The 54,911-nt window shown below is 64.0% G+C and carries 57 protein-coding genes, 2 tRNA genes and 2 pseudogenes (2 of these 61 running past the window's edge); 26 read left to right on the top strand and 35 right to left on the bottom strand.

The features are described from left to right. Both HSR6_RS03750 and HSR6_RS03745 read left to right on the top strand, forming a co-directional pair. A protein-coding gene (locus HSR6_RS03750; RefSeq protein ID WP_071932842.1) for a shikimate kinase crosses the window boundary here: on the top strand, nucleotides 1-664 show its 3' portion. Its footprint begins 185 nt before the window's first position; 664 of the gene's 849 nt are visible here — the last part of the coding sequence; its start codon lies beyond the left edge, outside the window; the stop codon is at nucleotides 662-664. Next, complete coding sequence (locus tag HSR6_RS03745; RefSeq protein ID WP_070364658.1) at nucleotides 661-969, top strand: chorismate mutase; 309 nt, start codon at nucleotides 661-663, stop codon at nucleotides 967-969. Before HSR6_RS03750 ends, HSR6_RS03745 begins: the two co-directional genes overlap by 4 nt. Nucleotides 970-1,067: 98 nt before the next feature. Here the strand turns inward: HSR6_RS03745 and HSR6_RS03740 are convergent, their stop codons facing one another. From HSR6_RS03740 to HSR6_RS03715, 6 genes are all read right to left on the bottom strand, one after another. After that, complete coding sequence (locus HSR6_RS03740) at nucleotides 1,068-1,421, bottom strand: type II toxin-antitoxin system PemK/MazF family toxin (protein WP_071932841.1); 354 nt, start codon at nucleotides 1,419-1,421, stop codon at nucleotides 1,068-1,070. Next, nucleotides 1,414-1,656 (bottom strand): hypothetical protein, encoded by a 243-nt coding sequence (locus HSR6_RS03735; RefSeq protein WP_070364656.1) that lies wholly within the window; start codon nucleotides 1,654-1,656, stop codon nucleotides 1,414-1,416. The genes HSR6_RS03740 and HSR6_RS03735 overlap by 8 nt, the downstream gene beginning before the upstream one ends. Nucleotides 1,657-1,799: 143 nt before the next feature. Continuing rightward, nucleotides 1,800-2,570, bottom strand: coding sequence for a 5'/3'-nucleotidase SurE (gene surE / locus HSR6_RS03730; RefSeq protein ID WP_070364655.1), 771 nt, complete (start codon nucleotides 2,568-2,570; stop codon nucleotides 1,800-1,802). A 39-nt stretch (nucleotides 2,571-2,609) separates the two neighbouring features. Continuing rightward, entirely contained in the window at nucleotides 2,610-4,016 is a 1,407-nt protein-coding gene (locus HSR6_RS03725) for a small ribosomal subunit Rsm22 family protein (RefSeq protein ID WP_071932840.1), read from the bottom strand. Then, nucleotides 4,006-4,731: a prephenate dehydrogenase/arogenate dehydrogenase family protein gene (locus tag HSR6_RS03720; protein ID WP_070364653.1), complete on the bottom strand. Its 726-nt coding sequence runs from the start codon at nucleotides 4,729-4,731 to the stop codon at nucleotides 4,006-4,008. Before HSR6_RS03720 ends, HSR6_RS03725 begins: the two co-directional genes overlap by 11 nt. A gap of 44 nt (nucleotides 4,732-4,775) precedes the next feature. Then, nucleotides 4,776-5,945, bottom strand: coding sequence for a M24 family metallopeptidase (locus HSR6_RS03715; RefSeq protein ID WP_071932839.1), 1,170 nt, complete (start codon nucleotides 5,943-5,945; stop codon nucleotides 4,776-4,778). Between the two features lie 71 nt (nucleotides 5,946-6,016). On the opposite strand from HSR6_RS03715, the gene aroA reads away from it, so the two are divergent. The 3 genes from aroA (at nucleotide 6,017) to HSR6_RS03700 (ending at nucleotide 9,317) form a co-directional block, all read left to right on the top strand. Next, nucleotides 6,017-7,300: a 3-phosphoshikimate 1-carboxyvinyltransferase gene (gene aroA, locus HSR6_RS03710; protein ID WP_071932838.1), complete on the top strand. Its 1,284-nt coding sequence runs from the start codon at nucleotides 6,017-6,019 to the stop codon at nucleotides 7,298-7,300. Between the two features lie 44 nt (nucleotides 7,301-7,344). Then, a complete protein-coding gene (gene aroC / locus HSR6_RS03705; RefSeq protein WP_071932837.1) occupies nucleotides 7,345-8,490 on the top strand; it encodes a chorismate synthase in 1,146 nt (381 codons plus the stop codon). Nucleotides 8,491-8,570: 80 nt separating this feature from the next. Continuing rightward, nucleotides 8,571-9,317 carry a hypothetical protein gene (locus tag HSR6_RS03700; RefSeq protein WP_070364649.1) on the top strand — a complete coding sequence of 249 codons (747 nt, stop codon included), beginning with the start codon at nucleotides 8,571-8,573 and terminating at the stop codon, nucleotides 9,315-9,317. A 10-nt stretch (nucleotides 9,318-9,327) separates the two neighbouring features. Here HSR6_RS03700 and HSR6_RS03695 read toward each other — a convergent pair whose 3' ends face one another. Beyond that, complete coding sequence (locus HSR6_RS03695) at nucleotides 9,328-9,549, bottom strand: hypothetical protein (RefSeq protein ID WP_070364648.1); 222 nt, start codon at nucleotides 9,547-9,549, stop codon at nucleotides 9,328-9,330. A gap of 102 nt (nucleotides 9,550-9,651) precedes the next feature. On the opposite strand from HSR6_RS03695, the gene HSR6_RS03690 reads away from it, so the two are divergent. Beyond that, a tRNA-Ser gene (locus HSR6_RS03690) sits at nucleotides 9,652-9,736 on the top strand. A gap of 686 nt (nucleotides 9,737-10,422) precedes the next feature. Here HSR6_RS03690 and HSR6_RS03685 read toward each other — a convergent pair. Together HSR6_RS03685 and HSR6_RS03680 are read right to left on the bottom strand one after the other, a co-directional pair. Further along, nucleotides 10,423-10,761, bottom strand: coding sequence for a hypothetical protein (locus tag HSR6_RS03685; RefSeq protein WP_070364647.1), 339 nt, complete (start codon nucleotides 10,759-10,761; stop codon nucleotides 10,423-10,425). A 4-nt stretch (nucleotides 10,762-10,765) separates the two neighbouring features. Continuing rightward, nucleotides 10,766-11,302, bottom strand: a complete 537-nt coding sequence (locus tag HSR6_RS03680; protein ID WP_071932836.1) for a DoxX family membrane protein — start codon at nucleotides 11,300-11,302, stop codon at nucleotides 10,766-10,768. Nucleotides 11,303-11,502: 200 nt separating this feature from the next. Here HSR6_RS03680 and HSR6_RS03675 point away from each other — a divergent pair, with 200 nt between their 5' ends. After that, nucleotides 11,503-11,811, top strand: coding sequence for a DUF5785 family protein (locus HSR6_RS03675; protein ID WP_070364645.1), 309 nt, complete (start codon nucleotides 11,503-11,505; stop codon nucleotides 11,809-11,811). Between the two features lie 3 nt (nucleotides 11,812-11,814). On the opposite strand, the pseudogene udk reads toward HSR6_RS03675, so the two are convergent. Beyond that, nucleotides 11,815-12,435, bottom strand: a pseudogene (gene udk, locus HSR6_RS03670) (uridine kinase); the annotation flags it as partial. Nucleotides 12,436-12,556: 121 nt separating this feature from the next. Here udk and HSR6_RS03665 point away from each other — a divergent pair. From HSR6_RS03665 to HSR6_RS03645, 6 genes are read left to right on the top strand one after another with little or no spacing between them, the layout of a single operon-like run. Continuing rightward, complete coding sequence (locus HSR6_RS03665) at nucleotides 12,557-13,099, top strand: CBS domain-containing protein (RefSeq protein ID WP_071932835.1); 543 nt, start codon at nucleotides 12,557-12,559, stop codon at nucleotides 13,097-13,099. A 49-nt stretch (nucleotides 13,100-13,148) separates the two neighbouring features. Continuing rightward, the gene (locus HSR6_RS03660; protein ID WP_071932834.1) at nucleotides 13,149-14,348 is read left to right on the top strand and encodes a phosphoglycerate kinase; all 1,200 of its coding nucleotides are present in this window, start codon (nucleotides 13,149-13,151) and stop codon (nucleotides 14,346-14,348) included. Then, nucleotides 14,348-14,827 carry a GNAT family N-acetyltransferase gene (locus tag HSR6_RS03655; protein WP_071932833.1) on the top strand — a complete coding sequence of 160 codons (480 nt, stop codon included), beginning with the start codon at nucleotides 14,348-14,350 and terminating at the stop codon, nucleotides 14,825-14,827. Before HSR6_RS03660 ends, HSR6_RS03655 begins: the two co-directional genes overlap by 1 nt. A gap of 37 nt (nucleotides 14,828-14,864) precedes the next feature. Beyond that, nucleotides 14,865-15,860 carry a DUF5784 family protein gene (locus HSR6_RS03650; RefSeq protein ID WP_071932832.1) on the top strand — a complete coding sequence of 332 codons (996 nt, stop codon included), beginning with the start codon at nucleotides 14,865-14,867 and terminating at the stop codon, nucleotides 15,858-15,860. A 50-nt stretch (nucleotides 15,861-15,910) separates the two neighbouring features. Further along, nucleotides 15,911-16,075 carry an HEWD family protein gene (locus tag HSR6_RS11080; protein ID WP_198400431.1) on the top strand — a complete coding sequence of 55 codons (165 nt, stop codon included), beginning with the start codon at nucleotides 15,911-15,913 and terminating at the stop codon, nucleotides 16,073-16,075. A gap of 40 nt (nucleotides 16,076-16,115) precedes the next feature. Further along, entirely contained in the window at nucleotides 16,116-16,607 is a 492-nt protein-coding gene (locus tag HSR6_RS03645; protein WP_070364639.1) for an acyltransferase, read from the top strand. Here the strand turns inward: HSR6_RS03645 and HSR6_RS03640 are convergent. Together HSR6_RS03640 and dacZ are read right to left on the bottom strand one after the other, a co-directional pair. Beyond that, a complete protein-coding gene (locus HSR6_RS03640) occupies nucleotides 16,604-17,380 on the bottom strand; it encodes a mechanosensitive ion channel domain-containing protein (RefSeq protein ID WP_070364638.1) in 777 nt (258 codons plus the stop codon). The genes HSR6_RS03645 and HSR6_RS03640 overlap by 4 nt on opposite strands. Beyond that, complete coding sequence (gene dacZ, locus HSR6_RS03635) at nucleotides 17,381-18,190, bottom strand: diadenylate cyclase DacZ (RefSeq protein WP_071932831.1); 810 nt, start codon at nucleotides 18,188-18,190, stop codon at nucleotides 17,381-17,383. A gap of 88 nt (nucleotides 18,191-18,278) precedes the next feature. Between dacZ and HSR6_RS03630 the strand changes: the two genes are divergently transcribed. After that, nucleotides 18,279-20,060 carry a bifunctional metallophosphatase/5'-nucleotidase gene (locus tag HSR6_RS03630; RefSeq protein WP_071932830.1) on the top strand — a complete coding sequence of 594 codons (1,782 nt, stop codon included), beginning with the start codon at nucleotides 18,279-18,281 and terminating at the stop codon, nucleotides 20,058-20,060. Nucleotides 20,061-20,105: 45 nt separating this feature from the next. On the opposite strand, the gene HSR6_RS03625 is transcribed toward HSR6_RS03630, so the two are convergent. Further along, a complete protein-coding gene (locus HSR6_RS03625) occupies nucleotides 20,106-20,507 on the bottom strand; it encodes a universal stress protein (RefSeq protein WP_070364635.1) in 402 nt (133 codons plus the stop codon). Between the two features lie 184 nt (nucleotides 20,508-20,691). Between HSR6_RS03625 and HSR6_RS03620 the strand changes: the two genes are divergently transcribed. The 4 genes and pseudogenes from HSR6_RS03620 to HSR6_RS03600 all read left to right on the top strand — a co-directional run bounded on the left by HSR6_RS03620 (nucleotide 20,692) and on the right by HSR6_RS03600 (nucleotide 24,439). Beyond that, nucleotides 20,692-21,132 carry an ester cyclase gene (locus tag HSR6_RS03620; RefSeq protein ID WP_070364634.1) on the top strand — a complete coding sequence of 147 codons (441 nt, stop codon included), beginning with the start codon at nucleotides 20,692-20,694 and terminating at the stop codon, nucleotides 21,130-21,132. Nucleotides 21,133-21,172: 40 nt separating this feature from the next. Further along, a complete protein-coding gene (locus HSR6_RS03615) occupies nucleotides 21,173-21,808 on the top strand; it encodes a cyclase family protein (protein ID WP_070364633.1) in 636 nt (211 codons plus the stop codon). A gap of 47 nt (nucleotides 21,809-21,855) precedes the next feature. Next, nucleotides 21,856-22,594 (top strand): annotated as a pseudogene (locus HSR6_RS03610) (FAD-dependent oxidoreductase). 492 nt (nucleotides 22,595-23,086) lie between these two features. Continuing rightward, on the top strand, nucleotides 23,087-24,439 hold the full coding sequence (locus HSR6_RS03600) for an IS200/IS605 family transposase (protein ID WP_070364630.1): 1,353 nt from the start codon (nucleotides 23,087-23,089) through the stop codon (nucleotides 24,437-24,439). Nucleotides 24,440-24,482: 43 nt separating this feature from the next. On the opposite strand, the gene HSR6_RS03595 is transcribed toward HSR6_RS03600, so the two are convergent. The 6 genes from HSR6_RS03595 to HSR6_RS03570 all read right to left on the bottom strand — a co-directional run bounded on the left by HSR6_RS03595 (nucleotide 24,483) and on the right by HSR6_RS03570 (nucleotide 28,274). Continuing rightward, nucleotides 24,483-24,761 carry an acylphosphatase gene (locus HSR6_RS03595; RefSeq protein WP_071932828.1) on the bottom strand — a complete coding sequence of 93 codons (279 nt, stop codon included), beginning with the start codon at nucleotides 24,759-24,761 and terminating at the stop codon, nucleotides 24,483-24,485. A gap of 275 nt (nucleotides 24,762-25,036) precedes the next feature. Continuing rightward, a tRNA-Leu gene (locus HSR6_RS03590) sits at nucleotides 25,037-25,121 on the bottom strand. Nucleotides 25,122-25,205: 84 nt separating this feature from the next. Then, nucleotides 25,206-26,654, bottom strand: a complete 1,449-nt coding sequence (purF, locus tag HSR6_RS03585) for an amidophosphoribosyltransferase (RefSeq protein WP_070364628.1) — start codon at nucleotides 26,652-26,654, stop codon at nucleotides 25,206-25,208. A gap of 152 nt (nucleotides 26,655-26,806) precedes the next feature. Next, nucleotides 26,807-26,983 carry a 50S ribosomal protein L37e gene (locus tag HSR6_RS03580; protein ID WP_071932827.1) on the bottom strand — a complete coding sequence of 59 codons (177 nt, stop codon included), beginning with the start codon at nucleotides 26,981-26,983 and terminating at the stop codon, nucleotides 26,807-26,809. After that, entirely contained in the window at nucleotides 26,980-27,165 is a 186-nt protein-coding gene (locus HSR6_RS03575; RefSeq protein ID WP_070364627.1) for an LSM domain-containing protein, read from the bottom strand. Before HSR6_RS03575 ends, HSR6_RS03580 begins: the two co-directional genes overlap by 4 nt. A gap of 44 nt (nucleotides 27,166-27,209) precedes the next feature. After that, complete coding sequence (locus HSR6_RS03570) at nucleotides 27,210-28,274, bottom strand: M20/M25/M40 family metallo-hydrolase (protein ID WP_070364626.1); 1,065 nt, start codon at nucleotides 28,272-28,274, stop codon at nucleotides 27,210-27,212. A 90-nt stretch (nucleotides 28,275-28,364) separates the two neighbouring features. Between HSR6_RS03570 and HSR6_RS03565 the strand changes: the two genes are divergently transcribed. Next, nucleotides 28,365-28,589 carry a hypothetical protein gene (locus tag HSR6_RS03565; RefSeq protein ID WP_070364625.1) on the top strand — a complete coding sequence of 75 codons (225 nt, stop codon included), beginning with the start codon at nucleotides 28,365-28,367 and terminating at the stop codon, nucleotides 28,587-28,589. Here HSR6_RS03565 and HSR6_RS03560 read toward each other — a convergent pair whose 3' ends face one another. The 4 genes from HSR6_RS03560 to HSR6_RS03545 form a co-directional block, all read right to left on the bottom strand. Beyond that, entirely contained in the window at nucleotides 28,590-29,690 is a 1,101-nt protein-coding gene (locus tag HSR6_RS03560; RefSeq protein WP_083258817.1) for an ABC transporter permease, read from the bottom strand. It lies immediately after the preceding gene. A gap of 41 nt (nucleotides 29,691-29,731) precedes the next feature. Next, a complete protein-coding gene (locus HSR6_RS03555) occupies nucleotides 29,732-30,394 on the bottom strand; it encodes an ABC transporter ATP-binding protein (protein WP_070364623.1) in 663 nt (220 codons plus the stop codon). Further along, nucleotides 30,391-31,845 (bottom strand): COG1361 family protein, encoded by a 1,455-nt coding sequence (locus HSR6_RS03550; RefSeq protein ID WP_071932826.1) that lies wholly within the window; start codon nucleotides 31,843-31,845, stop codon nucleotides 30,391-30,393. Before HSR6_RS03550 ends, HSR6_RS03555 begins: the two co-directional genes overlap by 4 nt. Nucleotides 31,846-31,968: 123 nt before the next feature. Continuing rightward, a complete protein-coding gene (locus tag HSR6_RS03545; protein ID WP_070364621.1) occupies nucleotides 31,969-32,568 on the bottom strand; it encodes a TetR/AcrR family transcriptional regulator in 600 nt (199 codons plus the stop codon). Nucleotides 32,569-32,653: 85 nt separating this feature from the next. Here HSR6_RS03545 and HSR6_RS03540 point away from each other — a divergent pair, with 85 nt between their 5' ends. The 3 genes from HSR6_RS03540 (at nucleotide 32,654) to HSR6_RS03530 (ending at nucleotide 38,164) form a co-directional block, all read left to right on the top strand. Then, nucleotides 32,654-33,616 (top strand): zinc-dependent metalloprotease, encoded by a 963-nt coding sequence (locus tag HSR6_RS03540; protein ID WP_071932825.1) that lies wholly within the window; start codon nucleotides 32,654-32,656, stop codon nucleotides 33,614-33,616. Between the two features lie 48 nt (nucleotides 33,617-33,664). After that, nucleotides 33,665-36,292 carry an AAA domain-containing protein gene (locus tag HSR6_RS03535; protein WP_071933625.1) on the top strand — a complete coding sequence of 876 codons (2,628 nt, stop codon included), beginning with the start codon at nucleotides 33,665-33,667 and terminating at the stop codon, nucleotides 36,290-36,292. A gap of 78 nt (nucleotides 36,293-36,370) precedes the next feature. Continuing rightward, nucleotides 36,371-38,164 carry a PAS domain-containing sensor histidine kinase gene (locus HSR6_RS03530; protein ID WP_071932824.1) on the top strand — a complete coding sequence of 598 codons (1,794 nt, stop codon included), beginning with the start codon at nucleotides 36,371-36,373 and terminating at the stop codon, nucleotides 38,162-38,164. Between the two features lie 10 nt (nucleotides 38,165-38,174). Here HSR6_RS03530 and HSR6_RS03525 read toward each other — a convergent pair whose 3' ends face one another. From HSR6_RS03525 to HSR6_RS03510, 4 genes are all read right to left on the bottom strand, one after another. Continuing rightward, the gene (locus tag HSR6_RS03525; RefSeq protein ID WP_070364618.1) at nucleotides 38,175-38,684 is read right to left on the bottom strand and encodes a TspO/MBR family protein; all 510 of its coding nucleotides are present in this window, start codon (nucleotides 38,682-38,684) and stop codon (nucleotides 38,175-38,177) included. A gap of 41 nt (nucleotides 38,685-38,725) precedes the next feature. Further along, nucleotides 38,726-39,085, bottom strand: a complete 360-nt coding sequence (locus tag HSR6_RS03520; RefSeq protein WP_070364617.1) for a hypothetical protein — start codon at nucleotides 39,083-39,085, stop codon at nucleotides 38,726-38,728. Between the two features lie 22 nt (nucleotides 39,086-39,107). After that, nucleotides 39,108-39,413 (bottom strand): hypothetical protein, encoded by a 306-nt coding sequence (locus HSR6_RS03515; RefSeq protein WP_070364616.1) that lies wholly within the window; start codon nucleotides 39,411-39,413, stop codon nucleotides 39,108-39,110. A gap of 82 nt (nucleotides 39,414-39,495) precedes the next feature. Beyond that, nucleotides 39,496-42,201: an ATP-dependent helicase gene (locus HSR6_RS03510; RefSeq protein ID WP_070364615.1), complete on the bottom strand. Its 2,706-nt coding sequence runs from the start codon at nucleotides 42,199-42,201 to the stop codon at nucleotides 39,496-39,498. 112 nt (nucleotides 42,202-42,313) lie between these two features. Between HSR6_RS03510 and HSR6_RS03505 the strand changes: the two genes are divergently transcribed. Then, complete coding sequence (locus HSR6_RS03505; RefSeq protein WP_070364614.1) at nucleotides 42,314-43,045, top strand: MBL fold metallo-hydrolase; 732 nt, start codon at nucleotides 42,314-42,316, stop codon at nucleotides 43,043-43,045. Here HSR6_RS03505 and HSR6_RS03500 read toward each other — a convergent pair whose 3' ends face one another. The 7 genes from HSR6_RS03500 to HSR6_RS03470 are packed head-to-tail and all read right to left on the bottom strand — an operon-like array spanning nucleotide 43,046 to nucleotide 52,301. Further along, a complete protein-coding gene (locus tag HSR6_RS03500; protein ID WP_070364613.1) occupies nucleotides 43,046-44,110 on the bottom strand; it encodes an mRNA surveillance protein pelota in 1,065 nt (354 codons plus the stop codon). Then, complete coding sequence (gene rqcH, locus HSR6_RS03495) at nucleotides 44,110-46,209, bottom strand: ribosome rescue protein RqcH (RefSeq protein WP_071932823.1); 2,100 nt, start codon at nucleotides 46,207-46,209, stop codon at nucleotides 44,110-44,112. Before rqcH ends, HSR6_RS03500 begins: the two co-directional genes overlap by 1 nt. A gap of 49 nt (nucleotides 46,210-46,258) precedes the next feature. Then, entirely contained in the window at nucleotides 46,259-47,899 is a 1,641-nt protein-coding gene (locus HSR6_RS03490) for a tRNA uridine(34) 5-carboxymethylaminomethyl modification radical SAM/GNAT enzyme Elp3 (RefSeq protein WP_071932822.1), read from the bottom strand. 37 nt (nucleotides 47,900-47,936) lie between these two features. Further along, nucleotides 47,937-50,090 (bottom strand): DHH family phosphoesterase, encoded by a 2,154-nt coding sequence (locus tag HSR6_RS03485; RefSeq protein WP_071932821.1) that lies wholly within the window; start codon nucleotides 50,088-50,090, stop codon nucleotides 47,937-47,939. A gap of 50 nt (nucleotides 50,091-50,140) precedes the next feature. Then, nucleotides 50,141-50,728, bottom strand: a complete 588-nt coding sequence (locus HSR6_RS03480) for a thymidine kinase (RefSeq protein ID WP_071932820.1) — start codon at nucleotides 50,726-50,728, stop codon at nucleotides 50,141-50,143. A 39-nt stretch (nucleotides 50,729-50,767) separates the two neighbouring features. Continuing rightward, complete coding sequence (locus HSR6_RS03475; RefSeq protein WP_071932819.1) at nucleotides 50,768-51,346, bottom strand: NADPH-dependent FMN reductase; 579 nt, start codon at nucleotides 51,344-51,346, stop codon at nucleotides 50,768-50,770. Between the two features lie 40 nt (nucleotides 51,347-51,386). Continuing rightward, nucleotides 51,387-52,301, bottom strand: a complete 915-nt coding sequence (locus tag HSR6_RS03470) for an HhH-GPD family protein (RefSeq protein ID WP_071932818.1) — start codon at nucleotides 52,299-52,301, stop codon at nucleotides 51,387-51,389. A gap of 97 nt (nucleotides 52,302-52,398) precedes the next feature. On the opposite strand from HSR6_RS03470, the gene HSR6_RS03465 reads away from it, so the two are divergent. Then, nucleotides 52,399-52,719 carry a hypothetical protein gene (locus tag HSR6_RS03465; RefSeq protein ID WP_071932817.1) on the top strand — a complete coding sequence of 107 codons (321 nt, stop codon included), beginning with the start codon at nucleotides 52,399-52,401 and terminating at the stop codon, nucleotides 52,717-52,719. A 40-nt stretch (nucleotides 52,720-52,759) separates the two neighbouring features. Then, entirely contained in the window at nucleotides 52,760-53,920 is a 1,161-nt protein-coding gene (locus HSR6_RS03460) for an AI-2E family transporter (protein ID WP_071932816.1), read from the top strand. 1 nt (nucleotide 53,921) lies between these two features. Here HSR6_RS03460 and HSR6_RS03455 read toward each other — a convergent pair whose 3' ends face one another. Beyond that, a complete protein-coding gene (locus tag HSR6_RS03455; protein WP_070364604.1) occupies nucleotides 53,922-54,200 on the bottom strand; it encodes a PadR family transcriptional regulator in 279 nt (92 codons plus the stop codon). Nucleotides 54,201-54,593: 393 nt separating this feature from the next. On the opposite strand from HSR6_RS03455, the gene HSR6_RS03450 reads away from it, so the two are divergent. Then, nucleotides 54,594-54,911, top strand: the beginning of a protein-coding gene (locus HSR6_RS03450; protein ID WP_071932815.1) for a DUF7117 family protein. 405 nt of this gene lie beyond the right edge of the window; the window shows 318 of its 723 coding nt (coding positions 1-318); the start codon lies at nucleotides 54,594-54,596; its stop codon lies beyond the right edge, outside the window.

Genomic DNA, 54,911 nt, shown 5'->3' with positions numbered 1-54,911 from the left:
GGCGGTTCAAGCGGAGCTAGGCGAGACTGGTGGACTGCGGATTCGAACCGAGAGCGACGTGCCGATGGCCGGCGGACTCAAGAGTTCGAGTGCGGCCGCGAACGCCACGGTGCTGGCCACGCTCTCGGCACTCGGCCAGGCCGACGCGATGGATCGCGAGGCGGCCGCCCGCCTGGGCGTCGAAGCAGCCCGTGAGGCCGGTGTGACGGTAACGGGCGCGTTCGACGACGCAAGCGCGAGCATGCTCGGCGGCCTGACGATCACGGACAACACCGCGGACCAACTGCTCGACCGGGATACAGTCGAGTGGGCGGTCGCCGTCTGGATCCCGCCGGAGCAGGCCTTTAGCGCCGACGCCGACGTCGATCGCTGTCAGCGGATCGCGCCGGTGGCCGAAGTGGTTCGAGACCTCGCGGAAGGCGGTCAGTACGCCACTGCGATGACCATCAACGGGCTTGCCTTCGCCCCGGCACTCCAGCAGTCGACCGAACCGATGATCGAGGCGCTGCCGGAGGCGGACGGTGTCTCGCTGTCCGGGACTGGACCGAGTTACGTCGCCGTCGGGGACGAGTCGGCCATCGAAACGGTCCTCGACCGGTGGGGGAAACGTGATGGGCGAACGATTCGAACACGGACCCAGAACACGGGGGCGATCATCGAATGAGCGAATCGAACACTCCAGGCGAGACGCCGACAGAGGACATGTCACTAGACGACCTCCGTGAGGAGATCCGGATGATCGACCACGACATCGTGGAGTTGATCGCCCGACGGACCTACGTTGCGGACACGATCGCCCAGGTCAAAGCCGAGCAGGGGCTTCCGACCACCGACGAGAGCCAGGAGCAGGCCGTAATGGATCGGGCCGGTGCGAACGCCGAGAAGTACGACGTGGAGTCGAATCTGGTCAAGGCGATTTTCAGGCTGTTGATCGAGTTGAACAAGGTCGAACAGCGGGAGAACCGGTAGGAAAAAAGATTGTTCCAGTGCCTCTTACGCGCACTCACAGTCTACAAGGTTTACGGATAGCGCGACTCACAGATGACCGCAACCCCGAAACCGGTGACTCAACCCAGACCGAGACTCAGTTTCAGTGCCTCATCCACCTTGGCCATTGTCGGGTCGCTCAAACTCCCGACAACCGACTGAATCCGCTTTTCGATGGAGACGACACGGATCTGGTCGAGACGAACCGAGGAGTCCTTCTCGAACGATGACCCATCCGCTTCGACCAGTACTTCGAATGGGTAGCCTCGGTGTGTTCCTGTCGTCGGAGCAACGATGGTCGTACTCGAATTGCGATTTCCAATATCGTTTTGTACGACCACCGCAGGTCGAGTCTTTTTCATCTCGTGACCTTCGGCAGGGTCAAGGCGAACGATAACGATGTCACCCCGACGAACCGCGGGACGCTCACTCATCCATCGAGTCCGTCCACGCCTCATCAGACGCCCCCTCCCACTCCGCAGCGAGGCGGCCGGCGCTCTGGGAAGCCTCGCGGTACGCAGCAGCTAATTGTTCCTCGTCGGGTCGTTCGGACTCGACTTCGACGACAGCGACAGTCACCCGCTTGTTAGCATACTCCGTCCCAAGGTAGATTCGGCCTCGGTCGTCGGTCTCGTTGGTTCGCATGTCCCGCGCATCCACTTTCGGCATGGTACACACTACGGTGCGGTTCTGGAAAACTCTTGCCCACTATTACCCACAGCGGTATTTCCGCGAACGCACAATCGATATTGTCTAATGGACCTGAACAAGCAGCGGGAAACCCGCGAGAGGATCCGAAACTGGACTCACGATCAGTACGACGCGACCAGGTCTTCGAGCTTTCCGTAGCCCTCGGGTGTGTGTGGTGCGGTCAGCGGCGAGACGCTTATCTGCCCCTCGACAACGGCCCGGCGGTCGGTGTCAGCGCCGTCGGCCAGACTCTGGGTCTCCATGCGCTGCCACATCCGGTCTTTGAGGGACACCCACTCGCCGTCCCGTTCGGCGGTCATGTCGTAGGCTCGGGAGGGGCGGGTCACGCGCATCCCCTGCGGTTCGACGTCCGGGTCCGGCGCGTTGAGATTGAGGTAATCCGCCTCCTCGAACACGCCGCTGCCCACGGCGTTCTCGACGAGGTGTCTCGTGGCCCGGGCCGCATGGTCGTAGGCCTCGATATCGAGCGTGCGCTTCCACTTCTCGTCGGGCAGGTACAGCGAGGTTGCGATCGAGGGCACGTCGAAAAACGCCGCTTCGACGGCGGCACTGACTGTCCCCGAGCGGCCGAGGACGTACATCCCAAGGTTCGCGCCTTTGTTGATCCCGGCGACGACCACGTCGGGATACGGAGCGAGCGAACCGATACCGGCGACCACACAGTCCACAGGGGTCCCCTCGATAGCATATCCCAGATCGGTCTCCCGAACTCGGACCTCCCGCGAACTGGCCCGTCCGACGGCACTTTTGTTGTCCGCGGGCGCAACGACGGTGACCTCCCCGACCGTCGAGAGTTCCTGAGCGAGCGCTCGAATCCCGGGGCTCTCGATGCCGTCGTCGTTCGTCACGAGGATGTCAAGGGACCCGGACATACGACTGTCGAGGAGGGCCCGGCGCAAAAGCACACCGCCTCAGGTGTCGACGATGGTCTCCTCGTCGACGACCAGGTTGTAAGCCCCCTCGTCGTCGTTGTAGAGTGCCAGCACGTTGGTCACCGAGAGCAGATCGCCGTAGTCCGCCCGGCGAAGGGCCTGGTTCAGTTCCGTCTCGTTGACCAGTACGGCGAAGTGATTTTCGGACTCGCTGCCGTCACTGACCTTGTAAAGCGGGTGTCCGTCCTCGGCGAGGTTCCGGGAGAGTTTCGCGACGACCAAGTCGATCCGACTCCCGACATGAGTTTCCATTTCGCCCAGCATCGCGACGTTCGACCGGGAAAGCGCCAGGTCATTACGCCGTTCACCGTCGGTCCGGAGGATGGAATAGGAGTACTTGACGGAGGTGTTTCTCACGGTCGCGGCGCGGTCGGCCCCCTCGGCCAGGGTCGCCTGGACACCCGGTACCGTGATATCAGGTTGCTTGTCGAAGGACCAGCAGTCCTCCGTGGGGCGTTCGTTCGGCCAGAGCCGGACTGTCGGCCCGTAGACGGTCGCGCCACGCGTTTCGAGTTCGCGCTCCACCTCGCGAAGCTGGATGCTCGTGTTGCGGTCGGCCGGAGCGGTTAAGACGAGCGAGCCGTCTGGAGCGAGCAAATCGAGATAGCGTTCGGCAGTCTCGACCGGGTTTTCCAGTTCCGAGAGTACATTGTTGAAGAAGATCAGATCGTAGGTCTCATTCGACTCAAAAGCCTCGGCTGTCTCCCCTGCGATCGAAACCGAGACGTTTCGTGGCCCGCTACCCAGCAGCGCTTCAAGCACATCGGCGGCCGCTGCGGGTTCGACGGCCTGATAGTCCAGGACCGGGAGCGAGTCCGGCTCGCGATTCGACACGTCGAAGAAATCCGCAATCGCCAGCGCGGGTCCACCCACACCGGCCCCCACATCCAAAATCCGGGCCTGGCTGGGGACGAGCCCCTCGCGCGAGAGTTCGGCAAGCAGGTACTGGGTGCTCGCGTAGTAATCCGCGAGGTGATAGATCGCGTACGCCAGGGCGAGGTCCCAATCATAGGAGACCGACCGGCCCGCGAAGTAATCGGCCTTGAGTCGCTCGATTCGCTCGCGAATGGCCGCCCCACTGTCCCCCCGGTGCCAGTCCGGCCCGTACTGCTCGACGAGGAGTGCTTCGAGTTCCCGGTCGTATGCCGCCGGCAGGCCCTCGACACCGTCGAAGGGCCGCCTGAATGGGCCGGTAGCCGCCGGCCGGAACAGCCCGTCAGGGCCTTCGGCAATCCCCAGTTCCAGGGCCATCTCGCGAAGGAGCTGTCGGAGGACCCGGGGATCGGGCTGGTCGGGCACGTACTCGCTCACTTCCGCCGGGTCGATCGGCCTGATCTGCCGGAGGTACTTCGCGGTGTCCCGGACCGCCGTTCGGTCAACGGGCATCGCGGTACAACTCCTCGAACTCGGCCCGATCGGCCTCGGCGAGTCGGTCGACGGCGGCTTGCAGGGCCTCGACGCCGTCGAAGGTCTCCTGAATGTCGGCGTACACACCCGGCGTCCCGGACGTGACCCGCTCGCGAAGCGCCTGAAGATCCTCGTAAACCGGGGTCGCAAGTTCATCAGGAACGGGCTCGGAAGCGAGTCCGAAAGCCAGGATGGCCGCGTGGACCTGGCCCTGCACGGTTCGCATCGCGTCGTCGTGCACCGCCGGCTCGACTGGAACCACCGTGTTTCCGGCTTCCACGAGCGCCCGGCTCAGTTCGTCCACCACGGGCCCACCCGCTCCAACCGACTTTGCGACCCGGCCCGGTGCATGCTCCGGGGCGAAAAGCGGGTGGAGACTCATTCGTTCCCGCTCCTCGGCGACCGCGGCCATCGCCGCAAGCGGTTCGACCATCGACCCGGTGAGGTCGACCACCGCTCGATTTGCGCGGGGTGCCTGCTCGCGGATCACCGTCTCGGCAACTCGCATCGGCACCGCGATCACCACGACATCATACGAATCGTCCGCCGAGAGCGACGCCACGGAACCGGTTTCGAACTCACCCGCAGCCGCGACGGCCGTCTCGCGATCCGCATCGGCAAAAGCAACCGGGCCGTCGAGAAGGCCCGCAAACCAGCGGCCCACGGCCCCGGCACCGACGATCAACACGTCCATTGACAACAGATAATTAGCGGCTGGACAAAAGGATTCGCTCTGGCCTACACGACCAGAGTTTCCGAGTAGTCGGTGAGGTTCTCGTAGCCGTCCTCCGTGACGACCACCAGATCCTCGATCCGGACACCGCCGACTGCCGGATCGTAGAGCCCCGGTTCGATCGTGATGACCTGGCCCGCTTCCAGTTCGCCGCCGTCCGGGCTGATCTGGGGCTGCTCGTGGACGGCCAGCCCGACTCCATGACCGGTGCCGTGGATGAACCCAGTCTCCGTCGACTCGTCCTCCCGAAGCGTGGGGTACCCGGCGTTCTCGTAGACATCACAGACTGCGTCGTGAACGTCCGCTCCCGTTACGCCCGCCTCGACGGTCTCCAGGGCGGCCGCCTTGGCGCGCTTGGTGGTCTCGTAGAAGTCCGCCACTTCCGCTGTCGGTTCACCCTTGAGGAAGGTCCGGGTCATGTCCGCGTGGTACTTCGTGGTCTTGGACTGCGGGAAGATGTCCACGATGATCGGCTCGTCGACCCCGATCGGGCCCGACCCCGAGTCGTGAGGGTTCGCGCCGGTCTGTCCGCTCGCGACGATGGTATCGTCGAGGGCGAACCCACGGTCGAGTAGCGTCCGCTCGATGGTGGCCTTCACGCGCTCGCTGGTCAGGACCTCGCCATCGAGCTGGAGGTCGCCGTCGGATCCAACCTCGGCGTCCGCGATCATGGCCTCGGCCGCCTCCATGGCGGCCTCGTTTGCCGACTGGGCCTCCCGGATGTGAGCCAGTTCTTGCTCCGTCTTGGTCGCCCGGATCTCCTCGATCACGTCATCCGGATCCGCCTGAACGGTGACCTGTCGGTCCCGGAGCGAGTCCGCGGTAAAAAGCGGGAACCGGCGGTTGGTCCCCACCGCGGTCACGTCGAACTCCGCGAGGAATTCGGCGAGAACCATGCTTCTGGCCTGTTCACGGCCGTGTTCGGCCCGCTTCTCGCGGTAGTCGTAATCGCCGAGTCGTCGCACCGCGTCGGCTCGACTCTCCGTTTTCGCCCGGGCGTACTCGAGCGGCGAGGTGAGGATCGCGGTCTGGGCGGGTGTGTAGAGGGTTACGAACGGATCCGGCGCGTCAAAACCCGAGAGGTAATACTGGCTCGGGTCCGTCGAATCCGCATCGAGGAGATAACCGTCCAGGTCCGCCGAATCGAGGTATTCGTCGAGTCGGGAGAGGTCCATATTGGGGCGGTCGGCGGCCGGGCGCAAAACGTCTCCGGAACCGTCATGTGAACGGCCTCCGAGTTCCCGGTATGCACGCGACGGTGTCACAGTCGACCGTCTCGGGGTCGGTCGCCGCCCCGCCTTCGAAGAGTTACACCCACCGGGCGATCTTCGCCGGCGCGTACGGCGGCGAAACCGAGATTCACCGGCCGCTCGTGAGTGCGGATACGCGGGCCTCGATGCGGGCTGTCGAGGCCTTCGGAGCACAAGTCGAGCAGGAAGACGATTCACTCACAGTGTCCGGCTTTGGCGACAAGCCAGCGGTTCCGGCCGACGTCATCGACTGTGCGAACAGCGGCACCACGATCCGGCTGGCGATGGGCGTCGCCGGCCTCGTGGACGGGGCGACGGTGCTGACCGGGGACGAATCGCTTCGATCACGTCCTCAGGGGCCGATGCTCGACGCGATCGACCAGTTGGGCGGTCACGCGTGGAGTACCCGGGGCACCGACCAGGCCCCGATCGTCGTCGAAGGCTGGGCGGACGGGGGCACGGTCCGGATTCCCGGGGACGTCTCCTCGCAGTTCATCACCTCGCTTCTGATGGCGGGCGCGAGGACCGACTCGGGAATCGAGATCGCGCTGCGGTCCGCGCTGAAATCGGGGCCCTACGTGGACATCACGATCGACGTGCTGGCCGCGTTCGGCGTCGCCGTCGAGCGGACGGATGTGGGCTTTGTCGTCCCCGGCAAGCAGGAGTACGAAACCCCAGCGGACGGCTATACCGTCCCGGGAGACTTCTCCGCGGCCTCGTACCTGCTCGCCGCCGGGGCGGTCGCCGGCGGTGAGGTCACGGTCGAAGGACTGTTCCCAGGCCCGCAGGGCGACAGCGCGATCGTCGAGATTCTGGAGCGCATGGGTGCGGACATCGACTGGGACGAGGCAAACGGCCGAGCAACCGTCTCGCAGTCGGCGCTCTCCGGTATCACGGTCGACGTGGGTGACACGCCCGATCTGCTCCCGACGATCGCCGTGCTGGGGGCAATAGCGGGGGGCACGACCACCATCGAGAACTGCGAGCACGTCCGCTACAAGGAGACAGACCGAGTGGCGGCCATGGCCGAATCGCTGGAGCGAATGGGCGTCACGGTAACCGAAGAGCGGGATACACTCACGATCCACGGCGGGGAGAGCGAACTCACAGGCGCCACACTCGACGGTCGGGGCGACCACCGTATCGTCATGTCCCTGACCGTTGCCGGCCTGGTGGCCGACGGTGAGACTCGGATCTCAGACGCGGAAGACGTGGCGGTTTCGTTCCCTGCTTTTTTCGACGTGTTGGACCAACTCGGTGCGGACCTGGCGACAGAATAGGCGCTTTCCAAAGCCTCAAAGCGTGGCCCCCCGAGCAGACAGGCATGAACGGCAATCGCTTCGGTCGGCTCTTCCAGATCAGTACCTACGGAGAGAGCCACGGACCGGGAATGGGCGTCGTGGTCTCCGGGTGCCCGGCGGGCCTCGAACTGGATCGAGCGGCGATTCAGGCAGAACTGGACCGTCGCAAGCCCGGCCAGTCACACATCTCGACCAGTCGGGACGAACCGGACAGCGTCGAGATCCAGAGCGGGATTCAGGACGGTTACACCACCGGTACGCCCATCGGCCTCACCATCCAGAACAGGGACGCCCGTTCGGGGAAGTACGAGCCGTTCATCACGGCGCCGCGGCCGAGTCACGGTGATTTCACCTACTCGGCGAAGTTCGGCACCCGGAACTGGGGCGGCGGTGGGCGTTCCTCCGCTCGCGAGACGGTCAACTGGGTCGCCGCCGGAGCGATCGCGAAGCAGATACTCGAAACTGAGGACATCGAGGTCCGGGCCCACGTCAGTCGGATCGGCGACATCGAATCCCCACCGGTCACCTTCGAGGAGATGGGCAAACACACCGAGGAGACAGACGTTCGCTGTGCGCACCCCGAGACCGCCGCGGAAATGCGGGAGGTTATCGAGGAGTACCAGCGGCAGGGCGATTCGATCGGCGGCGCAGTCAGTTTCGAGATCCAGGGCGTTCCCCGAGGGCTCGGTGCGCCGCGGTTCGACGCCGTCGAGGCGCGACTGGGTCAGGCGATGATGGCCGTCCCGGCGACGACCGCCTTCGAGATCGGACTAGGACGGGGGGCCGGATCGGTCTCCGGGCTGGAGCGCAACGACGAGTGGACCGTCGACGAGGATGGGGACCCCACGCCGGTCGAAAACGACCACGGGGGCGTGCAAGGCGGGATCACCACCGGCGAGCCGATTTACGGCGAGGTAACCCTCCACGCGCCGACCTCGATCCCGAGCGAACAGACGACCGTCGACTGGGAGACCGGCGAGGAGAAGACGGTTCAGGTAACCGGCCGCCACGATCCCGTGTTACCCCCGCGTGCCGTGCCCGTCATCGAGGCGATGGCCGCGATCACGATCGTGGACTTCATGCTGCTCGCCGGGCGGATCACCCCGGATCGCCTCGACGGTCGTCCTGGCGAGTACGACACTGACTACCATCCGAGTCGCCCGGAGTGAGTGAGAAAGCCGGCGATCGCGGAGTTTTAGGTGCGGGACCGTCGAACAGCATCTATGACTGCACAGGGAGGGCCGCGACGATGACGACTGTTGTACTCGTCGCCGACCCACCGGTCGAAGGGATCGCTTGCCAGCGCCTTCTCGAGGAGACGGAACTCACGCCGGCGGACGGCCTTGAACTCTACCGGGCACTGTTGGGAGATACGATGGAGACCCTCGCCCGGAGCACCATCGACATCCTGGTCAACTATCCGACGGCCGAGGGGCTGCCGGCAGGTGCTGACCCAGAGGCCGACCTGCGTGAGATCGCCGCCGAAGCCATGTCGGCGGATCGGCTGGCCGACGTTCGCTTCGAGCCTCAGGTCGGGTCCAACTTCTCGGCGATCGCCGGGAACGCGATCACCCATCTGGTCCGGGACGAGGGGCGGCAGTCCGCAGCGGCCCTCCGCCCTTGCGTGCCTCGTCTGGCCCGGTCGGTGGTCGACGAGGCCACGTTGAACCTCCGCCGAGACGATGTGATTCTCGGGCCAGCAGCCCGGGGTGACGTGTACTTCGCCGGGTTCGCCGAGCCGATCGACTTCGAGGACGCCTTCGAGACCCGACCGATCGAGGAATTGACCCGGCGTGCAACGGAAGCGGACCTCGATGTTGGGTTCGTCCAGCAGCGGACGGTCCTCGACTCCCCGGCGGATTTCCGGACCGTTCGGTCCCGAATTGAAGCCGACCACCTGGCGGGCAAACCCGTCCCGGAGCGGTTCTGGAACGTGATCCAGGAGCGGGGGATCGAGGTCGAAGACGGCGTCGTGCAAAGCGCCGAGACAGCGTAACCGGTCGGGCCTACGAGGAACCGGAGAGTCGGTCACCGAGGAGAAGTTCGGTCTGGGCGTAGGCAGCGAGGACGATAAAGATCGCCCCGGCCGCAACCGCGAGCGGGGCCGCGATCAACGCCTCGTGTGCATACCCAACGATAGCGGCCCGGAAGCACAGGAAACTCACGAGATACCCCAGAGTCATGACCCCCGTCTGTGCGACCGCGTTTCGGACCGCCATCACCCCCACGTGAATGAGCACAATCGGAGACAGATTAAATTTTCCGCGGTGTCCAGCTCGGTGGTGCACTTCCGACAGTTCTTAACCCCTCGGCTTGCAAGAGACGAGTGCGGTGAGGTAGCGAAGCGGCCCAACGCGCCTGCCTTGAGAGCAGGTGGCTATCATAGCCTCAGGGGTTCAAATCCCCTCCTCACCGTTTCTATACTACCCAGCGCGTGTGCCGAAGGCACCGCGCAACGCTTCAGGTTGAACGGTGTGAGGATTTGAACCCAGGAAACCGAGCGAGGGACGAGCGAGGTTTGCGCTGGTTCAAATCCCCTCCTCACCGCTTCTACAAAACTCTGCGCGTGTGCCGTAGGCACCGCGCAATACTTCAGGTTGAACGGAATGAGGGATTTGAACCCTGCCAGTCGCGCGCAGCGAAGCGAGCACGTCTGGCTCCGGTTCAAATCCCCTCCGCACCGTTTTGCGACGAGCGAAGGCGAGGAGCGAACGGTGTGAGGATTTGAATCAGACCGAGGTTCTGCGGAACGCAGGTTCTCGGGCGTGGTTCAAATCCCCTCCTCACCGCTTCTACAAAACTCTGCGCGTGTGCCGTAGGCACCGCGCAATACTTCAGGTTGAACGGAGTGAGGGATTTGAACCCTGCCAGTCGCGCGCAGCGAAGCGAGCACGTCTGGCTCCGGTTCAAATCCCCTCCGCACCGTTTTGCGACGAGCGAAGGCGAGGAGCAAACGGTGTCGTGGGATTTGAATCAGACCGAGGTTCTGCGGAACGCAGGTTCTCGGGCGTGGTTCAAATCCCCTCCGCACCGTTTCTACAACACCCAGCGCGTGTGCCGAAGGCACCGCGCTACAATCCGCGAAAAACGAGATCGAACGTTCAGTCGCCGCTCGGAGCCGCCGTGGGTGTCTGTTTGCGACCGGAGACTGCAACCAGCCGGTAGACAGCAACGACGCCGAGAACCACGAGCGCGATAGCGAGCATCGCGGCCCGCACGTTCGGCCCCACAAGCGGCGTCGCGAGGATTTCTGCACCCTCGGGGACCGCACTCTGGGACAGGGCATACGCCGTCCCGTCCTCGGTTGCATACGATATCATGGGGCTCATCGAACCGGTCAGCGTGACCAGCAAGCCGATAACCGGCATTGCGATCACGACGAGTGCGCCGATGATAACCATTCCAGCCTGTTCGACGGCGGTGATATGTTCCTGTGTCATTGTTCTAGCCCAGTATCGCGCGGGCGATCGGATTTTGCGCCCAGTCCATCTTCTCGAGGTACTGATCGACACCCCAGATCCGTCCGGCGCCCATGATCCCGATGGTGACGAAAAGCACCAGGGCCATCAGGTCGCTGTTGAACAACCCGTGGGTCCAGCCGGCGTTTACGAAGTAGAAGAAAAACATTAGAAAGCCCCCGAAGAAGGCGGCCAGTCTGGTGAACGCACCCAGCAGGATGCCCAGCCCGATCAACAGCTCTCCCCACGGTATCATGAAATTCGTGAGGGCGATGCCGGCCGAGTTGTTGAACAGCGCGAGCACACCTTCGAGGATGGTCCCCTGGGAGGCAAACTGAATGAACCAGGCTGCGTCGAACGGTGAGCCCAGGACGTAGGTCTCCCAGACCTTGGTCAATCCGGCGTGGAACATCCACCAGCCGGTGACGACTCTGAGAATGAAAAGCCAGTACGCCGTCCACGTGCCGTTGAGATCCAGGGACAGATCGCCCCCTGGCAAGTTGGCCTGTATTGTTTGGGTCATTGTCGATTGCTACACCTGTTTTTAGGGCACCCTAAAATAAGTGGTAAACCCCGATTACCAGGGTTTAATAATCGTCACAAGACGGCGTAATGGGATAATATGATAGACCAAGACATCCATTATATAATGGTACCCATGAATGGACTGGACTGCGGTACCGGCCCGGAATACCTTAGTCAACTCGGGTGAAACAGAGTCACATGACCGCCGACGGCTCCGAGTGGCCCATCGATCCCGACGGTCCCGAGGGCAGCAACGACCTCCGCCGGTTCGACATGGCGATCCTCTCGAAATTCGTCCCCAAATCGGCTTTCCCGCTCTCGACGGAGGCGTTCCTCGACGACCACGGCGAGAAGCCCGTCCGACTGAACTATCACCGTGTGGAGCGTGTCGCCACGCTCTTCGAACACGTCGACGCAAAATCTTTCGAGACCAAAACCGAGTTTCACCGGGCCGTTGGCGAGGCGATCAGAAAGGGTGGATACTGGGAGTTCACTGCCGAAGACTGACTGCTAGCCCTCAATCTCGCCCTCGACTTTTTCCTGCAGCAAATCGACCGCCGTCCGATTTGCACCCTCGGGAATGATGATATCGGCCCGTTTTTTCGTCGGTTCAACGAACTGCTCGTGCATCGGTTTGACCGTGGAGAGGTACTGCTCGATGACCCCCTCCAGGTCTCGACCGCGCTCGACCACGTCACGCCGGATGCGGCGGAGAATACGGACATCGGCGTCGGTCTCGACGTACACCTTCAGATCGAGTTGATCTGTGATGCGTTCGTCATACAGCACGAGAATTCCCTCCAGGACGATCACCGCCGAGGGCTCGACCGTCACGCGTTCGGGTTTCCGAAGGTGACGCTCGAAGTCGTATTGGGGCATCTCGATAGGCTCGCCGGCGAGCAAGGTTTCAAGCTGTTCTGCCAGGAGATCCCACTCGAACGCCGAAGGGTGGTCGTAGTTGACCTCACGGCGTTCGTCCATGTCTAGATGGGAGAGATCCTCGTAGTAGTTGTCAAGCGGGATCATGGTGACGGCCTCCCCCACGGATTCGGTGAGTTCCCGGGCTACAGTGGTCTTGCCGGCACCGGTACCACCAGCGATGCCGATCGCGTACGGAGACCGATCCATTACGTAGGAACGAACGGTCCCGGCAGTTGAATCCCTCGTTTTCCACGAAGCGAGGAACTACTCCGGCTCGGCGGATAAGGCTACCGGGGATACCTTTTAGACCGAACCGGTGATACTGTGAACTATGACCACACTCCCCGTCAGGGACCTTCTCTCACGGGATTACGTCGGGGTGAGCGAATCCGATGCCGTACTCGGCGCGGTACAGCTAATGCGGGAAGCCGGGGAGACGGCTGCGGTGGTCCTCCGCGGGCAGGACGCGGCGGGCGTCCTCACCGCAGCGACCGTCCTCGACAGGTTGCTCGACGGCGACGATCTGGAGCGGACGCCCGTTGCCGACGCGATGAATCCACATCCGGAGACCGTGACCCCGGAGACGACGGTTGCGGAAGCGACCCGGCGCCTCGTCGGTACGGGGACGACCCACCTGCTTGTCACTGACGGGAGCGAAGTGGTGGGGGTCCTCGACGCGAGAGACCTCGCTGCAGCGAAACGCACCGAGCAGGCCGCGACGACTGAAACGACGACCGCCGCCGGTGGCACCGAGGAATCGGCAGTCCAGGACGGATATGCCAACCAGAGTATCTGTGAGGGATGCGGTTCGTTCTCACAGGACCTGGTGAATGTGGACGGACAGCTTCTCTGTCCGGATTGCCGCACGGTCTGACGGACCGACACAGAAACGCATTTGGACCCCGGCCCGAAGGTTGGGGTACATGGCGATACGGACCCTCGATGACCTGGCTCTCGACGGGACCTCGGTCGGTGTTCGGGTCGATATCAATAGCCCGCTCGGGGACGACGGACACCTCGCGGACGACGCCCGGCTCAGGGCTCACGTCGATACACTCTCCGAACTCCTCGAACGCGGCGGAAAGGTGACCGTTCTGGCCCACCAGGGGCGGCCTGGCGGTTCGGAGTTCGAGCCACTCGAAGCCCACGCGACTCGCTTCGACGAACTGCTCGACGCCCCGGTAATGTACACCGACGCGACGAGTTCCGCCGGCGCCCGCGAGGCGATCGACAACCTGGACAATGGACAGGCGCTGGTCCTCGAAAACACCCGATTCTACAGCGAGGAGTACATGGAGTTCGAGCCGGCCCGGGCGGCCCAGACACACCTGGTCGATCGGCTCGCGCCGCACTTCGATGCGTTCGTCAACGACGCGTTTGCCGCAGCCCACCGATCCCAGCCCTCCCTCGTCGGGTTTTCCCACCGACTGGACGCCTATGCGGGCCGGGTGATGGAACGGGAGATCGACGTCCTCGGGAACATCGATCAGACCCCGACCCCACGAGCCTACGTGGTCGGTGGCGCGAAAGTCCCCGACTCGATTCGAATCATCAGACACGGTATCGAGGCCGGACTGGCCGATACGATCCTGACCTCGGGTCTCGTTGCGAACGTCTTTCTCATGGCCGACGGCATCGACCTGGGCGAGGAGGCCGCCGATTACATCATGGAGAAGGACTTCTGGGACCAGATCGACCGCGCAGCCGAGTTGCTCGCTGAGCACGGCGACCAGATCGAGTTGCCGGTCGACGTCGCGGTCAAGACTGAGGGCAAGCGCCAGGAGATCCCAGTCCAGGAGCTTCCGACGACGGAGCACGGCGACGTCATGGACATCGGGAGCGAGACGGTTGATCGGTATGCCGAGTGCCTGGAGTCGACGGGAACCGCAATTCTCAACGGCCCGGCCGGGGTCTTCGAGGATCCGGCCTTCCAGCGGGGGACAAAAGGGCTGTTCCAGACCGTCGCCGACACTGAGTACAGCGTCGTCGGTGGGGGCGATACGGCCCGGGCGATCCGGAAGTTCGGGATCGACGGGTTCGACCACGTGAGCACGGGCGGTGGGGCTGCCCTCGCAATGCTCACGGGCCAATCCTTACCGGCTATCGAAGTCCTGGACTCCTGATGCGGGTCTCGGTTACGCCAGCCGAATCGGATGCTCTCGACGCCGTCCTGGAGTGCTGGATCGATCTCGTGGAGGGGCAGCGGGCCTACGGCTCGCACATCGAGGGCGAAACAAATCGGGAGGCAGCGCGTGATCTCCTCGGGCAGTACATCGCGGGGGAGATGCTGGCTGTGGCCCGCCCAGCGGACGAGTCCGCGGACGAAATAATCGGTTTCGTGATGTTTTACCGCGATCGGGGCCTGTTCGAGGAGTCGGTCCCCCGCGGGGTCATCGAAAACGTGTACGTCGTTCCGTCGGCCCGCGGAAACGGTGTTGGATCGGCGCTCATGGACTACGCCGAGACCGAACTCGCCGACCGAGGGGTCGAGGTGGTGGGCCTCTCCGCGATGGCCGAAAACCGGACGGCCCGGGAGTGGTACCGGAGTCGGGGCTACGAGGAACACCGAGTCGTCATGGAGCGGCAACTCGACGATCACTGAGGGGAACGCGTATACGGGATCACGCCGTACTACCGCTGTGGCTAGTCTGTTACGCTTTCGCCGGTCGACGGAATCCTGGTCCGCAGGGACCGTCCAGGACCGGCTCTATCGCCCACTGAATTCGAAACTCGGTGCGACAGCCTCGACCCCGTGGTTCGCATCGCCGCCTGGCTACGAGGCCAGACGGTTCGAGATGGACAACGGGGACATCGCGCTTTTCGCCTGGAACGACCACGGCGCCTACTGGATGGGGAACACGGAGACGCCGGAAGCGCTCTGGCGGACGGAGAAATACGGCTTTTCGGAGGTCCCGGACCCGATCAGCGACTGGGCCGAACGCGAACTGCTCGCGCAGTTACACGAGGAGACGCCGTGGCTCGAATCGTATCCACACCTCTCCTGGTTTTTCCTCCCGGTCTTTCTCTCGAAGGATGGGCGTGAGACCTCCCGGGCGTTCTTCACCGACCACGCGGCCGGCTTCCCGATCGACGACCCGGAACCGGCCCTTGAGTTCTACGAATCCTTCCTCGAAACTGGCGTGCTCGACGAGTACCGACACCTGATGGCCGGGAAACTCGGAACCTCGGAGGCGCTCAACCTGATCCGCATGACCGCGGCGATGGGAGAGTTCAACGCGGCCTATCTCCTCGATGCGGCGGGGTACGATCTCGTCCCCGAGGCCCCTGTCTCGACTGGCCACTCCCTCGATTTCCGGGTCGAAGGTGAAGATGGATCCCATCTCGCCGAAGTGACCCACCCGGCGCCGCCACACCGACGCAGCGTGAGTTCAGCCGTGGAGGCGGTTAGGCAAACGGCTGCGACCAAAGTCGACGGGCAACTCGACGCACACGGTGGCGGGGTCCTGCTGATGGTCGACTGTTCGAGTTTCACGAACGAGGAGTGGCAGGCCGTCTCGAGTGCGAAGCCAGCCGTCGGGCACCGGCCTGCAGTGGTCTACAGGCTCCGGCCCGATGGGACGACGGCTGGGTACGCTGACGGACACGTCCCACTTGACCTCGGCACCCTGGCCTGATCAGGGCCCGTGGCTACAAGCTTATTGTCTCTTGGTACCATGTACCATGCATGAGTGTTACGATACGCCATCCCACGGAACGAACGTGTCTCCGCTGTGGGCGAGAGGAGGTCTGGCAGGAGGACGAGGGAACCTGGCGCGCGAAGGCAACTGGACGGATCTACTGCGTGCACGAGTGGAACGTGACTGGTACCTTCTCCCCGATCAAGGTGTAGGCACGGAGGATTCAAGCGTCGGGGCCACCAACAAACTGGCGTGTCCGAGCCACGCCACGAGCGGCTCACCGCTCGCCGAACCCCTGGAGACCGGAACGCACTCCATTACTGGCAAGCGGCCAAACCGCTCTGGATCGTGGCCCGGAACTACGCGGCGATCGTTCTGGCCCGGCATTCGCCCAGCCTCCGAATGAAAAACTGGCTGTTCAGGCGACTCGGGATGGAAATCGAGTCCGGGGCGACCTGGGCCCTCGAATCGACGCCCGACGTCTTCTTCCCGGAGTTGATCACCGTCGAGTCCGAGGCGATCGTTGGGTATGACGCGACGATCCTCTGTCATGAATTCCTCCAGGACGAGTACCGGACTGGTCCCGTCCGGATCGGCGAACGGGCCATGATCGGAGCCGGTGCAATTGTGCTCCCGGGTGTCGAAATCGGGGCCGATGCACAAGTCGCGGCGAACTCGCTGGTGACAGAAGACGTCCCACCCGGCGAGACGGTCGCAGGAGTCCCAGCCGAACCCGTCGATTAGACGTCGAGGACCAGTGTCGCGCCGTTTTTGAGGACGAGATGGTTCGGCACGAGATACACCCGACCGTCCTCTTCGATTTTCGTCACGAACAGCTGGACCTCCTGGACGACACCCTCACGTTCCCCGACCGCGATTCGATCCCCGATGGTGTAGGGTTGGGTCAGCAGGAGGAATAGTCCGGCTCCGCCCGCCGCGAGCAACTGGTGAAGCGCCGAAGCGAGCAACACGATGATAGCAAGCAGGTAGGCCCCCAAGAGGAGGACCAGGACGCCGACCGCGACTCCGATCTGAGCGAGTGCCAAAAGCACCGCGACGAAGATCACCGTGTACCGGAGGAGTTGGCCAACGAGGGTTATCTCCGGAAACTTGATCCCCTTGAGCCACTCGTCGACCGACATTTCGACTTTGTCGCCGACCAACAGTCCACCCATGACGATGACCGCGGCGAGCACGTAGGACGGCAGGAGGTCGGCGAACTTCGAGAGCAGGACACTCGTCTCGACGAGACCCGCGATTTCGAGACTGTAGACGGCCGTAACTACATAAATAATCCAGGACGATGCGTTCCCCAGAAGGGAGATGACATCCGAGTTGAGGTTCCGGGCCGTCCGCTCTAAACTCGTGCCCTCGACGGCCTCGTCGACGCCCAGTCGGCTCAGGATCTGTCGGTTGAGCCGCCCGACGAGATACCCCGCCACCAGCCCGAGGACGAGCACCGCAACAGCCAGTAGATACCGCATCTCCACGCCGGTACCGACGAACCACTCGGCCATTCAGTACTCCTCCGGATCTAGCTCCAGGACCAGATCGCCGCTCTTGAACGCCCGGACCATCCCGTCGCTTTCGCTCAAGACGACCGCCACGGCCCCGGTATCCCGCGTGATGGCACCCGCAGCCATGTGACGAGCGCCCAGGCCCTTCGGGATGTCCACGCCCTCCGCAGAGGGTTCGAGATACCGGTACGCTGAGACGATCTTGCCGGAGTCCGAGATGACGAAGGCGCCGTCCAGCCGCGAAAACTCCTTGAGCATCACGTTCACGATCGGATCCCCGACGTGGACGTGGGACTTCTCGAAGGGGTTGTACGAGAGCGGCCGGGATTTGTTCATTACGTTGCCGGCGTCGCCGACCACGAACAGCGCCCCGACCGGTTTGCCCTTCTGGCCTTTCTTCCCGAGTTCGATCGCCACGTCGAAGGTGTTCCGAATCACGTCCGGGTCGGCCCGGGATTCAGTGAACAGGTCGTAAATCCCGTGAGTGCCACTCTGAACGCGCACCCGAGCGACCATATCCCGGTCGTCGCTGAACAGACTGAGGACGGCCGCCACCTCGTCCCCCGGTTCGACGACCTCCTGGTCTGTCGCCCCCTCCAGCGCGAACTGAATGTAGTCCCGAACGCGATCGAACTCCAGCGGAACGTCGACAAACACCTCCGCGTCGACATCGTTCTCCGTCCCGACGACCACGACCGGGATCTCCTCCAGGGACTGGGCCGCCTCGTACTCGGAAGGGGTCGGGGAGAACAGAAAGATGGCGTCGATGTCCGCGATGATGTCGTCCAGCAAGGCACACGAGTCAGTCATTGCTACAAGGGTCTCGCGGTGCCCTCAAAACGTTTGTGCGCCCGAGGCCGGGGAGGCAGTTTTACGTCACCCGTGAGTAGCAGGCACAATGAGTATCGATACCAAATACCTTGGAGAATGGACGTACTTCGATGGGACAGACGCACCCGCTGGAGACCCGGATTTCGTGCTAACGCACCTCGCTGACCTTCACGGACAGCTTGGATCGTCCCAACAGGTGTACTACGACAACCCCCGTGCTCGACCACCGATCGAGTTCGAGGGCGAAGACGAAGTGATTCGACCCGTTCGGGGACTCCCCACCCACGTATCGAAGCTCGACGCCCTGCGGAGCGAGTACGACACGCTCCTCGCGATGTCCGGGGATACATTCCACGGCACCGCCGAGACGACCTACACGAACGGACAAATCATGATCGAGCCGATCAACGCCCACGTCCAGCCGGACGTGTATGTGCCCGGCAACTGGGACTTCGGTCACGAAGGAGCGGCGGACGGCTCCGCACTGGAGCTGTTCGACGCGCTTGACGCACCGACACTCGCCACGAACCTCACGGATGCCTCCGGCAGCCAGTTATACGATGGCTATCGCCTGGTGGAGGTCGGTGGCGTAACCATCGGCATCGTGGGCATGACAAACCCGTACATCGACCGCATGGCCCCGGCCTTCCACGAGGGAAAGTACGCTTTCGGGAAGGCACCCTCGTTGCTGGATGAGACCGCTCGCGCGGCCCGAGAAGCGGGCGCGTCGTTCGTCGTGGCCGTCACCGAAATCGGGCTGCCCTGGGTCGTACAGGCCGCAAAGGACTTCGAGAGTGTCGACGTGTCCCTCAGCGCCCATACCCACGAGTACACCTACGAGCCGATCGTGATCGGCTCGACCGAAACGGTCGTCGTCGAATCCGGCATGAGCGAGGCCCTTGGCCGGATCGACGTTCGGTTCGACGGCGGTCGTCCGGCCTTCCGACACGTCCTCTACACGTTCGTAGACGGACACGAGTACACGCCAGCCCCGGATACGGCCACAGAAGTGACCGTCGAGGAACTTCGGGCACCCTTCTTCGAGTCGAATCCCGGATTCCAGCGGGGCGCCGGCACGCTCGATCGACCGCTCTCGACGGTCGTCGGCGAAACGAAGTCCCCCCTCTCCCGCCAGTCGTTTCTCGAAAGCCCGTGGAATACCCTGTTCAACGACGCGCTGGTCGAGTACTTCGATGCCGACCTCGCGATCTCGCATGGCAACCGGTACGGGCAGGCGATTCCGGCCGGGGAGATCACCCTCGAGGACATCTATACCTTCTTCCCGGTCACCGCACCCGTGGCAGCGGGAGACGCCTGGGGCCAGCAACTCTGGAATCACGTCGAAACGTCGCTCATCGACAACTTCACGCCGCACGTCTACGACCAGGAAGACGGTCGAATGCGGGCCTTCTCCGGGAACGTTGAACTTCTCATCGACCCGACTGCCAAACGGGGCCGACGGCTCGTTTCCTTCCTCATCGATGGGGCCCCGATCGATCCGGACGAGACCTACCGAGTGGCCACCTTCCGTCGGCCCGGCGCCGCAAAACGAGATCTCGGAGGCTGTAACTTTCCGTTCAGAAACGTCTCGGTCGAGGACGCAATTCCGGCCGCCGTGCTGGTTGAGTTCCTGGAAGCCAATTCGCCAGTCGAGTACGAACTGACAGGCCGAGTAGACACGCCACCATCCGGGGGGTGGGTCCAAAACACGCCAGCGGAGGGACCCTATCCGTTCATTCAGCCGGGCGTTGACTATACCGGTGGCCAGACGTACGTCGAGACGGCGATGGTCCCCCGGCGATACGATCACCCGAAACCGGGGCCGGCACCGGGGGCCGAAGACCGGTAAGAAAGACCAGCACGGTCAACGCCGAAACCGATCCGTTCGAACAGGTCACCCGACCATGACGACCGGGCGTTCGGCCGCCTGCATCACGTCCGTCGCGGTGCTGCCGATCAGGACCTGCGAGACACCGGAGCGCTTCCGGCCGCTCATAACGATCTCGTCCGCATCGATCTCCGCGGCCCGGTCCAGGATCCGGCCCGATACAGGCTCGCCCGTGCCAAGAGTTCGGTTGACAGTGATTCCAGCCCCCTCCAGTCGATTCGCGGCTGCGATCGCCGCCTCGTTTCCGTCGAAGTTCTCACTGTCCGCCGTGGACGCGTCTTTACGAGCGAGCACGTGCAGTACGGTAACCTCGATTTCGTCGTGATCGACCGGGCAGTTCAGGATGTACTCCGCCTGGGCCGCACTTCGGTCCTCGTCCCGGTCGACGGGCATTAGTATCTGGTACATACCAGATAGATATTGTTGGCAATGCATAATATAACTTCGCCCAACAGGAGTTCGGATCGGGAATTGCTAGCCCCAACCGCTCTCTGCCAGTTTTCGACGGTCGTCGCCAAGAAGGGGCGCAAATCACGGGCTTCCCGTCCAATTTTGTATCGGCAGGCCTAACTTTGGTATGTGTAAACAACCCATGTCAGATCACGAAACCGTCGTCAAACGATACTACGAGGAACTGTTCACCGAAGGAGCCCTGGACGTAGCCGAGGAGATACTGGCCGAGGACATCCGGTATCACGGACCACGAAGTGTGACTCCCGGGACGCTGGAATCGCCGTCACAGGTCAAGGCATTCGTCAAACGGTATCACGGGGCCTTCCCCGACATCGACTACCACGTCGAATCGGTGTTTCGCTCGGGCGATCAGGTCGCGGTCCGCTGGACTTCCGAAGGGACTCACACGGAGGAACTGTTCGGAATCGAAGGCCAGGGCAAGGAGTTCACCGGAACAGGACTGAACGTCTTCGAGTTCGAAGACGGAAAAATCGCCGAGGTCTGGTCCTACTGGGACACGCTGGGGATGGTCCGTGAACTGGGTCTGGTCGCCCCGATGGGGCTCGCCTCGAAGCAATAGGCCCCGCAGCGTTTTCCGGGCCGGAAGCGTAGGGCTATCTGTGCAGGATCTCTCTCACCGCTTCGAGGCCGACATGCCGACGTTTCCCGGCGATCCCGGGGTCCAGGTGTCGCCGGTAAAAACTATCGAGCAGGACGGCTACCGTGTGACTGGGTTCGAGGGAACCAGTCACGCCGGGACCCACATCGACGCGCCGTCTCACACCGAACCAGAGGGGAAGCCCCTCGCTGACTTGCCTGTCGAACGGTTCGTCTTCGATACAATCCGGGTCGATTGTCGTGACCTGGACGCCAGGGAGCCAATTCCACCCGAACGCGTCCCCGAAACCGAGGCCGACTGTGTCGTCTTTCAGACTGGCTGGGACGAGTTCTGGGGGACCGACCGCTACCTCGATCATCCGTATCTGGCCCCCGAGACGGCCCGCCGGTGTGCAAAGCGGGATCTCGCAGTCGGGACGGACACGCTCAACCCGGATCCGTCCCCGTCACCGAATCGCGACCAAGCGGAGCCCGAAGGCTATCAGGCCCATCACGCGCTGCTGGGAGCCGAACTGCTTATCATCGAGAACCTCACCAACCTCGAATCGGTCCCCGAGCGGTTCGAATTGCACGCCCAACCGCTCCCGCTGGGGACCGACGGCGGGCCAGTTCGAGCCATTGCCATCGAGCAGGAGTGACCTGCCAGGACCCATTCGTTTTTGGGATTGCCAATAGATGTGAACCTATGGCAGACACGACCGACAGCGACGTGCTGATCGTCGGTGGCGGGCCGGCCGGCCTCTCGGCGGGGATTTTCACCGCCCGGGCGGGCCTGGAGACAACCATCGTGGACGACGGCGGCTCGCTGCTCCGCCGGAACGCCCACCTGGAGAACTTCCCGGGATTTCCAGCCGGGGTCAATAGCCGGCTCTTGCTCGATATGATGGCAGCACAGGCCGAGCATGCCGGCTGTGACCGACACGAAGGAGCGGTGACGGACCTGCAATCCACGGACCAGGGATTCCGTGCCGAAACCGCGTCTGGAGAGTCTCTCACGACCGACGTGGTCGTCGCAGCGACGAAGAACACGGTCGATTACCTGGCGGACATCGACGGCGTGGAGATCAAACACCGGGGCAAGGACTTCGTCGAGACCGACACCCGGGGTCGAACGGGCGTTCCGGGATTGTACGCGGCGGGTCGGCTCGCGGAGCAACCCTACCAGACGATCATCGTCGCGGGCCACGGTGCGTCGGTCGGTGTCGCAGTCGTCGAAGATTCGGACGTGCCATTTTTACCACGACTGGGTCGCCCCCGAGGGGTACTTCACGGGTCGTGGTCGAGAGGTCCCGCCCGGATGCGAGGAGATCGACGATGCGGAGCGAAAACGCCGGGAAATCGAGTCACTGGATGTGATGAACGAATACTTCGCCGAGCCACATACAGCAGCACCCACCCAGCACCCGAGTGTCGAAGAGGAGTAGGCAGCTATCTTGATACAGCGAGAGAATCCCGCCGTTCACGGCGGGCGTGAATCGCGTACGCTCTGGTAAGAAACCGCTGCGTTACTGCTGGTCTTGAGTCTCCAACGCTTCAAGACCCGCTTCCAACACTTCTGCATACGCTTCTGAAAGTTCCAAGTCGTTTGCTTCGGCGTAATCTTTCAGACGACCGTGTAATCCGTAGGAAAGGTCAATTGCTGGCCTCATGTGACTTTCCCGTACTTCTCATAGCAGTTTTCGGCATGGTGCGGATTCTCCTCTTTGCACTCGGGACAGACGAACAGGTAGCTGTCCGGTTCTTTCCCATGCTTTTCTTCAAACCGTTCCCCTGCGGTCTGTCGATCCTCGAAACAACCAATCAAATCAAGGGTAGTCCAATCGTCGGTCTCTCCACAAATGTAACACGTAAGCGGTGTGTCAACGGTCATGTCGCACAAGACTTATTTGACGTGGAGACGTGAAAAGAATTGTGGCATGAAGCGTACCAACACGTTCGTCGTGCGACCGCTCACCGACGATGATGAGCAGGTGCTACGTGGCCTGTTGGACGCTTCCGCCGCTCTCTGGAACGAGATTAATTACGAGCGTCTCATGCGCTACAACGATGAAGACGGCTTCGACGGTGACGTATGGGACGCCGATACAGGGCGTCTCGAAGGCAAATACAAAGCCGTTCTCGGCGCGTCCACCGCTCAAACTGTCCGGCGAGCAAACAGCGAAGCGTGGCGATCGTTCTTCGAGAACAAGAAAGCGTATCACGACGAGTCCAATACGTCAGTCACGGAACACCCGGAACCGCCGGGCTTCCGTGGTAACGAGGACGATGGTCGTGTTCTCAAAGGCGTCGTCCGAAAAGACGCATACAGCGTCGAATGGGGTAACCGCTCCCGGCTTGAGATGGTCGTCGGAAAAGAACTTCGAGACAAGCACAACAGCCCGAAAAGCCGTCTCCGTCTGGAAATAGTTGGCGACCCGAATTGGCCCGACTACGAAGACCAAGGCCGACTAGAACTGTGGTACGACGAGACTGACAGCAACTTCCGAGCTTCGCAACCTGTGACTGTTTCTGACGATGCACGGGACACTCCACTGGCCGACGAGAAGGCCGCTCTGGACATTGGTGCAAACAATCTCGTCGCCTGTACCACCACGACCGGTGCGCAATACCTGTACAAAGGCCGCGAGTTGTTCCAACGATTCCGTGAGACGACACGCGAGATCGCTCGGTTGCAGTCAAAACTCGATGAAGGCAGGTACAGTAGCGAGCGTATCCGGCGGCTGTACCGGAAACGGACTCGTCGCCGTGACCACGCTCAAGAAGCACTGTGTCGTGACCTGCTGGACCGGCTGTACGCCGAAAGGGTCGATACCGTGTATATCGGTGGCTTGACCGACGTACTCGAAACGCACTGGTCGGTCGAGACGAACGCCAAGACGCACAACTTCTGGGCGTTCAAGCAGTTCACCGAGCGACTGGCCTGTACCGCCGAGGAATACGGCATCTCGGTCGAGGTCCGATCAGAGGCGTGGACCAGTCAAGAGTGCCCGCAGTGTGGCGGCACAGACCGAACGACACGGCATCAGGACACACTCACCTGTCCGTGCGGATTTGAAGGACACGCCGACCTTACAGCCTCAGAAACGTTCCTGAGACGGCACACAGAGAAAGCAGTCAGGCCGATGGCACGGCCCGTGCGGTTCGAGTGGGACAGCCACGAATGGCTGGAGTCACCACGCTCTCAGGAAAGTCCCAAAGAACAGCGCACAGACCCGAGTACCGTCCACCGTGACGGGAATGTTGCCTTAGGGGACTCTCAGACAGTCTGAGACTCCCACGGAGGAAACCCCGTCGTTCACGCCGGGGAGGATGTCATCGTTTGATCTCGAACCCCTCGATTCCCTCCGGGTCCGCCCAACGAACCTCCACGCTCTCGACGTTCGCAGCCGGGCTCCCCTCGTGACACCACTCGACCAGTTCCTCCACGGTCGTTTGTGGCCCCTCGAAGACGGCTTCAACGCGGCCGTCCGGGAGGTTCTTCACCCAGCCGTCAACGTCTCGCTCCTGGGCCTGGTCGCGAGTGGTAGCTCGGAAGAAGACTCCCTGTACTCGTCCGGACACGAAGACGTGCGCTCGTTGACGGTCGGTCATGAGTGTTGCTTGCTGGAGCGAGCACTAAAATCCACCTTGGAGTACTCACGACGCTGTAATCTAATCTAAAACAGCCGTTAGCGGTCTTTTCCCCAAGTTTTGCGAGCGGCTGTCCCAGCCGCTCGGAAAAAGTGGGGGATGGGACCGGATTCGAACCAAAGGAAACCTCGCTTCGCTCGGTTTCCAGGGCTCGAATCCGGCGACCGCATTTCCGCCCGCGATCTCATCGCAGCGACACAGCAAGCTGGTCGCTGCGAGGTGAGAGTCGCTGAAAATGCGTGGGACCGGATTCGAACCGGCGAACCCCTACGGGACAGCGCCCTCAACGCTGCGCCTTTGACCTAGCTTGGCTACCCACGCGATCGGAACGCAGCCGAGGATTGCCACCCGCCAAGTAAAAGCCCTTCTATTCGGTCGTTCGCTCGCCCGAAATCCCCAGCCGGCTCACTCGTCCAGAACGGGCGCGGCCACGTCCCTGTCGGTGGCCTCCCCCTTGATGTCGTAGGGGTATTCGCCAGTGACACAGCCCATACAGAGATCCGACCGTGCGGTCCCGATCGAGTCTGCGACGGCCGAGGGAGAGATGTACGCCAGGCTGTCCGCGCCGATCTGCTCCTCGACGGCCCCCACATCGCCCTCCGCGGCGATCAACTCGTCGCGATCGGCCATGTCGATGCCCATGTAACAGGGCGCGGTGATCGGCGGCGCACCGATGCGGACGTGGACCGACTCCGCCCCCGCCTCACGGAGCAGATCGACCAGCTGCCGGGAGGTAGTCCCGCGGACGATACTGTCGTCGATGAGCGTCACCGAGCGGTCCTCGACCGTGCTCCGGATCGGGTTCAGTTTGAGCCGGACCGCGCGCTCGCGGGCCTCCTGGGTCGGCATGATGAAGGTTCGACCCACGTACCGGTTTTTCATCAGCCCCTCGGCGAACTCCACGTCCGGAGCCGCCTCCGCATACCCCGAGGCGAAGGCTCGCCCCGAGTCCGGAACCGGCATCACCACGTCGGTCTCGACCCCCGCTTCCTCGTAGAGTTTCCGCCCCAGTTCCCGGCGGACCTCATAGACCAGTTCCCCGTCGATGACCGAGTCCGGACGGGCGAAGTAAACGTACTCGAAAAAGCAGTTCGCGGTCCGCTCGGGGGACTGAAGCTGGTAGGCGTCGAAGCCGGAGCCGTCCTCGTCCAGGACGACCAGTTCGCCGGGTCGAACGTCCCGAACTACCTCGCCACCGAGCGTATCGATCGCGGCACTCTCACTGGCGATGACGTACCCATCCTCCAGTTCTCCGATGATCAGCGGTCGATTGCCCTCCGGGTCGCGGATACCCATGACGGTATCGTCGTGCATGACGGTGAGGGCATAGGAGCCGTGCAGCCGCTCCATCGTTCGCTTGACCGCTCTGACCAGATCGGATTCGAGGAGGTTCCGCGCGAGGTCGTGGGCGATGACCTCCGTGTCGCCGTCGGAGCTGAACGCGTGGCCCTGTTCCGTGAGCTTCGAGCGCAACGCCTCCGTGTTCACGAGGTTCCCGTTGTGACTCAGCGCCAGCGAGCCGGCCTCGAAGGAGACGGTAAAGGGCTGGGCGTTCGACTCATCGACGCTGCCAGCAGTCGGATAGCGAACGTGCCCGATTCCCGACTGCCCGTGCAGCGTGTCGATATCGCCCTGGTCGAAGGCCTCACCAACGAGCCCCATCCCGATGTGTTCGTGCTGCTGGAACCCATCGTGGGTGACGATTCCGGCCGATTCCTGGCCACGATGCTGGAGGGCGTACAGCGCGTAGTAAGTCGGGAGCGCGGCGCCCTCCGTCTCGTGGCTCACCCCCACGACGCCACATTTCTCGGTCGGCCCCGTTGAGTCCCGGGCGGGGACCTCGCCGGTTGACATGGATCCTCATTACCGGACCCACCGGAAAAACCCATCGGGAACGTGCAGGTTTTCGCCGGCTTTGGTAAGAAAGTATCCAAAAACGTGGATACACGCGGGAGACAGAGCGCCAGTGCTGTCGCTACGCGGGAAAGCGACAGGAGAAGGCGGTCTTAGTTATCGCCCGCTTTGGACTCCCACTCGTAGCCGCGGCGCTTTGAAGATTTCCCGAAGCCGCAACTCGAACAGACGCCCTTCTTCACGTGGTAGGACTTCTCGCCACACCGTCGGCACTTCACGTGTGTCTTGGTGTTCTTTTTGCCCTGACTCGGCGTTCCGGATCCAGTCATATGTCTATCGAGACGACGTTATCGCCGCGTATAACGGTTGTGTCTTCTCCCGCTTCCAGAACCAGGTTCATATGCTGGTCGTACCCCGCGAGGACGCCGGTGAACGTCTCCTCACCTTTCAACGTGACCGTGACCGATTCCTCGAGGGCCGCCTCCAGGACATCGAGAGGTCGCCCGCTCATACCCCAGCCAGCGCCCTGGCCCGCTTAAACGCTCCGGAACCCGCTCAGAGCGAAGTCCGGAAGTCCGCGCCCGTTTCGGCCTGGGCCGCCGTCTCAGTCAGGACTGCAGCGGCCTGGGAGAGATCTTCGGTGTCGATCACTTCGACCGGCGTGTGCATGTATCGGTTCGGGATGCCGAGGTTGAGACTCGGCGTGCCACCCCGCTGAGTGTAGAAGGCGTCCGCGTCGGTGCCCGTCCGGCGTCCAGAGGCCTGCAACTGAACGGGGAGATCCGCGGACTCGGCGGCCTCACGAACGGCGTTCACCAACTCGGGGTGGTTGGCCGTCCCCCGCGTCACGACCGGGCCCTCCCCGAGCGAGACATCGCTTGCCTGATCCTCCGGATAGGCCGGGTTGTCCGAGGCATGAGTCACGTCCACCGCGACGACAGCGTCGGCGTCGAGTTCCGTCCCGACCATCATCGCGCCCTTCGTGCCGAGTTCCTCCTGGACGGTCGCGACGGCGTGAACGGTCGCATCGACGTCTCGCTCGACCGCCCGGCGGAGCGTCTCGGCGGCGACCCAGAGGCCCGCCCGATTGTCGATGCCGCGACCGGCGATCCGGCTGCCCGCCAGATCGTGGAGGCCGACGGCCGGAATCGCGGGGTCCCCGACCTCGACGAGTTCGCGAGCGGCCGCCCCGTCTTTGGCTCCGATATCGACGTGCTGGGCCGTGATCTCGGGGACCTCACCGCTCTCACCTCGATCGCGGAGGTGAATGGCCGTCTGGGCGATGACGCCGTTGACCGGCCCCTCGTCGGTCTGGATTTCGATCTGGGTCCCACGAGAGACAGCAGGGTCCGAGCCACCCACCGGAATAATCCGGAGAAAGCCCTCCTCGGTGATCGAGGAGACCGCATACCCGATCTCGTCGGCGTGGCCAGTAACGGCGATCGAGACCTCGCTATCGCCCTCGAAAGAGGCGACGGCATTCCCGTAGGCGTCTGTCTCGACCGAATCGGCGAAGCTTGAAACGTAGTCGATCCAGGCCCGGAGCGCCGGGGTCTCGTAGCCCGAGGGGCTTTCCGTCTCGAGCAGCGTTTCGAGGAATTCGCGCTGAGTGCTGTCCATACCCGTACTGGTGATCCCATCGACGTTAAACGGTCGATCCCGGCGGGGGAAGCCCGAAGAGCTATCGTCGTGGAGCGTTGACATGTACGCATGGGCATCGTCGAGTTTCACGTGGATCAGATCGAGGTCGAGACCGTCCCGAAACTGGTTCTCTTCGACCGGTCCGACGGCGTCGAAAAGCCGGCAGGGGAGCCGGGAAGCAAGCCCCCGGTGTCACCGTTGACTGCGCTTGGTGTCGCCGTATTCGCGACCGTCCTCGCCGTAGCCATCTGGAAACTTGCATCCCGGGTCAAGAACATCGATCGGCCCCGGTGACTACGCGCGAAGCGAATCGACCGGCCGGTCGTTCGCGGCCTTCCAGGCTGGGTAGAGACCGCTGAGCAGACTCGCGCCGACCGCAAAGACAAAGCCGAGGAACAGATACTGCATGCTTTGCCACCCGAGCACGAGCATCGCGTCCCCGACGAGGAACTCGAACAGTAACAGTCCCACCCCGAACGAGAGGAGCACACCGAGGACCCCACCGATCATACCCAGAAACGCTGCCTCGGCCAGGATCATCCGGAGGACTTCACCCCGCCTGATTCCGACTGCGCGCAGTACGCCGATCTCGCCGCGCCGTTCGACGGTGCTCATGAGCATGACGTTGAGAATCGCCACGCTCGCCACCACGAGGGAGATGGATCCGATTCCGAACAGCGCGAGGTTCAGCGTCCGCAAAAACGAGTCGATCTGTTCCTGAATGTCCGCCAGGGTCGTGGCACTCACGACTTCTTCCCGTTCGTTGAGTCGCTCCTCGATCGCCGTCGCGATTCGAGTCGCCGCTTCCCCGTCCGCGGCGATCACACTGACCGAACTGTAAAGCTCCGTGTCGATGGCCGAAACCGGGAGCACCAGCGTGCCGCTCCCGCCAGCCCCTCCGAAGCCTCCACCGGTGTCGATGATGCCACGGATCCGGTAGAGCCGGCCGTCGTACTCCACTGGATCACCCAGGCCGAGCTGTAACTCTGTTGCGGTCGTGCTGTCGATCAAGGCTCCTGATTGCAAGCGATCCGGGGCCGTCCCGGACGCCACGTCGTAGAGTGCACTGGCCTCGGTCACGCCGGTCACGCTCACGCCCGCCTGTTCACCTCCCGATTCGATCACCGTTCGCGCGGATTTCTTCGGGACGACCGTCGCGTCGGTGACGACGGATTCGATCGCCTCGATCTGTGATTCGGTCAAGCCCTCGGCGGGGTTGTCCTCGCCGGGCGTTACCGTCACTTCGTCGGCGAGCCCCCCGAGGTCCTGTGTCGCCTGGTACTGGAGGGCTGCACCGGCCATCCCCAGCGAGGCGATCGCGACCACCCCGATGACGACCCCGAGTGCGGCGAGGGCGGTTCGAACCCGGTTTCGGCCGAGATTCCGCCAGGCCATGGAGACACTCGGAAACCGCCACAGGGCCGCGGCAATCCGGCTCACGTGATCACCCCGTCGATCAGTTCGACGGTGCGGTCCGCGTAGTCCATCAGCAGTTCATCGTGTGTCACGACGACGATCGCGATGTTCTCCTCGGTCTTGAGTCGGGTGAGTTCCGCCAGGATGGTGCGGGCGGTCTCCTGATCGAGGTTCCCCGTGGGTTCGTCCGCGAGGAGCACCTTCGGCTCGTTGATCAGGGCGCGGGCGATCGCCACCCGCTGTTGTTGCCCGCCGGAGAGTTGGCTCGGCAGGTGATCGAGCCGATCACCGAGCCCCACCCGGCGGAGCAGGTCGATCGCCCGCTCGTGGCGATCGATACTGGTGTCCCACATCGAAGGCAATTCGACGTTCTCGACGGCAGTAAGCATCGGCAGCAGGTGAAAGTCCTGGAAGACAAAGCCGATTCCCGACCGTCGCTTTTCGGTGAGTTCGTCCTCGCTGAGCCCCGACACGTCGACCCCTTCCAGCCGGACGGTCCCTTCGGTGGGCGTATCCAACAAGCCAGTCATGTTGAGCATCGTGCTCTTGCCCGACCCGGAGGGCCCGATCACGGTCACCATCTCCCCCCGGTCGGCGTGAAAGTCCACGCCCTTGAGGGCCTCGATGGTCTCGCTCCCGCTCCGATAGCGCTTGATGACCCCTTCGAGTTCGAGAATGCTCATGTGCGCCAGCGATACAGCGCCGCGCCGATCAGAGCCCCCACGAGGCCGACGATCCCGAGCCGGAGCAGACCCAGCCCACCAGTTCCTGACTGGTCTTCGGCGTCCGAATCGCCCGCCCCGTCGTCGAGTTCGACGAACTCACGCGTTTCGAACTGCTCGCCGCCTGCCGAGTAGGCAACCCGAATCGGCACCGATCCGGCCGAATCGGTGACGTTTGCCGTAAGCTCGAAGGTCCCGAACTCGCTCGCCTCGATCCCGCCGATGAAGTAATCACGTGACGGCGAACTGGGGGAGACTCCCGCCGCCGGCTCGACGGCGACCCGAACCGATTCGAGGTCGTTGCTGCCCACGTTCGCGGCGTCACCGCGCAAGGTGACGATCGTGCCCTCGCGGGTGACCTCGACTCCGGAGAGTGTGATCGCCGCGGTGTCGGTCGGCTGGTAGTCGCGGCTGGCTTCGATCGTCCGATCGGTACCGGACGCGGTGTAGGACGCGACGACAGTCAGGTTCCCGCTCCCGAGGGTCGCTCCGTCGAAGGTCGCCGTTCGGGACTCCGTCGCCGGCACGTCATCGAGAACGGATCGGGCGAGTATCCGCCCGTTTCTGACCGCCCGGAGTTCCACGTCGCGCAGTTCGGCGTTTCCGTACTGCACGAGGGTCGCCTCCAGCGCGGGCCCGTCAGGCGACTGGATCGGCGTCAGGGTGAGTTCGGGGTCGGTTCTGGCCGGTTCAACATCGACAGTCATCGACCGGTCGACCGACCGGGTCTGGCCGTCGGCCGTCCGGTAGGTCACCGTCCCGGTGACCGTCTGACTGCCGGATTCGGCGAAGGTCAGATCGTAGCGATGGACGGCCTGGGTGCCCGCCCCCAGCGAGGCAGTAACGCGCTCGGCGTTGTCGACGATCGCATCGCCCCCGAGTTCGAGTCTCACGTTCGAGAGCGGGCGATCCTCACCGTTCGAGACGGTGACGTTCACCTGCTCCTCCTGTCCGGCCACGGCGTCGATGTCGTCGATACGCAGAACGGCCTCATCCGGGGGTTCGACGTCGATGGTGAGCGGGTAGGAGACCGATCGGTGATCGCCACTCTCGTTTTCGACCCGAGTATGCACTCGAAGGTCACGAGTCCCCGAATCCTCGAATGAGAGCGAAATAGGCACGGTAAGACTTCCACCGGGGCGAACTGTGCCGACGTCTTCGACCCGGGCGTGTTCGTTCGCTCGCCCGGCGTCACGGATGTAGACGTCGGTGACCTCGAAGGCCGCCATATCGTCGTAATTCGCGATCGTAACCGACACGGAAAACCGCTCGCCTGGGGCCGGATCCTCGACTGTCGGCGTCGCGGACTCGATCGCGAGGTTCGAGATCGAACCACTCGCCGGAACCGCGACCGTGACGGCGGCGATGATCAAAACCAGGGTGAGCAGGCCAGTTACGGAACGGGAGCGCACGATTCAGCGCTCCGAGAGGGTATCGAGGTTCGTCCCAGTGGCTGTGCGGACTGAATAGTAGCTCATCGATCTTCATAACTGAATATTCATTCACCATGGATAGGTCTTCTGGCAGGCCCCAGGTCAGGGCTCCAGAACCGACGAGACGTACCGCGAGAGTTCCTCGCGAACCTGATCCGTGTCCTCGCTCCTGGCGGTGACCTGCTGGGTCATCGCACCGTTGATCGTCGCCAGTAGAAAAGCGGCAACCCGGTCAGGATCCACTGGTCGGAACGTGCCAGACTCGATGCCGGCCCGGATGATGTCGGCCAATCGGTCGTGAAAGACCTGATCGCTGTCGGTGAAGTGCTCGCGAAATCGGTCGTCGTGGGCTGCCTGGGCCCGCAACTCGACCATTGCCCGGGTGAAGTTGAGCGCCTCCTTGGAGTGAGTGTCCGAGAGCGCCTGGTCGAAGAACTCGGCCAGCCGTTCGTTGGCGGCCGCCTCACGGTCCTCGGGCACCGACTCGAACTCCTCGAGCATGAATCCGAGAAAATCCAGGAGGAGTTCGTCCTTGCTCTCATAATGGTGATAGAGCAGGCTCTTTGACTTCTCGAAGAACTCGGCGATCCGGGAGATCGTCAATCCCGCGTATCCGTACTCACAGAGTGCGTGATAGGTCGCCTGCATAATGGCCTCGCGGGTGTTCGACGGCTCCTCGAGAAACGCGTGTCGCTCGACCATTGCTGAATGAATATTTGATCACCGCGTAAAGCGATGTTGGTCCAGTGCCCGGAAGACCTTCCCCCCTCCACGGACTACGAGTCGTATGAATCCGATCGGGGGCGCCAGGGCACTCCTGGGCGCGGACGGGAACGGCGGCGTCGACTGGGCGGCTGCCCGCCGGGCCGCACACGAATTAACCGACCCCGGTGACCTCGCCCTCTCCGACTCGGTTCGGGGGGCCTACGCCGAGGATCTGCAAGCGGCCCACCGGGAGATCCAGGCGACAGCCGGGATCGAGTTCGATCTTCCACGGACGATACAGGTGCAGAACCGCCACCACTGGATCGAGGCGACACTCGAAACACTCGAAACCGCCTTCGAGCCGCTTGCAGACCGCCCGGGAGCGCTGCCCGGGATCACCGGCCCCCTCAACACGGCCTCGATCGCCGGCTCGGTGGCCTACCTCTCGCGGCGGGTCCTTGGGCAGTACGACCCGCTTCTGTTCGCCGAATCCGAACCCCACCGTCTCTACGTCGTGCATCCGAACCTGGTGTCGACCGCCGCCGAACTGGACGTGCCGGTCGAGCGGTTCCGGCGCTGGATCGCGTTTCACGAGGTCGCTCACGCCGCCGAGTTCGGGGTCGCACCCTGGCTTCGCCCCTACCTCGCCGAGCGAGTCACCGGAATCGTCGCGGAACTCGCTACCGGATCGCTCCCGAAAGACCAGTACGGGGAGCTAAATCGCGCGATGACCGTCGTGGAGGGCTACGCCGAACTCCTCATGGACGAAGCGTTCGACAAGCCCTCGGCGGAGCTCCGACGAAAACTGGACACACGCCGACAGAGCGGCGGGCCACTCTCCACCGTCGTTTCGAGACTGCTCGGGCTGGATCGAAAACGCGAGCAATACGAACGCGGGCGGGCATTTTTCGACGCCATCGTGGCCGAACGGGGGCTCGAAGCGGCCGGCGCGGTGTGGGACGAACCCGGGAACCTGCCCCGCGAATCGGAACTCGAAGCGCCGGGTCGCTGGCTCGATCGTGTCCGACCCACGGCACCCAACTGACACGTAGGGAGCGACATGGTTTTCGGCCCGGACCGCGATAAAATGGCCGTGAACCGCCGGGGCGAGGTACTGGAGGTCGGCGAGGTGCGAACGATCAGCACCGACTCGGGCGATCGGGACGTGGTGACAGTCCGGATTCGGACCGACGACGGTCCAGTTGCCATCTCCCTCCGGAAGAAGTGGACGAAGACGGCCGAGATCCTCGAACCGGGAATGGAACTTTCGGTGACCGCCCTGACCGAGGCCGACGATGGATTTGAGACGACCGAGGACTCAGCGGTCGTGGTCGAACCCGACTTTCTCGTCGACGTGACCGACATCCGCTCCTGGGTGCAGTGTCCGCGGCTCTACTATCTCAACAAGATCGGCGGGCTGCCCCTCGAATATCCCGTGACCAAGGGGACGATCGTCCACGAAGTCTTCGGTGATCTCCTGCGCGGGCAAGCCCTCGACGCGGCAGTCGAGAAGCAAGTCGAGAAGGCGGGGCTGGAACTGGGTCTTTTGGGGCGAGACCGGAATGCAGTTATCGACGAGGTCAGACAGAACGCCGCGGCGATCGACGCCTGGCTCTCACAGGGTCGACTGGACGAGGACGGCTGGCGATCGGAGGTGACCCTTCTGAGTGACACCTACGGCATCAAGGGGCGCTGTGACGCCATCCGACGGGGGAACCCCGTCGAACTCAAGACCGGGAAGAACACGAGCCGCAGCCCCCGGTTCCAGGACAAGATCCAGGCCGCGTCCTACGCCCTGTTGCTCGAAGAACAGGGAGTTTCAGTCGATACGGGCACGTTGCTCTACACGAAAAACGCCGCCCTGGAGGAGGAAACAGGGGACCTCTCGCCGGCCAAGGACTTCTCGATCGGCGACGGACTCACGAAATTCGTGCTTCGGACCCGCAACGAGATCGCCGCCATGGAACACGACCGATCGGTGCCGACCGGCTACGAGGGCGATGCGACCTGCCAGTACTGCTTCGAGCAGGACACCTGTCTGGTGGTCTCGGGTCGGCTGGACCAGCCGTCGAAGGCAGGGTCCGTCGGCGACCCCTTGCCAGAAGCCGAGCGGACGTATTTCCAGGGTCAGTACGACGCTATCGAGACGGAGCGGCGGGCCATCCACCAGGAGTACGCCAAGCTCTGGAAGCAGTCCGCCCAGGCGCGTGCAGACGCCGACCGGGCGCTCATCGGTCTGGAACCGGCCGGGCGAACGCAACTCCCGGACGGCCGGTGGGAGCTCCGCGCCGAGCGCCCAGCGGGAGCCGTCTCGAAGATCCGGGAGGGGGACCGCGTCCTGGCGAGCGACGGCGACCCGATCGACGGCCACACCGAGTTGGCCGTCGTCGAGTCACTGGGCCGGGAGATCGTCCTGAGGGCCGACGAACCGCTCTCGGTCCGGCGACTCGACGTCTACCCATCGGAGTTCTCGGTCGACCGGATGTTGACGGCCCTTCACGACGCCCTCCTCCGGGGTCCGACGCGCCGTCGTGATCTGCTCTTCGAGCGAGACACACCGACTTTCAGCGGCCCGACCCGGGAGTTGATCGACAACAACCCCGCCCAGAATCGGGCGATCAATACGGCGCTCAGAGCCGAAGACTTCGCGCTGATCCACGGGCCCCCTGGGACGGGAAAGACCTACACGATCGCCCGGCTGATTCGGGCCCTCGTCGACCGGGGCGACCGGGTGTTGCTCTCGGCGTTTACCAACCGCGCCGTGGACAACGCGCTCTCGGCGCTGGTCGACCAGGGGTTCGAGGACGCAATTCGAATGGGCACCGAATCGGGGGTGCGCTCGGACATGGCCCATCTCCGACTCGATACGGCAGGCGATCCAAACGAGCGAGCCGAGGCGCTGGAGTCCGCCCCGGTGGTGGCAGCGACGACGGCCTCGTGTGGCTCGCGGGTGATGCGCTCACAATCCTTCGACGTGGTCGTCGTCGATGAGGCCAGTCAACTCACCGAGCCGGACACCCTGGCGGCGATCAATCGGGGGGCGAAATTCGTCCTCGTGGGCGATCACAAACAGCTCCCGCCAGTAGTCCAGTCGGGGGCCGACCTCTCGACCTCGCTTTTCCAGCGGCTCATCGAGACCTATCCGGAGGCGGCCGTGATGTTGGATCGCCAGTACCGGATGTCCCAGCGGATCCAGGCCTTTGCCTCCCGGGAGTTCTACGACGGCCAGCTGCGACCGGCCACGGGGTCAGTGGCCAGCCAGACGATTACGGACCTGGGACTTGACCCCACTCGGACCGACGTGTACGACGGCGTCACCCTGGTCCCGGTCGAGGGGACGAACGCCGACCATACCGACACGGCCGAGGCAGAACGGGTCGCCGAGATCGCGACCGCATACCTGGCGGCCGGGGCTGAGCCGGACGATCTGGGCGTCATCGCTCCGTTCCGGGCCCAGGTTTCCACGATCGAACCGCTCGTTCCCGACGGCGTGACCGTGGACACCGTGGATCGGTTCCAGGGGTCGAGTACCGAGATCCTGCTCGTCTCCTTCGTGGCCTCCGGGAGCCTCGACGGGCCGCTGTTCGAGGACGAGCGACGGATGAACGTGGCGCTTACGCGGGCGAAGAAGGCCCTCGTGCTGGTCGGGGACCCGGCCGCGCTGGAAAGTCGTGACCAATATGCGAGGATGGTCGACTGGGCCGATCGCGCCGCGGAGTGACAGACAAGTCGACTCCCCAACAGTACGCGTTTGCTCCGGCCACACTCCTTTATGCACACTCCGGTCCAAGAAGTGACCATGGACGCTGCTGTGGAGGGATCCTATCAGACCTACTTCGAGAAATCCCCGGTCGCAGTTTTCGTGGTCGACGAGGACGGGACCTATCTCGAAGTGAACCCGGCTGCGTGCGAGCTGGTGGGCTGCTCGGAATCCGAGCTTCTGTCGAAAAACGTCTCGGACCTCTCTACGAGTGGTGAATCGACCCCACCATCGTTTCAGCATGTTCGAGAGACCGGGCGGGTTCAAACCGAACTTCAGATTCAGCACTCCGAGGGCCACCTGATCGACGTGTTACTCGACGCCGTTTCGCTGGGAGACGGAACGTTCGTCGGCTACGTCAGGGATATTACGGATCGGAAAGAGCGCGAACGCGAGGTCGAGTCCCTGAAGGAGCGACTCGAGCTGGCCGTCGACGCCGCCAATCTGGGGGTCTGGGACTGGGACCTGGAGACCGACACCGTCCAGTTCAACGACCAGTGGGCGACGATGCTCGGATATTCGGCGTCGGAAATTGATTCCGCCCTCGATGCCTGGAAGTCCCGCGTTCATCCCGCGGATCGCGAGCTAGTGATGGAAGCAGTCGACGCTCACCTCGCCGGCGAGACGGCGTACATCGACACCGAACACCGACTGCAGACGGCCGATGGCGGCTGGAAGTGGGTCCGGGATATCGGGCACATCACGGAGCGAGGAGCGAACGGGGACCCGAAACGGGCGGTGGGGATTCACCAGGACATCGACGAGCGGAAACGGGCCGAACAGGAACTCGAAGCCGCTCACGACCGGCTCCGACAGGTCATTGACCTGGTTCCGGACCTGATCTTCGTGAAAAATCGGGCCGGGGAGTATCTTCTCGTGAACGACGCGGTCTGTGAGGCCTATGGCCGCCCGGCCGAGGAGATCATCGGCCGGACCGATCAGGAACTCCTGTTCACCGAGGAACATCCAAAAGCATTCCGCGAGGACGACCTGGCGGTCATCGAGTCGGGGGAGCCAAAGACCATCCCGGAGGAAGACCTGGTGACCGCCGACGGCGAGACACGCGTGTTTCACACGACGAAGATCCCCTACGAGCCCTCCGGAAGCGACGACGACGCGGTGCTCGGATACGCCCGGGACATCACCGAGCTCAAAGCGTACGAGCGACAGATCGAGACCCAGCGGGACAATCTGGAAGTTCTCAACCAGATCGTCCGCCATGACATCCGGAACGATCTTCAGCTGGTGCTCGCGTACGCTGATCTCCTCCACGATAGCGTCGAGGAGTCGGCGTCCGGACACCTCCACACCCTGCAAAACGCGGCACAAGACGCGGTAGCGATCACTCGGACCGCCCGGGACGTAACGGAAGTACTCCTGCAGTCCGGGGCGGATCGGGCCCCGACACGCTTGCGGCCGGTCCTGGAGGGGGCGATCGACTCGGCCCGCTCGAACCACGAACACGCCGCGATTCAGGTCGAGGGCTCGATTCCGGAGGTCTCCGTACTGGTGGACGATCTGCTCGAATCGGTGTTCCGGAACCTGCTCCAGAACGCGGTCATCCACAACGATCAGGAGCTCCCCGAAGTCACCGTGACCACGACAGCTGGTAAAGAGACAGTGGCCGTTTCCATCGCCGACAACGGCCCAGGCGTTCCGGACGAACAGAAAGCGGAAATCTTCGAGGAGGGAGTCCAGGGGCTGGATAGCGAGGGGACCGGACTGGGGTTGTATCTCGTCGAGACGTTGATCGACCGCTACGGAGGCTCGGTTCAGGTCGAGGACAACGAACCACGAGGAGCGGTATTCACCGTCGAACTGCCACTCGCCTGAAAGAGTAGGGCTAGTTCAGCACCCAGAACTGGTAGTTGAGATACGTGGCGAAGGAGACCCAGAGCAGGTAGGGGACCAGGAGGAGAGCAGCGCGCCGGTCGACCCGGTCGAAGACAAGGATAGTCGTCACGATGAGCATCCAGAGAGCCAGGATGACGAGCAACCCGGCTCCGAGGGCTTGCTGTCCGAAGAAGACCGCCGACCAGCCAAGGTTGAAGAGGAAGTGGACGACGAACACACCGATCGCGAGTTTCGCGCCGTCCGGATCGGTCGGGGCCTGCCGCCACACGAGCCAGACGGCGACGCCCATGAGCGCGAAGAGAGCCGTCCAGACCGGGCCGAAAACCCAGTTCGGCGGGGCGATAGCCGGGCGGACGAGGCTGCTGTACCACTCGCCGAGCCCCTGGGCGGTGAAAATCGCCCCGGACGCGCCGACGAGTTCGACGGCGAGAATCGCGAGGCCGAGCGCGAGACCGGGTCGATTGCGAGCGAATCCCGCGAGTCCCGAATCAGTTTGCATAGAGCGATTTCGAAGCGCGGCCCGAAATACGTACGCCCCACTCAGCCAGTTCGTCGGCGGCGAACGTCCACCAGCGCGACGGCGAGGCCGAGGACGATTGCGACCCCCAGCGCGGTCGTGACGCCGACGCGGAAGACCCCGGCAAGAATGAGCAAGGCAAGGAGAAATCCCAGAGCGAACGCGACGAACCCGCCGGCGACAGCGTTCCGCTGTGGGGAGGGCGATTCGACCCCGACGTACGCGGCGGCTCCGAGCAACGCGCCAGCGACGAGGCCGGCCGGCAGCCCCAGAAAGACCGAAAACTCGACCCACCGACCGGTAACGGCAGTGACAGCCACCCCAACCAGGAGGAAGCCTGCGACAGCGGCGGCCAGTGCCAACCCAAGGGATTTCGTGGTCACGGCTGTGTGCGGTTTCGGGTACTCACTCCGAGCCGATCGCTTCGAGGTCCGTGCCCTCGATTACGGCCCCCGTTTCCGTGTCGTCTGTCGACTCGCCGCGTGATCGGCGGCGCCAGGTGAACACGCCGATGAGGGCTCCCGTGACGGCCAACGCGACTGCCCCGAGGGCGAATCCGCGCCGGGACGGCAGTCGGGATCGGCTTTCAGACCTCGATACGGGCTCGGTGGCAGGTGTGGCCCTGGTCGGTGCCGGGGATTCGTCCGCCCCGTCGCCGCCGATCTGTGTGCCATCCAGGTGCAACTCGAAAAACGTGATTTCGGAGACCATACGGAAAATCGGCCTGGAAAACATATAGCCAGGCCGATATTTCTCAGCGAGTGAGAACCGACGGCAGGTGCCAGCGACAGTTCTAATCGTCGCCGTTCGACGCCCCCTCGATCGCCTCGGTGACTCGGTCGTGAAAGGCCCTGAGTGCGGCGTCCTCGTCTTCGGCGAGAACCACGTCACTGGCCGATAGGGTCGCCAGGCCGAAGGAGAGCGGGCTGGGCGAGTCGAGTGTTTTCGAGACCACTGTGAGTTCGCCCGCCTGGATCCGTCCGAGCAGTTCCTCGATATGTCCGAAATCGAGTTTGTCCTCGACGATCTCCCGGTTGGTCTCCGCGAGGACCACGAAATCCGGCAGGTCCTCTGCAAAGCCAAGCAGCATTTCCGCGGAGACCTGCTGCCGACTGGCGGACTTCTCGTGGCCCTTGTACCGCTTGAGAATCATCAGGGAGCGGGTCGCGTTGATGCGGAAGTACCGCTCGCGAAGATCGGTCCCAACCAGGCTCGCTTCGAGGTGTTCGCGGGCCCGGTCCGGATCGAGTCCTTCGAGCAGCCCCACCACGTCGACCTTCCGATTGAGCGGCATCGAGAGGACGAAGCCGGTGTCATCGACCGCGATGGTCACGTTCGCGGTGGCCTCGTTCGCGACCTGGTGGGCCAAAATTCGTGAGAGGCCGTCGTTCACCTGCCGGCCGTAAGGAACTCGCACGTAGTAGCGACGGCGATAGTCAGCCCGATCGGTGACGTGTTCGACGACGATCCGGTCGGTGGTGCTCACACTCTCGGGCCCGGCGTAGGCGATCTGCCTGTCGACGGTCCGGGAGAGTGCTCGCACGCTCTCCTCGTCGATAGGGAGGTCCCGGAGCGCCCGTCGAAGCTGGGCCATCCCGTCTTCCTGAAGGGAGATGAGCCGGTCCTGAAAGGCCGCGATCTCGGCTCCCAGATCGAAGGATCGGGGCAGGCGTTCGGAGTACCACGAGGGGACCGTCGCCCGCTCGCTCGTCCGATCGACGTACACCTTCGATCCCCGGCGGTAGCGATACTCGTACCGCTGGCCCCCGAGGACGAAGACGTCACCCGGATCGAGCGTGTCGAGATAGTCCTCGTCGAGGTCACCGACCCACTGGTCGTCGCTCCGGACGAACACGTCACAGGAAAAGGAATCGGGGATCGTCCCGAGGTTGGTCATGTAGATCATCCGGGCCAACCGACCCCGCTTGCCGATCAATCTGGTGCCGACCGGGTACTCCGGATAGTGGTGCTCGCCGTCGGGGGGATCGTTCTCGTCGACCCAGATCTTCGCGTAGACGTTGCGCTCCTCCAACCCGTCGTACTCGGCCCGGAGGTATCTGAGCAGGTTGTCGAACTCCGCGTCGGTGTAGTCCCGATAGGGGTAAGCTCGGCGGAGTGTCTCCTCGACCTCCTGAAGCGGGCGCGGCCCGTTGATCGCCATCCCATAGACGTGCTGGGCAGCGACGTCCTGAGCGCGTTCGGGCACCCGAATGCGGTCGACAAAGCCCGCTTTGGCCCGCTCGAGCATGACCGTACACTCGATCAACTCCTGGAGGTCGAGCGCGAACACCCGGCCCGTGACCGTCTCGCCGAGCTGGTGACCGGCCCGTCCCACCCGTTGGAGGAGCGAAGCGACTGATTTGGGAGAGCCGACCTGCACCACGAGATCGATGTGTGGCATGTCGATGCCGAGTTCCAGGCTCGTCGAGGTGGTCACCACGTCCAGAGTCCCCTCCTTCAACGCGCTCTCGACCGCCTGACGGCGCTCCTTCGAGAGCGAGCCGTGATGGGCCCCCGAGTGGTCCTCGTCCACGGCTCCCCGCTCCCGGAGGTTTTCGAGCACGCGTTCGGCTCCCGAGCGGGTGTTCGTGAACACGAGTGTGCTGTCGTGATCGTCGATCAACGTCGCGAGCCGATCGTAGAACCGTTCCCGAACGACCGATCGGGGGGTTTCGACCAGGTCCGCCGCGGGCGTGTGCAGTTCGAGGTCATAGTCCCGCATGAACCTGGTGTCGACCAGTTCAACGTCGCGTGGCTCGCCGTCCTCGGAGCCGCCCAGAAAGGCCCCGATCGTGTCGAGGGGTTCGACCGTGGCCGAACAGCCGATCCGGGTGGGGGCCGTGTCCGCGAGTGTCTCCAGTCGCTCCAGGCTCACCGAGAGATGCGTGCCCCGTTTGTTGGCCGCGAGGCTGTGAATCTCGTCGACGATCACGTACTCGACCGTCCTGAGTTTCTCCTTGAACTTCGGTGAGTTGAGCAGGATTGCCAGGGTCTCCGGCGTGGTGTTGAGGATGTGTGGCGTCTCATCGAGCATGGCCTGCCGGGCGGCCTGCTCGGTGTCACCGTGTCTGATCGCGTGTCGGATCACGGAGGGGTCCTCGCCCTGTTCGGCCCGCCGAGCGGCAATTCCCTCCAGGGGCTCGGTCAGGTTGCGATGGATGTCGTTTGCCAGTGACTTCAGCGGTGAGATGTACAGGCAGTAAACCGTGTTTTCCAGGCCCTCGGCCCGTTCCCGGACGAACAACTCGTTGATGATCGCCGTAAAGGAGGCGAGTGTCTTCCCCGAGCCGGTCGGACTCGCGATGAGCGTGTGCTCGCCCGCGGCGATCTGGGGGATTGCCTCCCGCTGTGGCGGCGTGAAAAAGCCGCCGTTCTGCTCGACCGAATCGCCGAACTGGTCGATCCACCACTCCCGAACCGCCGGTTCGAGGGACTGCAACAGGTCCCCATCGGGGACCGCCTCGGGGTCCGGAACGGAGTCGGGCGTCTCCGTGACCATTCGGTGGGGCCTATGCAGGCCGACGGGTTGTAGCTGTTGGCAGCTGGTGGCCCCGAGGACTGTTGGGAACGGTGCCCCAACCGTTTTCCCCGTCGGGCCACCCCCATCCACCATGCAACTCACCTTTCTCGGGACTGGCGCCGCGATGCCCACCCCGGGCCGGGCCCAGTCGGGAATCCTCGTGACCGATGGTGACCGACGGCTGCTCGTGGACGTCGGCAGCGGGGTACTCGGCCGACTGGCCGACACGGAAATCGGCTACGAAGGGGTCGACACCGTCCTTTTGACCCACCTCCATCTCGATCACGTCTCGGATCTCCTGGCGCTCTACAAGGCCCGGTGGCTGGCCGGCGAGGAGTCGATCACGGTCGTCGGCCCCCCGGGAACGAACGCCCTCGTCGAGGACTTACTCGACGCCCACGAATACCTGCGCGGGCGGCTCAACTACGCGGTCCGAGAGATCGAGGGCGGGGCGTGGACTGTCGCCGGGTTCGAGGTGACGGCCACCCCGACTCGACACTCGATGGACGGCCTGGCCTATCGCTTCGAGGACCAGGTGACGATCACCGGCGACACCAAGGAGTTCCAGGGCCTGATCAGTTTCGCCGAGGTCGGCTCGGTGCTCGTCCACGACTGCTCGTTCCCCGACAGCGTGGAGCAAGATGCCCACACCACCCCGACGAAACTGGCCCAGGTCCTCGACGGGGCGGCCCTCGATCGGGTCTATCTCACGCACCTCTATCCACAGACAGTGGGCAAGCACCAGGAGATGATCGAGACGATCGAGTCACGGTTCGACGGGGAGGTACAGGTCGCCGCGGACGGCATGCAAATCGGGGTCTGATCACTCGATCGGGTAGCGCAACAGTGCCGCGACCCCACCGAGGTTGCGGAGCTGTTCGCCGGGCTGGAACTCGTGTGAGAAGACGGTAATATCCCCGCCCTGACGCTCGACCTGCTGGATCAGTTCGTTCACGTCCAGTGCCCAGTCGCCTTCCCCGGCCCGCTCCTGGCGGAGCCGTTCGTCCAGAATCAAGAGGTTCTCGACGGCCCCGTACTCGGTCGCGGTCTCGACGGCGTCGATGCCGTAGGCGGCCGCCCCGTCCCCGGCCATCCGATCGGTGAGTTCGTCGATCGCCGCGGACTCCTCGGCGATCCGGGTCTCGCGGCGCACGTCCGCGACGGCCCCGCGCTTGAGCACCTCGTGGACGCCACGCCCGCCGGCCGCGCTGGTGTCGACGACCGACACCGTTTCGGTGACCTCGGGGTGGGCCTGGATGTGTTCGAGCGCGTCCTGTTTGGTAAACCCCGGGCCGGCGAGGATGATCGCGTCGGCGTCGAGGTGACCGAGTGCGTCGGCCAACTCCTCGAAGAGTTCCTCGCGGCCGCCGGTGTACTCGCCTTTCCCGGTGGTGCTCGTGAGCGAGACGTACTCCTCGACGCCGTACTGGGCCACCGTGTGGACGTGGGCTTCGCCCTCCGCGACGGTGGCGATGGCGACAGTCGGCTGATCCGTGGCTTCCTCGGCCTCCTCGATGCGCTCGCGCTGGTCGGGCTGCCAGATCTTCTCGATCTCGATCGTGTCGTGTTCCTCCAGGTTCAGGGTGTGATGGAGGCCGAGTTGGTCCTCCCGGGAGCAATCCACGATCGTCCCGCCCACCCGAAGGCGATTCGAGAACTTGTGGAAGTCCACGTCCTCGACTTCGAGGGTGACATGCATGTGTTCGCGCTCGCCACCGGTGTCACGCATGTGCTCCTCGTTGCGCTGGATGCGCCGGTGGGTGTCCCCGGAGACCAGATCGCCGGGTTCGATGACGTAGGTGAGATGCCAGAGGTCATCGAGACTCTCGGGCACCAGGCTGACCGCTTCGCGGCCGGCCTCGCGGGTCGTCCACTCCCGGACGTGCATTACTCCTCACCCTCGCTAATGCGACTCGTCCCGGGCGGCATGAACTTCTGAATCTCGTCCGGGCTCGCGATTTTCCGCACGAAGGTCGTGTCGGTAAAGCGCTCACGGAACTCCCGGTACACCCGTTTCGCAACGTCGCCCTGGGCGTACCGGCCGGGTTCGATCCGGATCGAGGTCTCGGTCTGGGCCTCGATCGGTTCGGGTGGGCCCCCGAGAACCCGCGTCTCAGGCTCACAGGCGATGCCCACCGCGGCTCCGACCGGCGTATCCTCGAAGTAGGTCCGGTCGCCACGGATCGCAAACCCGCCTTTCTCCAGGTACTCGCCGCTCTCCGGGGTCTTGGAGACCTGGTCGCCGGAGACCATGTAGACGTCGCCGCTGTACTGGCCCTGTTTCCAGATCGTCGAGTAGGTGACTGCAAATTGTGCGGCCTCCCGAAGGCTCTGTTCGGGTACCTCGATGTCCTTCGTGGGTTCGCTGGGCTCGCTGGTCTTGAGGATCGTCGCCGGGCCGCCGTGGGCCTGGGTGTGGAAGAACCGATCGGCGTGTTCCATGTACTTCGCGACCAGTTCCTCGTTCTGCTCGGCGTTTCGGCCACCGAGCACCAGGAAGCCGTCGCTTGTGCGGAACGATCGGAAGCGGTCGTACCACTTCTCTGGGCGACGGATAGGAATCGACTCGCGAGCCAACCAGTCCACGTCCTCGGCGGGTTTTTCGTCCTCGGCCTCGGCGGCTTCCTCTTCGTAGCCCGCCTTGCGCTCCTTGAGGGCGGCGAGTTCCGCTCGCGTGTCCTCGATGGCTTCTAACGCGCCGTCCCGTTTGGATTCGATCTCCTTGGCCCCGGTGTAGAGCCGATCGGCGTTCTTCTCGACCCCGGATCGGGGGTCCAGGGGAATCTCGTGATCGTCCAGGTCGATTCGGATCATCCCTTCTGACTCGTCGATGCCGGTGACCGCGGCTGCGGCCTCGATCCCGGCCTCGGCCCCCTCGGCCAGTCGGGATTCGATCTCCGGCCAGGAGTGACCGGACTCCCGGGCCTCCCGGACAGTCCGAATGATCTCGTCGACGAAGTCGTAGTTCGCATAGAGGGCCTGGGCCTTCTCCCGCTCGGTCTCGGCCCGCCGCTCGAAGTCCTCGATGGCCTGTTCCTGCTGTTCGATGATCCGCTCGCGCTTCTCGATCTCGGCGTCGAAGTCCGGCCCGCTGGACTCGCCGGTTTCGGGCTCGTCCTCGCGGTCTTCGAGCGCCCGGAAGTACGCGTCGAGGGCCGCGTTGAACGTGTCGTAAGCCTCACTCTCCAGGTCGGCGTACTCCTCCATTGGGACGGGAGTCACGTCAACGACCGCGCCGTCCTCACGGTAGACCCGGGGGTCTGTGTCCCCTTCTCGGAGCCGGTCGAGCAGGTCGGTCATCTCCGCGTAGAGCCGGCGGTACTCCGTCTCGCCCGCCTCGGTGATGTCCAAGGTCTTCTCGACGCCGGCCCGCGTACAGAGTTCCTCGCCGTACGTGCCACCGAAGTTGAGCTGGGTCGCCATGGTGCGGACCAGGTCGGTGTCCGACTCGGCCATGGTCGCGGCAAACGCCTCGTAGTCCATCTCCAGGGGGTTGATCCGGCTCTCCGGGAAGCCGTACTGCGCGCCCGGCGCGACCGTTCGCGAGCGGAGCCGTACCGTCGAGAGCGAGTCGATTACCGCTCCACTCTCGTCGAGCACCGCCAGGTTCCCCTCGCCGAACAGTTCCGCGACGATAGTGGTATCAGCATCCCCGCGACGGAATTCGAACTCCAGGATCCGGTCGAAGCCGTGCTGGGAGACCGACGCCAGGTCGGCCCCGGCGATCCGGTTGCGCAGCATCTTCGCGAAGTTCGGCGGCCGGTCCGGCGCCGCTGGCACGAACTCCGGTTCGGTGACGTGGACGCGTTTGCGCTCACCGACCTGGATCAGAAGTTCGATGCGACCGCGGTCGTAATCCCGCATCTTGAGCCGCACGAGTCCGTCCGCATAGAGATAGGCCTTGTCCACGGTCGCGCCGGTGTAGGCCCCGAGTTCGCCCACCAGGGCGACGAGCCCGACACTCGTGACCTCCCGCTTCGGTTCCATGGTCACAAGGAGTTGGACCGGCGGGATAGGAGCATCGGTCGACCGGGACTCAGAGCGGTTTGCTCACGTAGGGGCCGTCCCGCTCGTACCCCAGGTGTTCACGGTAGTACTCCCGGGCCCCGATGCCGGCAATCACGACGAGTTTCTCGTAGCCCGCCTCGCGAGCCAGCGACTCGGCTTTCTGGAGGAGTTTCCGCCCGTACCCCTGGTGCTGGAAGCCGCCCTCGGTGTCGCCCAGTCCGACTTCGTCCCCGTAGACGTGCAATTCCCGGATCAGGGCCGCATCGGCCAGTTCCTCGCGGCGTGGCGCGCCCGGGAACCGCAACCGCGTAAAGCCAACGAGCAGGTCCGCATCCGGATCCTCGAAGCTGATGAAGTGCTCGGTCCCATCCCCGGCCTCGTAGGTCTGGACGTCGAGGGTGACCCCAGTGGGTTCCGCGTCGTTCATCCCCACCTCGCGACAGCGCACGCAGTCACACTCCCAGCCGTGATCGGCCATGCGTTTTCGGGCTAGCTGTCGCAGGTTCGACTTCCAGACCCCCGCCTCGATGAAATCCGCCGGAATGTCCCGCTGGACGCGCTGGAGGCGGACGTACGGCGGCAACTCGGCCTTGATCTCGGCGACCAGTTCGGCGGCCTGCTCGTTCGTGAGCGGGTCGTACTCGTCCCGACGCCACATGTCATAGATCCGGGTGCCCCGGACTACGAGTGTGGGATAGATCTTGAGGTAGTCCGGCCGGAAGCGCTGGTCGGCGAAAAGGCGTCTGGCGTCCTCCCGGGCCATCGCCACGGAGGTCCCAGGCTGGCCCGGCATGAGGTGAAACCCGACCTTGAAACCGGCGTCCCGCAACCGCCGTCCGGCGTCGATAGCGTCCTGGACGCCATGCCCCCGGTGCATCTCGCGGTTGACGGCCTCGAAGGTGGTCTGCACGCCCACTTCGACTTTCGTCACCCCCAGCCGGAGCATCCGGTCGATCTGTTCCGGGCCGACCCAGTCGGGCTTGGTCTCGAAGGTCGTCGCCACGTTGCGCACCGCGGCCGTCTCGTTCTCCCGGATGACCGTCTCCAGGTCCGCCTCGGTCACGTCCTCGGGGTCCTGCGCGAAGCTCTCACCCTCGGTCGCGGCCGGTGGGTTCTCCGGATCGAACTCGTTCATCGCCTGGAGCGCGCGTTTCACGAACCACTCCTGATACGTCGGATCGCGAGCGGTCATCGTCCCGCCCATCACGATGAGTTCTACCTTGTCGACCGGGTGACCGATGTGTCGCAACTGAGCCAGTCGGAGCCGAACCTGGCCGTACGGGTCATAGTCGTTCTGCTCGGCCCGGGCCGCCGCTGGCTCGTGACCGGTGTAACTCTGTGCGGAGGAGAACTCCGAGGCCGGCCCACCCGGGCAGTACAGGCACTTTCCGTGGGGGCAGGGCTCGGGGCTGGTCATGACCGCGACCGGGGTTACGCCGGAGGCGGTCCGGACGGGTTTCCGGCGGAGGATCGGTTCAAGCTCGTCCCTGGTGCCGTCAGGCGCGGCTTGCAGTAGATCGCCGTTGGTCGGGACTTTCGGCGAGCTATGCTCGCCACAGGCCGCCAGTTTCGCCTGCTCGACGTCGTCACGTTCGACCTCACCGTCGAGAATCCGGGTGACGACGTCCCGGCAGGCCCGCTCGAACCGTCGCTCGCCCTCCGCGTTCATATCCGTCCCAGCGGGGAGTCGCCAAAAAGGGTGTCGTTCAGCCCAGCCAGACCGAAACTTCCTCGATCACGGCCTCCAGGACCGCCTCGCGGCGACCCGAGAGGAATTCGATGCGGCCGTCCCGGCCGCCCCGGGGAGTCACGCCGCCGCCCGGAACCCGGTCGGCAACGGCTTCGCCGATGGCTCGAACGTCGAGTGCGGTCGAGCGCTCGAGGAACAGTTCGTCCTCGTCGAGCGCGATGGTCACCATCGGGCCGGACGCTTCTGCCTCTCGGCGGTGGAGTTCCGCCAGCAGGAGCTCGGTCGGCGGGAAGTCATAGCGGTGGGTGTATTCGGCCACGTCGAGCACGTCGATCTGTACGCCGTCGTCCTCGCGGCGTTCGAGGTGGGGACGAGCGGTCGCGAGTTCGGTCTCTAGCTTCGTCTCGAACTGCTCGCTGAGCGGGGTTGCGAGCGCGGCATTGTTCTCCGCCCAGAACAGGTCGCTGATGAGTTCGCGCTTGTCCTCGTAGGACTGGTAAAAGGCCTCCAGGGCCACCGCGTTCCGAATGTCGGTGGTCGCGTCCAGGTCGAACCCGGCGTCGCTGGCCAGGTCGGCATAGATTTCGGGCGGTTCGGTCCAGAAGCTCGTCGCCGGCAAGTGCGCGAGGTCCTCGCGGACCGCGTCGTTGACGAGGGCGGCCAGGTGCGAGCCCAGAACGCCAGTCGAGAGGGGGCTCCCGCCAGCAGCCGTCGGACTCACGAGCACGTCTGCGGTGTCGGTCGCGTCGGCGTCGGCGTAGCCGCCATCGACCACGACGCTGCCGGCGTCGTAGATCGAGAGCAGCGAGAGGCCATCAACGGATTCGAGCGTCGAGCCGGCATCGACCAGGACGAAAAGCGGCTGGGTCTCGTCGTGGCGGTCCGCGGCCTCCAGCATGTCGGTCACGTCGCTGGTCGCGGCTTCCACGTCGTAGATCGGATCCGAGAGCGGACGACGATCGACGTAGTGATACTCCGCGCCGGCTTCGGCGTGTTCCTCCCGGATCAACGGGAGCAACGCCCGTTCCAGGGCCGTGCCGCCGACGTACCCTTCCAGAGTCGCCGTGTGTCGAATGACGACCGGCCGGGACTCGATGACGGCCCGTCGGATCGTCGTCGCGGCGGCAACCAGATCCTCCTGGATGGCGGCGACGGAGGGATCCTCGACCAGCAAGGTCGTCGAGGTGGGTTCGGCTCGCTCGGCCAGCGCCGTCTCGCGGCGGTCGGCCACGCGGTCGGCTGCTGGCCCCTCCAGAACCGACAGCTCCTCGGTCTCGACCTGGACGTCCCCACGATGCTCTTCGACGATACCGACGATTCGAACCACGTCATCGACTTCGACGGCCGGGTAGGCTCGAACGCCGGCCTCCTCGAAGGCCGCACAGTCCACGACGCCCGTCTCGTCCTCGACCTGGAAGACCGTCGGCCCGGCAGTCTGTCGCACGTCCGAGACTGTGCCTTCGACGACGACCGTCTCGTCAAGCGCCGCGTCAAGGTCGACGACCGGGACGCGAGCGGGTTCTTCTTCGTCGGCTGTCGATTCCGTGTCCGATTCTTCGACCTGCGCCGTGTCCGGTTCTTCGGCCGCTTCCGTGCCGGTCTCCTCACCAGTCGGTTCAGTCTCGTCGACTGCTTCGGCCTCAGCGTCCTTCGACTCGATAGGCTGGGCGCTCTTCGCCTGGCCGCCGTCAGTCGTGCTCGTCTCCGAATCGTCGCGGTCGACAGCTGACGGCTCGCCGAGCTCGTCTTCGGCCGCCGGTTCCTCCGTGTCGTCCTCGCCGTCGGCTTTCTCCGGCAGGACGGGCGCGCCAACGTCGGGGTCGTCGATCAGCCGGCCGCGGAACTCCCGGGGCTCCTGGCGGAGCGACCAGCCGAGGTCGATATTGCCGTTGTCATGAACGTCCAGGACCTGGACGAAGACGGCGTCTCCAGCGTCCCAGTCGAGCGATTCCAGGCGTTTGGGGATCTCACTGCGGTGGAGCAGTCCCGTCACGGGCCCGATGTCGACGAAGACGCCGAACTCGGCGAAGCCATCGACGGTGCCGCGGTAGTAGCGATTCGGCGTCAGTTGGTTCGGGTGCTGCCCACGAAACTCGAAGAACACGTCCTCTTCGTGCGTGCTACAGACGTCGCCGTCAGCAGGGGACCCACAGATAACACACGTACCCATTTGTAGTAGTTTGATACCACCGGACTCCTAAACGCTTGTCGAAAGCCCGTTCAGTCCGTTCGGACCTCGTGGCAGCTTCGACACCGCGCCTCATAGGACTCTTCGGCACCGACCACGATCGTCGGCTCGTCGACGTGTGCGGGTTCGCCGTCGACCAGGCGCTGATTGCGGGTGGCCGGCTCGCCACAGACCGCACAGATCGCCCGGAGTTTGTCGACGTACTCGGCGGTCGCCATGAGTTGCCCCAGCGGCTCGAAGGGTTCGCCTCGGTAGGTCTGGTCGGTCCCGCTGACGATCACGCGGCGACCGGCGGTCGCTAGCTCGTTTGCGACGGCGACCAGTTCCTCGGGGAAGAAGTTCGCCTCGTCGATGGCGACGACCGAGGCGCCGTCGGCCCGGTCGGGAATCGAGCGCACCCCCTCGGCCGTGTTGTCCACGACAGTCGCCTCCCAGGTGTGTCCGGCGTGGGACCCGAGTTCGGCCTGCCCGTAGCGGTCGTCCACCGCCGGCGTGAACGCCACGACCTCCTGGCCGGCGATCTCCGCACGGCGGAGTCGTCGCAGGAGTTCCTCGGTCTTCCCCGAGAACATCGAGCCGGAAATGACCTCGACCCACCCGTTTTCCCTGATCGCTCGCATGCCCGAACTGGGGCTACGGGTGGACAAAAACCCGTTCGTTCACGACAGGTCGCCGCCGACGTTGTGCTTCCCTTCGAAACTGATCGGGTCCGGTTCGATGTTGGCGTACTCGACGATCCGCCGCCCGAGTGTATCCAGCCGCTCCTCGATGTCGGAATCGACCAGCCGACCCTCTGAAAGCGCCTCGTGGGAGTCCGGAATCGCCGCCTGGAAGGGCAGGACCCAGGCATCGAGCGCACGGAGCACGCCCCGCAGGTGATCGAGTGCCGGCAGCGGGAATCCGCCACCGGCGACTGCCAGCAGGCCCACGGTCGTGTGCTCGAACTCGTCGAATCCACAGTAGTCGAGGGCGTTTTTCAGCGGCGCGGAGTAGGAGCCGTGATAGACCGGTGTCCCGAGCAGCACCGCATCCAGGGCCTGGATTTCGGCCCGAAGCGTCTCGGCGTCGCCGACGTCCCGATGGTCCGCGTCGTAGACCGGCAGGTCGTAGGTTCGAAGATCGAGCAAGGCGGTGTCGGCGCCGGCGGCCGCGGCGGCGTCGAGGGATCGCTCCAGGCCCACCCGGGTCACACTTTCCTCCCTGAGGCTGCCGACGATCGCGCCGATGGACGGTGACATGTCCGTGCCAAGGCGGCGGTCACAAGTAAACCCGTGGGGACTACCGTCGCAACTGCACCGTCGGCTGCCCGTCCGTGTCTATCGAGACCAGGCCGTCCGCGGCCAGATCGTTGAGCAGGCCACGCAACCACGCACGCCCATGCTCGCCATCCGGCGTGTAGTCCACACGAATTCGGTGCCCAAGCGTGTCCAGGTCCATCTGGTCGTGCTCGCCGAGGAGACGGATGATTCGGCCACGGAACTGTCGACGGCTTCCCTCGAAGCTCGGTTGGGTGGGGACGTCGGGGGCGGTGAAGTCCCCGGTCTGGTAGGCCTGACACCACTCCCGCCAGGGACAACCGGCCTCGTCACATCGCGGGGTCTTCTCGCAGGCCACCCCGCCGAGTTCCATGATCGCGTTGTTCCACTGGCCGGCCGAATCCGCGGGCAGAAGTTCCGCAGCGGCCGTCTCGAAAGCCGCCTCGTCGTCGGGGACTCCGAAGGCGCGATGGAGCACGCGTTTGACGTTCGTGTCGACCACCGCACCACCGGTATCAAAGGCAAAGGAAGCGACGGCAGTGGCGGTGTAGGGCCCGACGCCCATCAGGGATTCGAGGGCGTCCGGATCCTCCGGGAACGCCCCGTCGAACTCGGAGCAAATCTGTTCGGCGGCCTCCTGCAGGTAGCGGGCCCGGTTGTTGTAGCCCAGCCGGTGATCGCTCCAGAACGCGACCACGTCGGCCCGGTCGGCGTCAGCGAGCGCTTCGACAGTGGGCCAGCGGTCGAGAAAGGCCGCCCAGGGGTCGACGATGCGGTCGAGTTGGGTCTGCTGGCTCATCACCTCGGAGACTAAAATTGCGTAGGGGTCCTCCCGCTCCCGCCAGGGGAACTCCCGGTGATCGGCCTCGTACCAGGATAGCAGGGCCGCCTGCACCGCCTCTCGCTCGTCAGCCGACAGGGAAAGCGCCGAAGACATCGACAGCGCTCCTACTCGGTCGGGCTTTGAAAGGGCCCTGATGGCGGCAGTGGTCGGGTCCAAAAGGTGTTTTTCCGTCGGGCCGCGAGAGAGGGCCATGAGCCTCTCGGAACTCACCGCAGACGTCGAATCGGCCTATGCAGCGCTCGATGACGCCGAAATCACCCTCGACGGCGAGAGCAAGATGGAACTCGCCATGCTCCAGGCCGCCCTCGAGGAGGACGACCCGGCCACGCTGGTCAGACGCGGCATCCACATGCTCTTCCAGTCCACGACCGAGACCGGTAAACTCGACTTTCACCTCCGGGGGGCCTACGACGTGACCTACGACGAATACCTCTCCGGGATGACCTACGAGGAGATGACCGGGGGCACGAATCCCACAAGCAGCGACGACGACCGCCGATATCAGTTCTAGTCGGCCGAGAGGTTTTTGGGCTCGCGCTCCTGGGTGGGGTATGGACACGGTTCGCCCCCTCGATCGCGACCGACTCGGGTGGTGGGCCATCGCGCTGGCACTCGGGGCGCTCGTCGTCTATCTCCTCTACTCGTTTCTCGGAACCTTTGTCTTCGGCATCTTCGTCTACTATGCGACCAGGCCGATCCACCGTCGCCTGCGGCGAATTATCAAACAGCGCTCGATCTCGGCAGCGGTCTCCCTGGTCGCGATCGCGATCCCGGTCCTGTTGCTCGCCTTCTACACGATCGCACTCGCGATGCAGGAGCTGAATCGACTCCTCGAGTCCGGCGAACTATCCCTCCTGCCGCTGGAATCCCTCCTGCAACCGTACTTCGACATCTCTTCGGTGATCTTCGACCCGGCCACCATCATCACCCAGGAGAACGCGATCGAGGGGCTCCGGACGGTGCTACGGGAAGCCGGGACCTACCTCGAATTCTTCGGCAAGGGGGCACTGCATCTGGTGGTGATAATCATCCTCGCCTTCTACCTGCTCCGTGATGACAATCGGTTAGCTGACTGGTGGCGACAGCGGTTCGCCGACAAAGAGGGAGTCATGGAGGCCTACATGACCCGGGTGGATCGGGACTTCTCGAACATCTTCTTCGGGAACATCCTCAACGCCATCCTCACGGGGATCATCGGATCGATCTCCTACACCGCGTTGAACTTCGTTTCGCCCGCTGCCATCTCGCTGCCGTATCCCACGTTGCTCGGGTTGCTCACGGGAATCGCGAGCCTGATTCCGGTCATCGGCATCAAGATCGTCTACGTTCCCGTGGCGATCTACCTGCTCGTGATGACGGCTGGCATGCCCGCCGTCCTCTGGTTTACCATCGCCTTCGTCGTGGTCTCCTTTGTCGTCGTGGACGTGATCCCGGACCTGGTGCTCCGGCCCTACGTCTCGGGGCGGAACCTCCATCTGGGCATGGTGATGCTCGCGTACATCTTCGGCCCGCTCCTCTTCGGGTGGTATGGCCTCTTCCTCGGCCCGATGCTCCTGGTACTGCTGGTGCACTTTGTCGCACTCGTGTTGCCGGAGTTGCTCGCCGGCGCGCCGATACAGCCAGAGACGGTGCCCGACCCGCTGGCCCCACCGGAACCGGAAGTCGAAAACGAGAGAGACGAGCCAGGAGAGACCGAAGAGTCGGCCGGGTAAGCTACTCCAGGTCGACGTAGTCCAGTTCCCACTCCCGGCGGGCCTGAATCTCCCGGCGGCCCCGACGAGTGACCGTGTAGTAGTTCGTCCGCTGGTCGCGTTCGCCCTTGTCGATGAGCCCCTTCTCGACCAGCGTATCGAGGTTGGGATAGAGCCGGCCGTGGTGGATCTCCGACTCGTAGTACTGTTCGAGTTCGTCCTTGATCGCGAGGCCGTGTGGGTCGTCGAGGCCGGCGACCACGTACAGGAGGTCTCGCTGAAAGCCCGTTAAGTCGTACATGTGTGAACCCTGATACAGTGTATTTGCCAGGGTAGTATAAGTATATTGGCTCAACCCCGCCGTCGTGGGCGTCGACAGGAATGACTGCGATCTGAAAGGTCATCGAAAGAGAGCGGTACTTCGCGGCTGGCAAACTCGCTCACCTAAATACACAGACCAGTTCACCGTTCGGGATTCGAAGCCGGAGCCACGGCTCCATGTCAAAAGTGGAAGCGGGACCGAAAACCGGTCCCGCTGCCGCCCTGAGTTGGTCCCCGCTGACGCTTCGGCCCTCCAAAGCGAAGCGTCAGGTTGGACATTTGGGTCCGGGTCAATAAAACTACCGGCAAGCAACGCTGGCACCATCCCGAACTGACCGCGAGGTCTTTGGTTCCCGCTTCCGAAGGGTTGTTTATGGAGGTACGGGGGATCCGCGAGTGCAAGGACTGTGGCACCCAGTGGTCGTACTACGAGACGGGGAGCCCCGCGTGTCCGGCGTGCGGGAGTCTCTACAGTGTCGGCATTTCCGATCGCGCGCTACACACGGATCGGCCGGCCGACCTCGATCTCACGGCCGCCATCGACGCACTGGCGGACGGGGATGACCGGGCTGCCGGCGACGCCGCCGCGGAAACCGCACGGACCTACGTCCACCGGCGGGGGTTCATCAACGCCGGCGAACTACAACCGCTCTCCGCGACCTACGTCGCGGCCCACGAGATCCGACACGTC

The sequence above is a fragment of the Halodesulfurarchaeum formicicum genome (genome assembly GCF_001886955.1).
In the GTDB taxonomy this organism is placed as follows: domain Archaea; phylum Halobacteriota; class Halobacteria; order Halobacteriales; family Halobacteriaceae; genus Halodesulfurarchaeum; species Halodesulfurarchaeum formicicum.
The sequence above is the reverse complement of the archived record's forward strand: the minus strand, read 5'-3'. Positions and strand labels throughout refer to the sequence as shown.

Coding starts and splice junctions, on each gene's coding strand:
- HSR6_RS03745 (WP_070364658.1), top strand. CDS start 661: ATGAGCGAATCGAACACTCCAGGCGAGACGCCGACAGAGGACATGTCA.
- HSR6_RS03740 (WP_071932841.1), bottom strand. CDS start 1,421: ATGAGTGAGCGTCCCGCGGTTCGTCGGGGTGACATCGTTATCGTTCGC.
- HSR6_RS03735 (WP_070364656.1), bottom strand. CDS start 1,656: ATGCCGAAAGTGGATGCGCGGGACATGCGAACCAACGAGACCGACGAC.
- surE (WP_070364655.1), bottom strand. CDS start 2,570: ATGTCCGGGTCCCTTGACATCCTCGTGACGAACGACGACGGCATCGAG.
- HSR6_RS03725 (WP_071932840.1), bottom strand. CDS start 4,016: ATGCCCGTTGACCGAACGGCGGTCCGGGACACCGCGAAGTACCTCCGG.
- HSR6_RS03720 (WP_070364653.1), bottom strand. CDS start 4,731: ATGGACGTGTTGATCGTCGGTGCCGGGGCCGTGGGCCGCTGGTTTGCG.
- HSR6_RS03715 (WP_071932839.1), bottom strand. CDS start 5,945: ATGGACCTCTCCCGACTCGACGAATACCTCGATTCGGCGGACCTGGAC.
- aroA (WP_071932838.1), top strand. CDS start 6,017: ATGCACGCGACGGTGTCACAGTCGACCGTCTCGGGGTCGGTCGCCGCC.
- aroC (WP_071932837.1), top strand. CDS start 7,345: ATGAACGGCAATCGCTTCGGTCGGCTCTTCCAGATCAGTACCTACGGA.
- HSR6_RS03700 (WP_070364649.1), top strand. CDS start 8,571: ATGACGACTGTTGTACTCGTCGCCGACCCACCGGTCGAAGGGATCGCT.
- HSR6_RS03685 (WP_070364647.1), bottom strand. CDS start 10,761: ATGACACAGGAACATATCACCGCCGTCGAACAGGCTGGAATGGTTATC.
- HSR6_RS03680 (WP_071932836.1), bottom strand. CDS start 11,302: ATGACCCAAACAATACAGGCCAACTTGCCAGGGGGCGATCTGTCCCTG.
- HSR6_RS03675 (WP_070364645.1), top strand. CDS start 11,503: ATGACCGCCGACGGCTCCGAGTGGCCCATCGATCCCGACGGTCCCGAG.
- HSR6_RS03665 (WP_071932835.1), top strand. CDS start 12,557: ATGACCACACTCCCCGTCAGGGACCTTCTCTCACGGGATTACGTCGGG.
- HSR6_RS03660 (WP_071932834.1), top strand. CDS start 13,149: ATGGCGATACGGACCCTCGATGACCTGGCTCTCGACGGGACCTCGGTC.
- HSR6_RS03655 (WP_071932833.1), top strand. CDS start 14,348: ATGCGGGTCTCGGTTACGCCAGCCGAATCGGATGCTCTCGACGCCGTC.
- HSR6_RS11080 (WP_198400431.1), top strand. CDS start 15,911: ATGAGTGTTACGATACGCCATCCCACGGAACGAACGTGTCTCCGCTGT.
- HSR6_RS03640 (WP_070364638.1), bottom strand. CDS start 17,380: ATGGCCGAGTGGTTCGTCGGTACCGGCGTGGAGATGCGGTATCTACTG.
- dacZ (WP_071932831.1), bottom strand. CDS start 18,190: ATGACTGACTCGTGTGCCTTGCTGGACGACATCATCGCGGACATCGAC.
- HSR6_RS03630 (WP_071932830.1), top strand. CDS start 18,279: ATGAGTATCGATACCAAATACCTTGGAGAATGGACGTACTTCGATGGG.
- HSR6_RS03625 (WP_070364635.1), bottom strand. CDS start 20,507: ATGTACCAGATACTAATGCCCGTCGACCGGGACGAGGACCGAAGTGCG.
- HSR6_RS03620 (WP_070364634.1), top strand. CDS start 20,692: ATGTCAGATCACGAAACCGTCGTCAAACGATACTACGAGGAACTGTTC.
- HSR6_RS03600 (WP_070364630.1), top strand. CDS start 23,087: ATGAAGCGTACCAACACGTTCGTCGTGCGACCGCTCACCGACGATGAT.
- HSR6_RS03595 (WP_071932828.1), bottom strand. CDS start 24,761: ATGACCGACCGTCAACGAGCGCACGTCTTCGTGTCCGGACGAGTACAG.
- purF (WP_070364628.1), bottom strand. CDS start 26,654: ATGTCAACCGGCGAGGTCCCCGCCCGGGACTCAACGGGGCCGACCGAG.
- HSR6_RS03580 (WP_071932827.1), bottom strand. CDS start 26,983: ATGACTGGATCCGGAACGCCGAGTCAGGGCAAAAAGAACACCAAGACA.
- HSR6_RS03575 (WP_070364627.1), bottom strand. CDS start 27,165: ATGAGCGGGCGACCTCTCGATGTCCTGGAGGCGGCCCTCGAGGAATCG.
- HSR6_RS03570 (WP_070364626.1), bottom strand. CDS start 28,274: ATGGACAGCACTCAGCGCGAATTCCTCGAAACGCTGCTCGAGACGGAA.
- HSR6_RS03565 (WP_070364625.1), top strand. CDS start 28,365: ATGGGCATCGTCGAGTTTCACGTGGATCAGATCGAGGTCGAGACCGTC.
- HSR6_RS03560 (WP_083258817.1), bottom strand. CDS start 29,690: ATGGCCTGGCGGAATCTCGGCCGAAACCGGGTTCGAACCGCCCTCGCC.
- HSR6_RS03555 (WP_070364623.1), bottom strand. CDS start 30,394: ATGAGCATTCTCGAACTCGAAGGGGTCATCAAGCGCTATCGGAGCGGG.
- HSR6_RS03545 (WP_070364621.1), bottom strand. CDS start 32,568: ATGGTCGAGCGACACGCGTTTCTCGAGGAGCCGTCGAACACCCGCGAG.
- HSR6_RS03540 (WP_071932825.1), top strand. CDS start 32,654: ATGAATCCGATCGGGGGCGCCAGGGCACTCCTGGGCGCGGACGGGAAC.
- HSR6_RS03530 (WP_071932824.1), top strand. CDS start 36,371: ATGGACGCTGCTGTGGAGGGATCCTATCAGACCTACTTCGAGAAATCC.
- HSR6_RS03525 (WP_070364618.1), bottom strand. CDS start 38,684: ATGCAAACTGATTCGGGACTCGCGGGATTCGCTCGCAATCGACCCGGT.
- HSR6_RS03515 (WP_070364616.1), bottom strand. CDS start 39,413: ATGGTCTCCGAAATCACGTTTTTCGAGTTGCACCTGGATGGCACACAG.
- HSR6_RS03510 (WP_070364615.1), bottom strand. CDS start 42,201: ATGGTCACGGAGACGCCCGACTCCGTTCCGGACCCCGAGGCGGTCCCC.
- HSR6_RS03505 (WP_070364614.1), top strand. CDS start 42,314: ATGCAACTCACCTTTCTCGGGACTGGCGCCGCGATGCCCACCCCGGGC.
- HSR6_RS03500 (WP_070364613.1), bottom strand. CDS start 44,110: ATGCACGTCCGGGAGTGGACGACCCGCGAGGCCGGCCGCGAAGCGGTC.
- rqcH (WP_071932823.1), bottom strand. CDS start 46,209: ATGGAACCGAAGCGGGAGGTCACGAGTGTCGGGCTCGTCGCCCTGGTG.
- HSR6_RS03490 (WP_071932822.1), bottom strand. CDS start 47,899: ATGAACGCGGAGGGCGAGCGACGGTTCGAGCGGGCCTGCCGGGACGTC.
- HSR6_RS03485 (WP_071932821.1), bottom strand. CDS start 50,090: ATGGGTACGTGTGTTATCTGTGGGTCCCCTGCTGACGGCGACGTCTGT.
- HSR6_RS03480 (WP_071932820.1), bottom strand. CDS start 50,728: ATGCGAGCGATCAGGGAAAACGGGTGGGTCGAGGTCATTTCCGGCTCG.
- HSR6_RS03475 (WP_071932819.1), bottom strand. CDS start 51,346: ATGTCACCGTCCATCGGCGCGATCGTCGGCAGCCTCAGGGAGGAAAGT.
- HSR6_RS03470 (WP_071932818.1), bottom strand. CDS start 52,301: ATGTCTTCGGCGCTTTCCCTGTCGGCTGACGAGCGAGAGGCGGTGCAG.
- HSR6_RS03465 (WP_071932817.1), top strand. CDS start 52,399: ATGAGCCTCTCGGAACTCACCGCAGACGTCGAATCGGCCTATGCAGCG.
- HSR6_RS03460 (WP_071932816.1), top strand. CDS start 52,760: ATGGACACGGTTCGCCCCCTCGATCGCGACCGACTCGGGTGGTGGGCC.
- HSR6_RS03455 (WP_070364604.1), bottom strand. CDS start 54,200: ATGTACGACTTAACGGGCTTTCAGCGAGACCTCCTGTACGTGGTCGCC.